This is a genomic window from Pedobacter sp. UYEF25 (genome assembly GCF_054061655.1).
Window position 1 is genome coordinate 1 of the sequence record NZ_JBSSEL010000013.1, and the last position, 57,671, is coordinate 57,671.

Genomic DNA, 57,671 nt, shown 5'->3' on the forward strand with positions numbered 1-57,671 from the left:
CTACCATTGTAAACCAGTTGCAGGACTAAAAATAAACTGTAAACCTATTGCAGGATTAATAAATTAAAATGTAAACTTTTTTTAGGACGAGTCATAACGCTGCAAATCCTCGCTCGTCCCTCGCTGTGGGTTTTCCGCTCCTATCCCTCACGCAAAAATCAATCGGCCACCAAAAATTTGCCGACCAGGGGTTTTGAGCGTTGTGACGTTGAATTTAAATTTGGGATTTTCAACGTCGAGGAATATTTACATTATATGGGTTTATTCAAAATTCATTTTCTATCGTACGTATTTACAGGGAAAATTTAATCTAAACATAATTTTATTAAATTGGAAAACAGAGTTGAAGAATAACTTGATAACTTTGAATTTATACATCGATTTTAGCTATATGACTTTAACTCAATTAGAATATATTGTTGCAGTAGATACTTACAGAAGTTTTGTTGCAGCCGCAGAAAAATGTTTCGTTACTCAGCCGACTTTAAGTATGCAAGTTCAAAAATTAGAAGACATGTTAAACGTTAAAATATTCGATAGAAGTACACAGCCCGTAAATCCAACTGAAATTGGCGTACACATCATCGCGCAAGCCAGAACCATTTTGCAAGAAGCCGGTAAAGTTAAAGAATTGATTAGTGCACAAAAATTAGAAGTATCTGGCGAGTTAAAAATTGGGGTAATCCCAACAGTTGCACCTTATTTACTTCCGAAGGTTATTGCAAATATGCTCTCGAAATATCCCGATTTAAAACTTATGATTTGGGAATATACCACAGAAGATATACTGATGCATTTAAAAACAGGCGTATTAGATTGCGGCATTCTTGCTACGCCTTTAATAGATGCGAACATAATCGAAAATGTACTTTACTATGAGAATTTTGTTGCTTATTTGAATAAAGGCAGCAAGCTCTATAAAAAAAAACTTATAGACCCAATAGAATTAAACGACGAAAATGTTTGGGTACTGAATGAAGGCCACTGTATGCGTAATCAAGTGTTGAACATCTGTCGATCTACAAAAAACAATAGGCTTCAAGGTTTAGAATACAATACGGGAAGTGTAGAAACGCTGGTTAGAATGGTGGATTTAAATGGCGGCGCCACCTTGTTGCCAGAGCTAGGGGCAGAAGAGCTGACGGGAAAACAGAAAGGTAGACTACGTAGTTTCAAAGTTCCCGAACCCGTTAGAGAAATTAGTTTAGTGACCCATAAAAACTTTATAAAGCACAGAATGCTAAATCTTTTTAAAACGGAAATTCTAGAAACCATCCCAAAACACATGAAAAACAAGAAGAAGAAGGATGTGGTTAGCGTGTAATAATTAGCATAGCTTTACATGCAGGAATTATGAAAGAAAGTGGTTTGGAGATTTAGATTAGCTTTCAGATTAGTTTCTTGAAAACCATAATTCAGTGTCCTAACTGAGGAATATCCATTACCTCTACTTCTGCTGAGCATAAACGCTACTTTTATCGGTTTGCAAAGCCGAATTTTTTGCTTTTATATTTAAGGCAAATTGGGCGATTGCGCAAAAACCTAATAGCTAGTGCCTGTAGCCGAGCTCATTAATTCTAAACTTTCATTCTGTCCCACCCTTAAAATCACCGGAAAAATCACCTCTTTTTTTAAATTATCTCCCCAAGCTTCTTTCAATTCAGTTAACACAAACTCTATAGGGTTTCTTTCATTTGCATTTTTATAGTGCTGCAATGCAGACCAAGTATTCAAGTAACCGATAAGTTCGTCGAATGTCCAATAGCCTTTAATTTCGAATTTAGGCGTTTCGATTTCATTAAATGGAAACGGAATAGAAGTATAGTTTTCTTCTATATACTTTCGCTCAGCGTCCCAGTATTTTCCTAAAATTTGTTCGTAAAGTTTCCATATCACGGCATCCACTGCTTTATCAATTGTCATCAACCCATAGCCAAAAACAGCCACAATACCGTTCGGTTTTAAGGTTCGGCTTACCTGTGCGTAAAACGAATCGAAATTAAACCAATGAACGGCCTGCCCTATGGTGATGAGATCAAACTCCTGATCTGAAAAAACTGGTTCTTCAGCCGCAGCAAGCTGATAAATAACATTGGGTAATGCCAAGGCATTTTTCAACTGGTTTTCGCTAATGTCTGTGGCTTGAACCAGCTTAAACTGTTGAGCCAATATCCTTGCAACCTGTCCGTTTCCTGTGGCGCAATCCCAAGCACAGTTTTTATATGGGATAAGTTTATATAGATAGTCAAACAGTGCGGTTGGATAATTTGGGCGATAAACTGCATATTGAGCAGATTGCTTGGAAAAATTGTCTTTCATTTTCTTATGTTAACTTGGTAAATTGCCGGACAAGGAGTGACCTACATAAAACATAAAAAAGGATTTACAGTTTTATTAAAAAGATAGCTTTATCTATAAATTAATATATTTACCGTTTTTATGCAAAATTTAGCCCCTTTAGCCGAGCGCCTGCGGCCCAAAAATCTAAGTGAATATGTTGGTCAAACTCATCTGGTGGGCGATAACGCAGTGTTGCGAAAAGCCATAGAAAGCGGACAACTTCCATCGATGATTTTTTGGGGGCCACCGGGTGTTGGGAAAACCACGTTGGCATACATTATATCTCAAGCATTAGATAGGCCATTCTTCAATTTAAGCGCAATAAATAGCGGCGTAAAAGACATTAGAGAAATTATAGAAAAAGCGTCGGGCCTAAAAGACAGTTTGCTTGGAAAGCCTATTTTATTCATCGATGAAATTCATCGCTTTAGCAAATCACAACAAGACAGTTTATTGGGAGCAGTGGAGCGAGGGATTATCACGCTGATTGGTGCAACGACAGAAAATCCATCTTTTGAAGTGATTTCTGCGTTGCTTTCTCGCTGCCAGGTGTATATTTTGCAACCGCTTACAGAAGCAGAATTGGTCGGATTGCTCGATACAGCACTAAAACAAGATAAAATTCTGGCTGCTAAGCATATCAAGATAAAAGATTATGAAGCCCTTATTCGCCTCTCTGGCGGAGACGCGCGCAAGCTGCTTAACGTTTTAGAGATTGCCATAAATGGAATAGGCGGGGAGGAAATCTTAATCACCAACGAAAATGTATTGGAGCACGCTCAACAAAACCTTGCCTTATACGATAAAGCCGGCGAACAACATTATGACATTATCTCCGCATTTATAAAATCCATCCGCGGAAGCGATCCAAATGCTGCTGTTTACTGGTTGGCCAGAATGATAGAAGGAGGTGAAGATCCGCTTTTTATTGCCCGCAGATTGCTTATCCTTTCCTCCGAAGACATAGGGAACGCCAATCCGAATGCATTGTTGCTCGCAAACAACTGCTTTGCGGCTGTAAATGTTATCGGCTACCCAGAGGCAAGGATTATTTTGTCTCAGTGCGTAACCTATCTCGCAAGTTCTGCAAAAAGCAACGCTGCATATCAAGCAATTGGTAAAGCGCAGTCGTTGGTTAAGCAAACGGGCAACCTACCTGTGCCGTTGCATTTGAGAAATGCCCCTACCAAGTTGATGAAAAATATCGGTTATGGAAAGGATTATCAGTACTCGCATGGGTATGAGGGCAATTTTTCTGCGCAAGAATATCTGCCGGAAAGTATCAGCGGCACCACTTTATACGAACCTGGCAACAATGCGGCGGAAACCAAATTGAGGGAAACATTAAAGCACAACTGGAAAGACAAATACAATTATTAAATTATTGTAATAATTTTTTATGTTTGTTGTCAAACAGATACTAAACTCCAACGTCACTATGCTGTCTATTTTTTTAAATCATCAATGGAAATCTTTTTGGCGTTCAAGAAATAAAGCAGGAAGCATTGCTAGCCAACTCATTATAGGCTTTTTTATTTTATATTTTATGGCCATCGCCATTTTTATTGGCATAGCAATGGCTCCTATTTTAACAAAGGTTTTTCCCGGTCAATCTGCTGTTGTTAGTTTCAACGGACTAATTTTATATTATTTTGCAGCTGATTTTTTGATGCGGATGCAATTGCAAGAGCTGCCGACATTAAGCATTATCCCTTATCTCCATTTAAAGATAAAAAAAACGGAAATTGTAAGATTTTTAAATGTTAAATCTCTTTTCACGGGATTTAACCTACTTCCGATCTTTATATTTTTCCCTTTCATTTTTGTAAAAATCGCGCCGACTTACGGTATCGTGGTTTGTGCCATGTATATTGTTGCAATAATTTCTTTTTCTATTTTTAATAATTTTCTAGCGCTCTATGTAAAGCGTAAGTCTATTGCAAATGCCACATATACGCTGGTAGGTTTTGCCATACTTGTTGCGCTAGGTTTATTAGATTATTTTAAAGTTATATCCATATTAGCTGCTTCTGCATCTGTTTTTGGCTTTATTGCTAAGTATCCGTTAACCGCATTTATATTTACCATTGCAGCAATCGGGTTGTTTTTGCTCAATTCTAAATACCTTTTAAGCAATTTATATGTAGAGGAATTAGGTAGCAAAACAGAAAAGAAAGTAAGTACAGATTATGCATTCCTAAATAGATTTGGAAAAGTTGGAGAGCTCGCCGCGCTTGAATTAAAACTAATTTTGCGCCATAAAAGACCCCGTTCTGCAATGATTATGGGTTGCCTTTTTTTATTTTATGGTTTTTTATTTTACAAAAAAGAAGCCATCGGCAGAGATGCATTTGGCATGATGATGTTCGGCGCAATTTTCATGACCGGAATATCTGTAATTATATATGGTCAATTTATGTTTGCTTGGCAAAGCGCCCATTTCGACGGCTTATTGAGTAGTAAAATAAATTTGAAAAACTTTATCAAAGCAAAATTTCTGCTCTTCACCATTGGCTGTACCATCATTACCATATTAGCAAGTTTTTATGGGTTTCTAAGCCCGAAGCTTATTCTATTACAAATCGTAGCCTATGTGTACAACATCGGTTTTGGAACAGTGGTAGTACTTTATCTCGCCACTTTAAATTACAAGCGCCTAGACATTAACAAAGCGGCGAGTTTTAATTATCAAGGCACGGGTGCCACACAGTGGCTGCTTATGTTCCCATATGCACTTACTCCGATATTAATTTATCTCCCGTTTGGCATCGCTAACCTTCCATATTATGGTCTGCTGGCCGTTTTTATTTTCGGCTCGGTTATGCTGCTGATGAGAAACTTTTGGGTAGACTTCCTGACAAAGAGATTTGAAAAACAACGTTATAAAATAGCCGAAGGCTTTAGAGAATAATTATGGTGTTAGAAATTAATAATTTAAAGAAAATTTACGGAGATAAAACCGTTGTAGACATTCCGTCCCTGAAGATTAAGGCTGGAGAAACTGTTGGCTTAGTGGGAAATAACGGTGCGGGTAAGACCACGTTTTTTAGAATGCTTTTAGATTTAATACGCCCTTCTGAAGGAGAAGTGCTGTCGAAAACTGAAAATGTGATGCTTAGCAGCACTTGGAAAGATTATACCGCTTCATTTTTGGATGAAGGTTTTTTGATAGACTATTTAACGCCCGAAGAGTATTTTATTTTCGTAGGAAGTTTGCACGATTTAAGTATTGGCGATGTACAAGCCTATTTGAATAAATACCATGAGTTTTTTAATGGCGAGGTGCTAAACAGTGGTAAATACATTCGCGATTTTAGCAAAGGCAACCAAAATAAAGTAGGAATCGCGGCAGCGCTTATGCAAAAACCAGAAATTCTGATTTTGGATGAACCCTTCGCAAATCTAGATCCTACCACACAAATTAGACTTAAAAAGTTACTTAAAGAACAAGCTGGCCAAATGACTACATTTATCTCAAGCCATGATTTGAGCCATGTTACAGAGGTTTGTAACCGCATAGTTCTTTTAGAAAAAGGGAAGGTGATTAAAGATTTCGAAACCGACGAAAATTCGTTGAGAGAGTTAGAAAGCTATTTCTCTGCTTAAAGTTTGTACTAGAAATAATACAATTGCTAAGCTTGCTGAGCAAAATAACAGTTACACTTTTAATACGCTACTCTTTTATGGCGATCAATACTCAAAAAGTTTAAAAATTCATCCGTTTCTACTTTTTGGCATTGTGTTTGAATATCTTCGATAAATCACAAACTTAAAAAAATTATGAATATTTCGAAATTAAGAATAGCCACACTAAGCATAGGATTGGCAATTGGAGCAATGGGGCTTCAAAGCTGCGATAGTTTAACAAAAACACAAAAAGGAGCCGGTATCGGAGCAGCAGCTGGTGGTATTGTCGGTGCATTGATTGGAAAAAAAGCAGGAAATACAGCGGTTGGGGCTTTAATTGGTGGCGCAATAGGTGGTACTGCTGGCGCTTTTATAGGAAGGAGAATGGATAAACAAGCTGCAGAAATACAAAAAGCGATTCCTAACGCAGAAGTAATACGCGAAGGTGAGGGCATTATTGTGAAGTTCGACAGTGGCATTTTGTTCGATTTTGATAAGTATGCCTTGAAGGACAATGCAAAAACGAATATTCAAAGTTTGGCAGCATCTTTAAACCAGTACCCAAATACCAATATCAAGGTTATTGGCCATACCGATAGCGTTGGTGCGGTAAATTACAACCAAAAATTATCAGAAAGAAGAGCGGCAGCGGTTAAAGCATATGCAGTTTCTCAAGGTGTCCCATCTAATAGGTTAGAAACAATGGGTAAAGGTTCTACAGAGCCGATTGCAAGTAACGCAAGTGATGCAGGACGTGCAGAAAACCGCAGGGTAGAAATTGTAATCGTTGCAAACGATCAGTTAAAACAAGAAGCAAAAACTCAAGGATAATATAAATTTATTTTTAAGATGAAAAGCTCCGACAAAATCGGAGCTTTTTTGTTTTGGCAACTAGTTGTAAATGTCTTCAAAATAGCCAACAACGAGAGATTTCATCAACATCTCCTGTTCCATTGAGGTATAAGGAGGTATTGGCCGCATTAACTTCCAATGTGGCCAACCGTCTTGGTCCAACCCTTCCAGCTCGTAAAATCCCATTTCGCTAAGCAGCCTGCAAGTTGCTACATGCATCAGTTCCTCTTTTTGCCGTTTGCTGTATTTTCTAGTTCCTTTTCCAAGTTCTTGTACGCCAATTAAAAATAGCATTACTTTAAGATCTGGAAAGTCTGAATCGAATTCTTTCGCAATCTTTTGTTGCAGTGCCTTCCACTTTGCATTTACTTCCGAAGGTGTCATATGGGCAAAGGTAAGATTAAAAAAGATGTAATATAAACATATAAAACGTTCTATAATTGTATTTTTGAGCATAACCCGTTATCATGAACAATTCGTACGAAAGAAAAATAACTGTTGGATTGCTTGCTTATGGCATGTCTGGAAAAGTTTTCCAAGCACCGTTTTTTTCAACCCATCCAGGGTTTAATTTAAAAGCCGTTGTAGAGCGTAATGCACAGAATGCGCAGATAGATTACCCAAACATTTTATCTTACAACAGCGTTGAAAAACTTTTTGCAGATGATGAAATCGATTTGGTAGTTGTTAATACCCCAAATTTCCTTCACTTCGAACATGTTAAATTAGCACTTAGCAGTGGCAAACATGTATTGGTAGAAAAACCGTTTACAGCAACATCGAAGCAAGCCAAAGAACTTTTTACGCTCGCCGACAAACAAGGTAAAAAGATTTTCTTTTTTCAGAACAGGAGATACGATGGCGATTTCCTATCAGTTAAGAAAGTATTAGAAAGCGGCATTTTAGGCAAACTAAATGAATTGCACATACGATATGATCGGTTTAGGAATTTTGTTGGTCCGAAAAAGTTTAAAGAAACGCCAATGGCAGCAAGCGGTTTGCTGTACGATCTAGGACCTCATTTGTTAGATCAAGTGATCAGCTTATTTGGCGCGCCGCTTAATTATCATAAAATTTTAGGAAAAAATAGACCTGACACGCAGGTGGATGATTTCTTCAGCATACAATTAACCTACCCTGAGAGCGTCTATATTTTTGTAACTTCTAGTATGCTTGTCGTTGAGCCGCAACCTTGTTTTGTACTTCACGGCGCCAACGGTACGTTTGTAAAAGACCGATCTGATGCCCAGGAAAATCAACTGATAGCAGGTGTTAGACCGAATAGCCCAACCTACGGCTTAGAGGAGAAAAATTCAGAAGGGATATTAACCACAATAAACGAGGCTGGTGAAAAATTAAAACAATTTGTGCCTTCAGAGCGGGGCAATTATATGCCTTTATTTGAATCTGTTTATCAAGGCATCACGAATGACGAGGCGTTTCCAATTACGCGGGCACAGGTATTGTTGCAACTAGAAATTTTAGAAAACTAATCTGTAACTATTTTATAATTAAGCATAATGAGCAATTTGCCTTGGGTGTATTTGGTGCCAATCTTTTTTTTGAGTTTGTATTTTATTCTCAAAAAGAAGAAGGTTAATTTGGTTAAGGTTACAGATGAAGATCGGCAAATACTAAATGATAAAGTGTCATTTTACCAGCGATTGGACACTTCCGATAAGGTAAAATTCGAAGGTAAAATCGAAGCTTTTCTTGGTAGTACTAAAATAGAAGGCATAGAAATCGAGATTACAGCTTTAGATGAGATGCTGATTGCTGCAAGTGCAATTATTCCTATTTTCGGTTTTGAGGACTGGAAATACAAAAACTTAACGTCGGTGCTGTTATATCCAGATACGTTTAACGCGGAATTTCAGTTCAACAATTCCAAGGATTTAGAAAGTGTTGGACAGGTACTTGGTGGCAACCGGAACATTATGGGAATGGTTGGTAGTGGTTTTATGAACGGTCAAATGATTTTATCTAGGGCAGCGCTGATCCATGGATTTGCAAATGCCGTAGATGCTGAGAATACAGGAATTCATGAGTTTGTTCATTTATTGGATAAGTCAGACGGTGCAGCGGACGGCATTCCAGAAAATCTTCTCGCACATCGATATACGCTGCCATGGTTGAAGATGATGCACGAAGAAATGGATAGGATCTCCAAAAATAAATCAGAAATAAACCCGTACGCATCTGTAAATGAAGCAGAATTTTTTGCTGTAACTTCAGAATATTTTTTCGAACGCCCCGATAAGCTTAAAGAACATCATCCAGAAATATACGAACTTTTATCAATGATTTTTGCTCAAAATCCAGCCAATTAAAGCCGTTTTATTTTATAAACTTCCTGTAAGTGCTACCATAAATTCAGTGGTAATCTCTATATGTGGTATGTGTCCGCAGCCATCAAATTCTACTAGTTTGGCGCCAGGAATCCTCGCTGCAGTCTGCTTTCCTAAAAATCTATATTGGCCGTGCAGGGTTTGCTGGGCAGGAGACAATAGATTTTTTCCAACAATGGTTTTATCTTCCTTCCCGATGAATAATACAGTTGGCACGCGCAGATTTTGAAATTCGTAAAACACCGGTTGCTCATAAATCATCGTATAGATTTCGGCAGCAATTTTTGCATAACGGGGAAAATCAGCACTTAACGTAACGCCCGCAGCGACGCTGACCAATTGTTCATAAGGCGCCTTCCAAACGGTAAAATAAGACGAACGATAATAATTTCTAATACTTGCAGCGGTCGCCTTCAGTTCATTTTGATATTGTTGTTCGGTACTAATATAGGGCACAAAAGTTCTGTAATCTTCTAAACCAATCGGATCTTCTAACAAAAGTTTTTCCGTTTTTTCCGGATACATCAACGCAAATCTCGTCGCCAACATGCCGCCCATACTGTGCCCTAAAATACTTGCTTTTGCGATACCTAACGTATCTAATAACCTCTTATTCCACGCTGCCAATTGATGGAAGCTGTAATGAATAAACGCTTTCGAAGACCTACCAAAACCGATTTGGTCTGGTGCAATTACTCTAAAGCCAGCTGCTGTTAAACCTTTAATCACCTCGCCCCAATAGTAACCGCCAAAATTCTTTCCATGAAAAAGTACAACAGTTCTGCCGTTTGGCCTATTGGTTGGTGCTACATCCATGTAAGCCATTCTTAAATCTTGGCCCTCTGTATGAATTGGAAAATATTTAACCACATATGGATATGGAACATTTTCCAACGTGATAGAAAGGGTATCCATCTTTTGAGCCATACAATAAGCTGCGGTCGATATCAATACAGTGAAAACCAAAAGTGTTTTTTTCATACAGTAATAACGTTGTTTAAACATTTTTGCCAATTTAGCATATTTTTTTTTAGGACAAAGTTTTGGCTTTTCTACGAAAAACCGATCGCCTTTGCCTTTTACTTCTTCATCAACATAATTTGGGCGTTCCCTTCGGGCAGGCTTTCCGTTCCAATCTTTTTGTTCGTTCCTCTCAAAAAGGATTTTTTCTTCAATCCTTAACGCAGGATTGAACCAATTCATGCGCGACTATTAGACTGTATCAAAATTGATAGAATCTCTATAAAGAAAAATCCAAATAAAGCGATGATGCCTGACTCCATTTCTTTTTTTTAAAACAACCAGGCTTTAAAATTGTCTTTTTTGTGAATTATAAAATAGAATATGGAATATAGAAAAATAGGACATTCAGATTTAGAACTTTCTGTCATCACTTTCGGCGCTTGGGCTGCTGGGGGGTGGATGTGGGGAAGTACTGATAGAAACGAAGCCAAAGAAGCAATTAAAGCAAGTTATGATTTAGGCGTTACAAGCATAGATACCGCACCGATTTACGGTCAGGGAGAGAGCGAAGAAATTGTAGCTGATGCCATTAAAGGCATCGGTAGAGACAAGATTCAGCTGCTTACAAAATTTGGCATGCGTTGGGACTTGAATAAAGGTAAGCTTGCCATGAAGAGTAAAGATAACGATGGCAAAGCTATTGATGTGTATAAATACGCAGGAAAGGAAAGCGTTATTTATGAATGTGAGCAGTCGTTAAAAAGGTTAAAAACGGATTATATAGATCTTTATCAAATTCATTGGCCAGATGAGACCACGCCTATGGATGAAACAATGGAAGCGGTTGAAAGCTTAATTAAAGAAGGAAAAGTGCGTTTTGCAGACGTTTGTAATTACAACGCCAATCAGGTAAAAGAAGCTTGCGAAACTCTAAATATCATCTCCGATCAAATTCCTTTTAGTATGGTTAATCGAGGTGTAGAAGAAAAAACAGTTCCGTATTGTATCGAACATCAAAAATCTATTTTGGCCTACAGCCCAATGGAACGCGGCTTACTGACTGGTAAGATTACCGAGGATTATAAGTTCGAAGATGGAGATCATCGAAAAGACAATAAATTTTTTGAGGAGGAGAACGTTAAGAAAACGAATGCTTTTTTAGCTAAAATTAAACCAATTGCAGATGATAAAGGCGTAAGTTTGTCGCAACTGGTATTGCGTTGGACGATAGAACAGCCGGGAATAACGATTGCACTTGTGGGTGCACGCAACGCCAAGCAATCTATCCAAAATGCAAAGGCGGTAAATGTTAAACTTAGCAAAGAAGAGTTGACATTTATTACCAAAGAATTGGATGATTCAGCATTAAAATTTTAGTTAGAAAAACATTATCAATGTCAAAATTATTTTCTCCATTAACGATTAAGGACGTAACTTTTAAAAATCGAATCGTAATTTCTCCAATGTGTCAATATTCTTCGGTAGATGGGTTTGCTACAGATTGGCATTTGGTTCATTTAGGCAGTCGGGCTGTCGGTGGGGCAAGTTTAATTATTCAGGAGGCATCTGCAGTGGCAGAAAATGGAAGGATTACATACGGCGATTTGGGTATCTGGAAAGATGATCATATTGAAAAACTAAAGCAAATTGTAGATTTTATTCATCAGAATGGGTCTATTGCCGGAATTCAGCTGGCACATGCCGGTCGCAAGGCGAGTTGCGAGGTGCCTTGGCATGGAGGTGAGCAGATAAAAGAGGGCAGTAACAGCTGGCTTCCGGTTGCACCTTCTGCTCAGCCGTTTAAATCAGATCAGCGTACTCCTCACCAACTTTCCGTTGAAGAAATAAAGCAGATTACGTTAGATTTTGTGAATGCAACCACACGGTCTGTAAAAGCTGGTTATAAAGTGTTGGAAATCCATGCCGCACATGGATATTTAATGCATGAGTTTTTTAGTCCACTTAGCAACAGCCGTACGGATGAATATGGCGGTAGTTTTGAAAATCGAATTCGTTTTACAGTGGAAATAGTAGAAGCCATAAAAACTGTGTGGCCAGAAAACCTTCCGCTTTTTGTACGGATATCTGCTACAGATTGGACAGAAAATGGATGGAACGCAGATGATTCCGTAAAATTATCGACAGTATTAAAGCACATGGGAGTAGACTTAATAGATACCTCTTCTGGCGGAAATGTTCCGGATGCAGTTATTCCCGCTGGGCCAAATTATCAGGTTTCTTTTGCAAAAAAGATAAAACAAGAAGCGAAAATTGCAACCGGCGCTGTCGGCGTTATTACGGAAGCGAAACAGGCAGAAAACATACTAGAATCAGAAGAGGCAGACATGATTTTCATCGCAAGAGAGTCATTACGTCAACCCTATTTCCCTATGCAAGCAGCTAAAGCATTGGGAGATGACATTGAATGGCCTGTGCAATACGTAAGGGCGAAGCGCTAAGGATATCGGGTTATTTTATATACTGAAGAAATCATCACCTACCGATTGATTAAAAAACCCATCAAAGATTTTAAATCCTTGATGGGTTTAATTTTTAAATTCGTCCTTTTTCTATTTTTTTAACACATTATTCCTTTAATTCACAAGCGTAAAAGGCAAATAAATTCCGAATGTAATGTTTCTACCCGAATTGTAAACACCTAGATTAGGTTGGGTTTGATCAAACCTGCCCGGTTTAAACCTACTTAGCGCATTATAATATTTCTGGTCTAATAGGTTATTTCCTGCAATAGAAAGTTTTACAGGCTGTTTACCGAGTTTAATAGTTGCGCCAATTCCCGCATTCAGCAAAGTATATCCGCTTGTTGGAGTTTCAAATATTTGATCTACCCTTGTCTGCTTAAAAGCTGAAGTTATTCCCACAGAAAAGTAAGTATCTGCAACTGTTCTAAACTTTGGCTCGAACCTAAGTTCGTTGCGTAAACTTGCAGCAGGAATAAAGGACAATGGTTTATTTAAGCTTTGATTTTGCGCGTGTACATACCCAAACGTATTCTCAAAATGGATGAAGGGAACAGGATGAATAGTTAAACTAGCTTCCGCACCGTATAAGTTTGCATTTACTTGTCCGTAGCGATATACCGCATAGGTAGTTCCATCTACGGTTTTCCGTTCTCCATTATTTGAGGCATAAATAAAATTATGGATGTAGTTGTTGTAGATGCTAGCGCTTACGTTAATTATAGTTGCATCATACTCTAACGAGGCATCGGTCTGGTAACTTTGCTCTGGATTTAGAGTTGGATTCCCTATTTCGTACCTAAAAGATCCTTCATGCACACCATTGCTTCCCAATTCTGCGGGATTTGGCGCCCTAAATGCTGACCCAACATTTGCTTTAAAGTTTAATTGATCATTAAACTGATGCGTAAAGCCTACCGCTCCACTTACATTCGAAAACTTATTGGTAAAAGGGGCAAATTTTTCGGCATCATCTACAAATAATTGTTTGCCGTCATTTTTACGGTAATCATATCTTGCACCCAGACTTAACGTATTGGTTTCCCAGTTTTTCTTGGCATATACAAATCCACCAATACCATAAGTATCATAGGCAGGAACCAAAAACTCTGTTCCTTTATTTTCACTATGTGCATCATCCAAACTCAAGCCAACAACTGGCTGCCAACCATTCATTTCGTGCAAAAAATATTTCAAATCTGCTGAGTATGTTTTTAGATCGAAAAACAACGCAGGATCTGCACTAGCCAATTCTCTTCGCTGATTTTTTTGGTAGGCAAAATCAGCCTTTAAGTTGCCGTTGCCCAAAATGAAGTTGTTATTTAATACAATTTTAAAGTGCCTAATATCTTGTCGGGGAAAATCCAATGTGCGATTTGTATATTCACCATTCGTGTAAGAGGTACCATCTTCCTTAACAAAATTCCCATTTTCATCTAAAGTTGGCTCATAAAAACCAATATTATTTTTAAAATTAGAGACATTTAAATGGGTATAACCCCAGCTCTTATTTAGTCCAACCATCCCACTTAAATCTGTTTCATTAAAGCCAGAATTTGGAAAATAACCGGTTGGCGTTTTAAAAGAATAGGCATTTTTGTAGGTTCCTCTGGCACGCCAAACAAATCCGTTCTCATTTCCGTTTAGCATTAAAGAATTTGCAGTCAGGCCATTGTTTGTGGCGTAATTTGAAATAAATTCCCCTTTAATTTGTCCTTCGGGCGCACTTGTAGGTTCTAATAAATTAATTACCCCGGCTAAAGCGTCAGAGCCATACATTAAAGATGCCGCCCCGCGCAAAACCTCGACCCTATCTGATTTAAACTGATCTATTTCTATGCCATGCTCATCTCCCCATTGCTGTCCTTCTTGTTTCACTCCATCATCTAAAGTTACCACTCTATTATAGCCTAAACCTCTTATCACAGGTTTAGATATGGATGGTCCTGTAGTAATTTCGTTTACTCCGGGCAGTTTAGCAAGCGCATCTATCAAATTACTGGAAGGAGCCAACAGCTGGTTTTTGTCGACGACGCTAACTGATGTACTATTTCGCTTTCCAGTACTACTAAGCAAATTTCCGGTAATAACAACCTCTTTTGTTTCTATAGAAGTAGGAGTGAGTGCAAAATCCAAGCTAGAAGTGCTTGCCAAGTTGATCGTCTTTGTGTTCGAAATATATCCTAAATACCTAACCTCTATCAAATAACTACCTTTATTTGGAAGATTGCCTAATGAGAAGTTTCCGTTTTTATCTGTTTCGGCAGAAACCTTTAAATCGGGGATGAAAATGGTAGCGCCTGGTAAACTTTGGTTGTTGCTCGCATCAATAACTTTACCAGTAATTGTTCTAAAGGCATCGGCAGATGCCACACTATAGTTAATAAGCATAGCGAAAAACGCGATGCCCACAAGTTTTAATTTGTTCATGTGTGTTTTGTATGTAGTTACAATACGTTAGCTCCACCGACAGTGCCGGGAAAAAGACGTAAAGGAAATTAAGAATTTGAGCAGATTTTGCTCATTAGCTAAACTACACCTCAGGCGGTCCCCGCAAGCTGGTTCGGATTAATTTGGTGTAGGAACTTGGAAAAACTGGTTCCGACGGACAAAAAATCTTTACAGATAAATAGACTTTATAAAGATGGTGTGTTGATGTATAATGCTTTGTGAAACTTGCCTTACATATTAAACAATCTGAAGCATGGGCTTGTACGTGACTTAAATGTGTACAATGGGCTTCTTTGGGAGGATCTGGAATGATTTCATGATGATGCAAAACGCTCCAAGGAGTTAAAGCAATTGCAAAAACAGCCAACATACATGTCGATAAAATTTTGCGTACTTTTTCTTTGTGTCTCCTCACTCTCGCAAAAGTAGGCAATGTTTTTAGATTAAATTATCCATTTTGGTAACAATATATTGACTTTAATGTTTTAAAAAAGCTATAATTTTGGTCATTACAAGCGCCAAAACCGCTATAAAGCTGCCTTAGCTGTGGGTTTTTAGGGCTGTGGGAATGATTTTTGTTATCAACAAATTATGGCTATTAAATTTTTAAAGAAAAATGTATCAACTTTAGTTTTCTGCTCATTATTACTGATCATTTTAATGGTGCCTCAGGCCAAAGCCACATTATTGCAAGGATTGATGAAAGTAGGACTATTTTCTCCAAGAATTGAGCAAGTAGAAATGACCGCTACAGATTTATCTGGGATTACCTTTAATAATTCAAAAGGTGAATTGATAGATCTAGGGGATTTAAAAGGAAAAGTAATTTTGATAAATTTTTGGGCTACCTGGTGCCCGCCATGTAGAGCGGAAATGCCAGGGCTAAACACGCTTTATCAAAAATTTAAAAAAGACAAAGGTATTGTCTTCATTTTTGTAGATGCAGATGGGGATTTAGAACGGTCTACAAAATTTTTGAAACGTCATAATTATGATTTGCCCATATATAAAATGGTTAGCAATGTGCCGACTAAGATTTTTGAAAGCTCATTGCCTACTACTGTAATTTTTGATAAACAAGGAAGATTGTCTTTTAAACACGAGGGTTTAGCAGATTATGGTGATTCGAAGATCTCAGATTTTTTAAATAAGTTAAAAGAGTTAAATTAGCGATTACAAATCTGAATTCTATTTCTTACTAAATTATACGCATTGCCAAAATTATCTGTCATTACCGTTGTTTATAACAATGTTCGAGATATAGAACGAACGATAAACTCCGTTTTGAATCAGTCTTTCAAAGACATAGAATACCTCATCATTGATGGAAACTCTACGGACGGCACGAAGGAAATCATATCTAAGTATGCATCTGCGGTATCGAAAATAATTTCTGAACCAGATGCGGGAATTTACTTTGCCATGAACAAGGGCTTAGCCATTGCAACCGGCGACTACGTTCTATTTATGAACTCAGGCGATGAAATCTACGATTTGCAGACTGTAGAACGTGTATTCAGATCTGGTAAAAACGCCGATATATATTACGGGGAAACTGAAATGTACAGCGACGATTGGCAAAGTTTGGGTCGGAGAAGACATAACGCGCCGAAAGCGTTTACGTGGAGAAGTTTTAAGTATGGCATGAGCATTAGTCACCAAGCAATTTATTTACGGCGTACAATAGTTGACCCTTTTAGTGTCGATTATAAATACAGCGCAGATATAGATTGGATATTAAAAGCAGCAAAGAAAGCTACAAAAGTAATAAGAGTTGACGGGTACGTTGCCAAGTATTTGGTAGGTGGAATCAGCAAAAAAAAACATAGAGAAAGTTTAATAGAGCGATATCAGATTTTTAAAAAACACTTTGGCTTCTTCCCAAATATCTTTAATCATTTTATTATCGCGATTAAGCTAGGCCTATACCGTCTTCGAAATAAAAACACAAACGACTAAGAAATAGCTGTTAGAAGTGAATGTATGCGAACATTAAATGTACCATCTAATATTTATCCAAACAATGCATGCACAGTTTTAAGTGATTAGAAGTCTTAAAAGCTACCTAAAATCAGTAGCGCCAACTCAAAATAATAGGATTGGATTTCCGTCGAACCCCATTTAATTTATCAACTTACTGTTGCAAAATGCTATCTCCATCCACCGCCTAATGCTCGATATAAATTAACAACTGCCTGTAGTTGTTGTAAAGTGTCGCCGACACCATTCAATTGGGCAGTTAATAAACTTTGTTCTGAAGTTAACACATCTGTATAATTAGTTGCAGAGCTGTACCTTAAGAGCTCATTTGTAAAATCTACGGCTTGAGTTAAAGAAGCGATTTGATTGGTACGTATGCTTTTTTTCTCCACTGCCGTTTGATAGGAATACAACGCATCACTGACTTCTTGGCCGCCAGTCAACAATGCTTTCTGAAATGTGTAAAATGCTTGGCGTTGCTGTGCCTTCGCCGTCGTTAACCTTGCTTTATTTTGCCCCTGGGCAAAAATGGGTTGTGTTAAACCACCTATTAAATTATAGAAAATCGAGTTATCAAAGAAATCTTTCAATTTCAAACTAGACAACCCTCCAGAGGCGGTTAATGTTAAAGCCGGATAAAAGTAAGCTTTGGCTACATTTGTTTGTTCGAAAGCAGCTCTAAAACCAAATTCTGCTTCTTGCACGTCGGGCCTATTTCCTAGCAATTGAGCCGAAATACCAGTCTTTAAATCTGTATAAACCAGCTGACTATCCAATGTGTTTCGATTTATAGTCCCTGGCGACCTTGCTAGCAATAAAGAAAGCGCATTTTCGCTCTCTCTCAGCTGTCTTTTTAAATCTGGCAACAAAATTTGAGCCTGATACACATTGGCTTCGCTTTGAACTACTGCCGCACCATTTACAATTGCCGCCTCTTTTAGTGCCTTCAGTGTAGTAACATCTTTCTGCCTGATCAGAATCGTTTGCTCTGTTATTTTTATCTGTTTGTCCAATGCCATCAAATTATAATATGAATTGGCAATGTTGGCAATCAATTCCGTTTGGACTGCTCTCTTTGCCGCGTCAGTTTGAAGAAATGATGCGTATGCAGAACGTTTTGCGCTACTAAGTTTACCCCAGATGTCTGCCTCCCAACTTGTGCTTAGCTGAGCCTTATAACTTTGGGTATTAAGATTTATGCCGATCCCGGGAGGAAAATTTAAAGCTTTTGCAGATTGCTTTGCATCTGTAGCAGAAATGTCTGCCTGCAAACTTGGCAAAAATGCACTTCTACTTTGCGCAAAGGTTGCAGCCGCAATGTTTATCCGTTCTATTGCTTGTTTTAAATCTAAATTTTGGTTTAAGCCTTCGTTTATAAGCACCTGCAAATCTGGATCGGAAAATAGACGTTGCCAGGGCATGCTCGCCATGCTAACCGTATCGGCCGTATTTACGTCACGGTATAGTCCGTTGGTAATAACCGCTGGTGCATCATATTTGCGAGAAACGCAAGCTGATAGACTTATCGTAATTAAGCCAACAGAAAAAATGGTTTTATTTGCGAATTTCATAAATAATTTTTAGTGATGTTTACGTCTTTGCTCAACTTCTTTATACTCTTCTAACGTTAATTCTTTCTCAATTCCTTCATTAAAAGGGGATTTTGAACTCACCTTTTCTTGGAGCACTTGAAAAATAATAAATAATGAAGGAATTACAAATAGTCCAAAAATGGTTCCGACAAGCATTCCTCCAACAGCACCAGTACCGATGGATTTATTACCTGCAGCACCCACGCCGCTTGAAAACATCAACGGCATCAACCCAAATATAAATGCAAAAGAAGTCATTAGAATTGGCCTTAATCTGGCCGTAGCTCCCTCAATAGCTGCATCTACGATAGACATTCCCTTCTTCCTTCTATCAATGGCATATTCCACAATCAAGATGGCATTTTTAGCTAAGAGACCAATTAACATAATAAGGGTAATTTGCGTGTAAATGTTATTGTCGATGCCGAAAATCTTATCAAATAGAAATACTCCTGCCAAACCAATCGGCAATGAAAACAGTACCGAAAATGGCAACAGATAGCTCTCATATTGCGCAGCAAGCAAGAAAAACACGAATACGATACACAACATGAAAATAAACACAGTTTGGCTTCCACCCGCAATCTCTTCCCTAGAAAGTCCAGAAAATTCGTAACCATATCCTGCTGGGAGATATTTTTTTGCTTCTTGCTGAATAGCGGCCAAGGCATCTCCTGTACTATATCCAGCATTTGGGCTTCCTTGCATGGAAATAGAGGTAAATAAGTTAAACCTCGTTATGGCCTGCGGTCCGTAAACCGGCGTTAAAGTGATAAATTGAGTGATAGGTGCCATCATACCTGCCGCATTACGCACATAAATACCGTTTAAGCTCTCTTTATTTGCCCTAAACTTCGCATCTGCCTGATAAATTACTCTAAACTGCTTTCCAAATTTATTAAAGTTTGAGGCATATACGCCTCCGTAATAACCTTGAAGAACGTTTAGCACGTCGTTTACACTTAAATCTGCTTGCTTAACTTTGGCTACATTAACATTTATTAAGTATTGAGGAAAATTTATGTTAAATGACGTCGATGCATATTGTATTTCGGGCCGTTTGTTTAAAGCCTCCAGAAAGCGGTTTCCTACAGTATTAAACTGTGTAAGCGCGCCGCCAGTTTTGTCTTGTAATTCGAATGAAAAACCTCCGTTATTTCCAAAACCAGAGATGGTTGGCGGGGAAAAGAAAATAATTTTTGCCCCTTTTACAGAGGCTGTTTTGGCAAATAACTCCGCAACAATAGCTTTAACATCCCTCTTTCTGTCACCCCAGTTCTTTAATCGGGCGATAACCATTCCATATGAACTGCCAGAACCACTTATAATACTTCTGCCGACAATTTTCAACGTAGTTCTAACTTCAGGTACTCCTCTAACTATAGAATCGATTTGGGTAATTAGCTTTGCTGTTTCTTCTTTCGAAGTTCCAGGAGCCAAAGAAATGTCAGAAAATACTGTACCTAAATCTTCTGCCGGAACAAATCCTTTTGGGGTTGTGTTCATTAAAAGAATTAAAAGCCCAGCAAAAATTGCGATACCGACGCCAACTATCCATTTTTTCCTTGATAGAAATCCTATAGACCTTTTATATTTGGAAGTTACGCTGTCAAAAGAAGTGTTAAAAGCAATGTAAAATCTATTTACAAAAGTTTTCTTCTCATACTTATCTTCCTCATGCGGTTTTAAAAACAGCGCGCACAATGCCGGACTTAGCGTAAGTGCATTTACTGCTGAAATAATAATGGCAATTGCCAGCGTTAAACCAAATTGTTTATAAAAAACACCCGAAGAACCTTGTATAAAACTCACCGGAACAAACACCGCAGCCATAACCAAGGTGATGGAAATAATAGCTCCACTAATTTCGTCCATTGCATCTATCGATGCTTTTGTAGCATCTTTATAGCCTTCATCTAGCTTTGCATGGACGGCCTCGACGACGACAATGGCGTCATCAACCACAATACCGATGGCCAATACTAATGCAAATAACGTTAGTAAGTTAATGGTAAAACCAAATAAACCTAAAAAGAAAAAGGTACCTATAATCGCCACCGGGACACTAATTGCAGGTATCAGGGTAGACCGAAAATCCTGCAGAAAAATAAATACTACTAAAAACACCAATATAAAAGCCTCAACTAAAGTATGAACCACTTTGTCGATGGAAGCGCTAAGGAAATCATTGACATTTATAAGTGTATTGTAGTGAACACCTTTAGGAAAACTCTCTTGGGCCTTGTCCAATGCAGCAATCGAGTTGTCTATCACTTCCTTTGCATTGGATCCGGCTGTTTGGTTTATTGCTATACCTAATGCGGGTTTTCCATCAAGCTGTACCGTACTTCCATAGCTTTGCGCGCCAAGTTCTATCCGCGCCACATCGTTTAATCGTAAAATATTACCCTTCTTATCTGCTTTAATTATGATGTTGCTAAACTGTTGCTCATCTTTTAACCTACCTGTATATTTTAAAGTGTACTGGAAAGCTTGATCGCCCTCTTCGCCAAATTGACCTGGAGCCGCTTCTATATTTTGTTCTGCCAAGGCAGCATTTATATCGCTGGGAACTAAACCATAACTAGCCATCACATCTGGCTTTAGCCAAATACGCATGGTATAATCTAATGTGCCAAAGGCTGTAGCATCTCCAACTCCGTTTATTCTCTTAATTTGCGGAATAATGTTAATGTTTGCATAATTCTGCAAAAATTTCTGATCGTAAGAGGGGTCATCGCTGTAAATACCAAAAATAAGCACATTACTAGCCTGTGCTTTCGCCGTAATCACTCCTGCTCTGGTCACCTCGGCGGGCAGAAGACTAGTTGCTTGGGCAACCCTATTTTGAACATTTACCGCTGCAATATCTGGATTGGTACCAAGTTTAAAGTTTACAGTGATCGATGCAGTACCATCGTTACTGGACGAAGAAGTAATGTAGGTCATGTTTTCTACCCCATTTATCGCTTCTTCTAACGGTACAACAACACTACTGAGCACAACATCGGCGCTGGCTCCTGCGTAAGCAGCCGAAACCCGCACCGTTGGCGGGGCGATTTCTGGGTACTGTGTTACCGGTAAACTACTCAATCCCAAAACACCGAGTATTACGATGATGATAGAAATTACAGTAGAAAGTACTGGTCTTTGAATAAATTGCTTGAACATGCTATTTTTTTATTGTTTTAAAACCCACTTTTTGCCGTTATTTTCTAATTTCCTTGTAAACTGAGTCTACATTCTTCTCTTGCGGCTTAATCTTCGTTCCATCCTTTAACCCTTGGAATCCCTCTAACACAATCTTTTGCCCTGCTTTTAATCCTTTCGTAACCACATAAAATTTGGCTTGAGTTAAATCCATCACTTCAATCTCTGTGTTTACCACTTTAGAAGAATCGCCCAGTACGTATACAAATTTTTTGCCCTGTAAGTCTACCGTTGATTTTTGTGGAATTAATAAGGCGCTGTCAATCATTGTTGGAATTCTCACAAGTGCACTTCCACCGGTTTTAAGTAGATAGGTTGGGTTTGAGAAAGTAGCTCTTAAACTAGCAGAGCCGGTGCTGGTGTTTAACTGACTATTTATAGACTCTATATGGCCTTGTTTATCAAAAGTACTTCCATCAGCAAGTATTAAGCTCACCGGAGGAATATTATTCATTTGTTCCTTCAACGTACTTCCCTTATACTTTTTTGAGAAATCTAGAAGCTGCTTCTCATTTAGAGAAAAATAAGCGTAAATCTTAGAGGTGTTAGATACGGTAGTTAAGGGTTCTGTGCTACTACTACTTACCAAACTGCCGGTTTTAAATGGAATGCTGCCAACAACACCAGCTACAGGACTTGTTATTGACGTATAACCTAAATTCACCTTAGCATTTGCCAATGCTGCCTTTGCCTGAGCTAGAGCGGCTTGTTTAGATTGAAGCGCAAGTTGGGCAGCATCAAGCTCGTACTTGCTTATAATGTCCTTATCAACTAAAGGTTTGGTCTTAGCAACCTGCAATTTCGCCGCGTCTACATCTGCCTGAGCGCTACTAATCGCAGCTGCAGCAGTTCGAACTTCTTGCTCATACTGCGGCGCCTTAATTCTAAAAAGCAATTGGCCTTTTTTAACTGAGGCGCCTTCATCTACATAAATATGATCTACAAAACCATCAACCTTTGGCCTAATTTCAATGTCTTGAATACCTTCTATTGTAGCAGGATAGTCTGAGTTTAAAGTAGTCTGTTGCGATGCTATTTGAATAACCGGAAAAGCCTGAGGACCAGTTGGTGCTCCTGCATTGCCTGCTGCTGCTTTATCCTTATTGGCACAAGCCGAAAGCAGCAGACTTATAGTAAAAAGCATTAAAAGCGCATATTTCTGTTTCATACAAAGGGGTGTTAAATAATTCTGTTGTTAAAGTGCAAGGGGATCTTAAAAATCTTGCGCAAAAATAAGAGGTTTGAAAGATTTTATAGTTAAATCTTAGTCATTAAATCAATCGTTTGATTAACAAAATAATTGATAAAGTTTCCCCATTAAGCGGTTATAACCGATTAGGGCCTGTTTTGTTTTTTAGTGCTTTAAAATTTCTGTGTAATTATTTTGCGACAAGCATTGTTTTATCGAAAAATGCAGGAAGTCAACCCTCAACTGAGAAGTATTTCCATCAAAGTGATGCCATTTGAATTTTTCCTTGAAAAACAACCTTGGCTGGGCCACATAAAAAGACGTCGGTAAATCTTTCGCCATCGTAATTAAATTCTATTTCCAACGAGCCTCCCAAAGCCGTTATATTGGTATTTTGTTGTCCCATTTGATTTTTTAGTTTTGCCATCGCAAGTGCTACCGCTGTTACTCCTGTACCACAGGCGAAGGTTTCATCTTCTACACCGCGCTCATAGGTCCTAACAAAATAGCCATCCTCTTTTTCTTCTACAAAATTCACATTTATTCCATTTGAAATAAACATGGGACTGTTTCTAATAGTCTTTCCAGCGGTGTATACATCAAAATTTTCTAGATGATTTTGCACTATTACATAATGAGGAGATCCTGTGTTAACTACGAAAGCATTTTCAATTTGCGTAATGGTCTCTACGTCGATCATTTGTAGGTTTACCCAATCCTCTTCCGCTGCAATTTTGGCATAATGGGGACCATCGACTGCCAAAAATGTGGTTTCATCCTGTATCATTCCTAAATTGTTGGCAAACGCAACAATACATCTGCCACCGTTTCCACACATGCTGCCTAAATTTCCATCAGCGTTGTAATATTTCATTTCAAAATCATATTCGTTATGGGCGTTTAACAACATAAGACCATCAGCCCCTATGCCAAACCTCCTGTCGCAAATACGGTTAACTTGTTCTTTGTCAAGTATTTTAATCGCTCCATTTCTATTGTCAATCAATACAAAATCGTTACCGGCACCCTGATATTTATAAAAACTGAGATTCATCATTTCTTCATTATTTTAATCGACATTTAATCGAAGTAATACAGTTCCATGTTAAAGCATTGGTATTTAACATTATTTAACACAAAAACAGTGCTTGTTTTTGTCAAATATCGTTAATATGGTATCAACTTTGAGCTGAAAAAGGTAGAAAACATTCATTTCCTTTAAAGTTTAGATAAAAAAACACATTTGCAAATTACTCATCACACAGAGAGACTTTGCATAAATTACAATAGTATGCTTGAGCCGTCTATTGCATTTTTTGCTTGTTTCAAATAAATAATCAATAAACAATGAAAAAAATACTTGGAATTTCAGTTTTAGCGGCACTTATTGGAGGTGCGGCAGCTCTTGGCGGATATAAGCTTTTAGAGCGTAATCAAAACGCAGATACCATTTCTGGAAAACAGGAAGTGTATTTTGCAAACAACCCTTTAAAAGTTTCGTCATCTGGAGCAGCAGATTTTACCGAAGCGGCCGCAGCGGTGGCACCCGGTGTTGTGCACATTAGAACAACTTATGCAGCAAAGAAAAGTGAAGGCGGAGATTCTCAATCAGATTTTTTTAACGACTTTTTTGGTGGTGGCGGCAGACAATCGAAAGCCATGCCAAGCGCGGCATCTGGTTCTGGAGTAATCATCAGTCCTGATGGCTACATCATGACCAATAACCATGTGGTGGAAAATGCCAGTAAAGTTGAGGTGATTTTAACAGACCGACGTAAAGTGGAGGCCAAGGTTATTGGAAGAGATCCTAATACTGATTTGGCTTTAATTAAGGTTGATGAAAAAAACTTACCCGTGGTAAAAATGGGTAATTCAGATAACGTGAAAGTTGGCGAGTGGGTGTTGGCTGTTGGGTATCCATTAGATCTAAACACCACCGTAACGGCCGGGATTGTTAGCGCTAAGAACCGCAGCATCGGGATTATTGGTCGCGAACAGCAAGGGCAACAAATGACCGAAGAGGAATATCAAGAATACATGCGTACTGGAAAGCGGCCACAAGCGGCTCCAAATGCTGGCATTGAAGCATTCATCCAAACAGATGCCGCTATTAATCCCGGAAATAGTGGTGGTGCATTGGTAAATGCAAATGGAGAACTTATTGGTATAAATTCTGCAATTGCGTCTCAAAGTGGCTACAACCAAGGATATGGATTTGCAATACCAATCAATTTGGCTAAGAAAGTGGTAGACGACTTTATGAAATATGGTAAGGTAAAAAGAGGTTATATAGGGGTGAGTTTTACACCTTTGAGCAGCGACAACCCAGACGGCATAAAAACAAACGAAGTTAGCGGTTTATATGTTGGCGATGTAGTTGCAGGGGGCGGCGCAGCAGTAGCCGGCATCAAAACTGGAGACATTATCAAAGAAGTAGATGGTAAAGTGATTCATGACTCACCTGATTTGCAGGAAAGGGTTGGAAGATTAAATCCTGGCGATAAAGTAAAATTAAGCATTTTGCGAGACGGAAAATTGAAGGATTTTACAGTTCAGCTTAAGGGAGAAGCTAGTATGGGGATGACTGCCAAAAGCAGTGCTGAATCTACTGGTATGGCTGTTGATAAATTAGGTGCTACTTTCGCCCCGGCTAGCAAGGAGCAAAAGACAGCTTTAGGAATTGGCAACGGAGTAGTGGTAACTAACGTTGCGCCCGGCAAAGTGTTCGATAATGTAGGCGTAACCCGAGGATTGGTGATTACGAAAGTAAACGGACAAATGGTTAATAGCGCGGAAGACGTTCAAAAAGCATTAGGAAACAACAGTAGAAAGATGGTTGCCATTTCTGGTGTTACAAGCCAAGGTACCTTTAATTACAATTTCCCGGCCCAGTAATTTTAGAATAAATTAATTTTATGAGCAGCGGAAGTTTTCCGCTGCTTTTTTGTTAGGTTAATTTTTGAGTATCGTGTTTTTGTGCTACAAAATCATAGCCGCTTTCTCTCTTCGCGCCAACGATGCTTTTATAAATGCATGATTCAAACGAAAGATATACAATATTGTTAAAATCATAACGGTAATTAGCGCTATGATTTGGGCGTTACCCTCGTCCCCGCTTTTCCCAGCGCTCGGGTCAGGCTATCCTTTGCAATCTTTTTGTTCGTCCCTCGCAAAAGGATTTCCATTCCTATCCTTAACGCAAAGCCACTGTCATATAAGTCGATGTTTTGACATAAAAATTCGAATTGAAAAATGGGGATATACGGAAAAACTTGAGACCGTAAATTAACGGACATTGCTTTATAATATCGATTACTGAATGCCTTTAATGTGCGTGAGGGATATGAGCTAAAATCGCACAGCGAGGTATGGGCTAGGATTTGCAGCGTTAACCCGACTCCTTGCACAGCTTTGGACACGCACAAATGATGACACTATATTTTATCTCCACTATTATGAATGTGCACTCAAAATTTGGCTTGGACCATGTTTAAAATCCCCGAAAAACCCATTTAATATAAATACCATTTGAAATGCAAAATCCAAATCATCATCGTTTCGACGTAGCGCCAAGGAAGAGGTGCAACATCTTCACGACGCTGAAAAACCGTATAAACTTCCAAATAATAGACCCGGAGATGGAAACCAGGCGGCAGGTAGGGAACTTAATAAAAAAAGCTCCTTGCAAATCGCAAGAAGCTTGATTGTTTATAAAGTATCTAATGCTACCAATACACGCTATAAAGCGCAACCAACATGGCGATGATGATGAATGATCCAATGGCAAAGCCAGTCGATGTTTTGAACATTTTAGAATCGATTTCGAGGCCATTGGTAACTACGCCTTTTTTGTGGTCATATATGCTTATAAAATACATCCCGATAGAACAAACTGCAAATACAATGACCATCCTATCCAAGAATGGAATTTCGAAAACACCAGCAGGATTTGCTACTGCCCAACCAATGCTATATAAAGGGGATAAGTCTACATAACCCGGCAATAATTTTAAAATAACCGAAAGAACAAACCCACCTATAGTTGCAAATAATGCTGCGTTTGAAGTGGTCTTTTTCCAGAAGAACCCGTAAATAAACATGGCGAAAATACCTGGAGAAACAAAACCAGTATATTCTTGAATGTATTGGAATCCCTGTTTTCCTTCTCCCATTAAAGCATCTCCCAGCATTAGTGAAAGCAAAACGGCCAACATCATAGCCACCACAACAGTTACCTTCCCGGTATTGACCAAGTTATTTTCCGAGGCATTTTGGTTAAAAGCTTTTTTGTAAATGTCGAGGGTAAAAATGGTTGCAATGCTATTTGCTTTTCCAGCCAAAGAAGCAACAATTGCTGCGGTTAATGCGGCAAAGGATAAGCCTTTTAAGCCAACAGGAAGCAGCGTTAACAATGCCGGATAAGCCTTATTTACATCTTGTACACCGGTGGAAGTAAGCATATCTTTTGGATCTATTCCGCTTACGTTGTTTTTTACCATGTAGTAAACCGCTATTCCGGGAATTACAACAATCAGCGGCATCAACATTTTTAGGAAGGCAGCAAATAAAAGCCCTTTTCTAGCCACCGGCAGGGATGCACCTAGCGCCCTTTGCGTTATGTATTGATTACAACCCCAATAGTTTAGATTGGCAATCCACATACCACCAATCAATACGCTCAATCCTGGTAGGTCGATGTAATTCGGATTGTCTTTTTGAAATATCAAGTGGAAATGATCTTTTGCTCCATTATGTAGCATAGAAAAACCTTGGGTAATTCCCTTGCCTCCAGAGATTAGATTTAAAGCAATATAAGTTGCAACCAAACCTCCTAGAACTAAGAAAAAGACCTGTATTACATCTGTGTAGCCAATAACTTTCATTCCACCAAGCGTGATAAAAATGGCGAAAATGGCTAAAGCTAAAATACAAAACGTAACGCTAATTCCCGAAATGCCGCTTATGGCCAAGGCGCCCAAATATAAAATAGACATTAGGTTTACCACAATGTACAACATCAACCAAAAAACCGCCATAATCATAGCAACTTTCTTATTGTAACGTTCGCTGAGAAATTGCGGCATTGTAAAAATCTTGTTCTTTAAGTAAACAGGCATAAAAAATATACCCACAACAATAAGCGTTGCAGCCGACATCCACTCGTAGGCAGATATGGCGAGTCCGAGTTTAAAGCCAGAACCACTCATGCCAATCATCTGCTCAGCAGAAATATTTGATGCAATTAAAGAAGCGCCGATTGCCCACCAAGTAAGAGATCCTTCTGCTAAAAAGTAATCCTTGGAGCCCGCGTTTACCGTTTTCTTGCGATTGTAGACATATAGACCGTATGCTGAAACAATGATGAAATAGATAAAAAAAACGATATAGTCTTTTGTATCTAGTAATTTGTGGTTCATTTGTATAGATTTATTTTGGTTTTGAGCGCTAAATGTAGGAAAATCATCAATCAAAATAACACGAATGTAAATTTTTAATGTAAAAACCTACTTGTAATTTTTTAAGACTGATTGGTTGGTGCTATATTATTTGAATAACTGAGCGTTTAATAAAAAAGTGGTGAACATGATAAAGGAAATTAAATGGGCTGATTTCGAAGCTATAGAAGTTAGAGTTGGAACGGTGCTAGCGGTGGACGACTTTCCTGAAGCTAAAAAGTCAGCCTTTAAAGTAACGGTCGATTTTGGTGCGCTCGGAATTAAAAGAAGTAGCGCGCAAATTACAAAACACTATACCAAAGAAAGCCTATTGGGAAAGCAAATACTATGTGTTGTTAATTTCCCTCCCAAGCAGGTTGGGAAATTCATGTCGGAATTTTTAATAACAGGTTTTGAAGACGAACATGGAAAGATTATATTAGCCACGGTTGATAGAAAGGTGCCAAATGGGAACAGAATGGTGTAGACGATTTGTTATATTTGCGCATGACTTTTTTCAGTTTTGAAGACAAAGACTCCGATGCCGGAGATGTGCATTACATGAAAATGGCACTAGCAGAAGCAGAGAATGCGTTTGCGCAAGACGAAATTCCCATAGGTGCCATAGTTGTTTGTAAAAATAGAATTGTTGGTCGAGGGTACAATTTAACTGAAAAACTGGGCGATGTTACCGCTCACGCTGAAATGCAGGCTTTTACCTCTGCTGCGCAAACGCTAGGTGGAAAATACCTAACAGATTGTACATTATATGTTACCTTAGAGCCTTGTGTGATGTGTGCAGGTGCGAGTTTTTGGGCTAAAATTACGAGAATTGTTTATGGCGCCCGAGAAGAAAAGTTTGGGTACTCAACAAAGGGGTCGAATTTACTACACCCCAAAACACAGGTAACTTCAGGCGTTCTAGCAGAAGAGTGTGCTAGGTTGATGCAAAACTTTTTTAAAAATAAACGCTAAAATTTGGCAAATGGCTAGGTTAACCTAAAAGAACAATTGGCCTGTAGCTTTGTTGTATTAATAACGAATCATTTTAATAAACTTAATTATAAATATTATGGCTTTTGAATTACCAGCGTTACCATACGCTGCAGATGCGCTAGAACCGCAAATTGATCAAACAACCATGGAAATACACCATGATAAGCACCATCAAGCATATGTTACCAACTTAAATAAAGCGTTAGAAGGTAAACCAGAGGCAAACATTGCTATTGAAGATTTGATAAAGGAAATTTCTAAATATCCAGCTGGAGTACGTAATAATGGGGGCGGTCATTACAATCATTCTCTTTTTTGGAAAGTATTGGGGCCAAACAAAGGTGGAGAGCCAACTGGTGAACTTAGCGATGCCATTAAAGAAGCTTTTGGGTCATTTGAGGACCTTAAAACAAAAATGAAAGAAGCAGGTGCCACGCGGTTTGGTTCCGGTTGGTCTTGGCTTTCTGTTGGTGCTGATAAAAAACTTCAGGTTTCATCTACACCAAATCAAGACAATCCTTTAATGGACGTTGCAGATGTTAAAGGAACGCCAATTTTCGGAATTGATGTTTGGGAGCACGCATATTACTTAAAATACCAAAACAAGCGTCCAGATTATTTAGCTGCTATTTGGGAAGTAGTAAACTGGGATGCGGTGGCCGAACTTTACAAAAAGGCCTTATAATAAGACAACATAAATTTTAATACCCCATGAGTGCAGAACTCATGGGTTTTTTTTGTTTCTTAATTATCGGTAGCTTTGTAAATAATTTTAGAAATAATGAAACGACTAATTTTAATTCTTTTTGCAGTTATTCTTTTAGGTTTAACGACACAAGCTCAACAAAAGATGCCAACTCCTGCAGAGACAGCAAAAAAGAATGTTGATGATTTGACTACGAGATTAAAATTAAACGACACCCAAAAAAGTGTAATCTATCGGTTTACCTATGCTCAGGCTAAAGAGCAATCGGAAATGATAAAGCGACAGCAGGCTGGAACTCCTAAAGATGATGATGCGGATAAGTATTATAAAATTCAAAATGAAACCAATGCCAACATTAGGGATGTTTTAAAAGGCGATCAAAAAACTGAATTTGATAAAGTAATTGAAGAGCGCCTGCGTGGCATTACCCCAGACTCCAAAAAGCGCAAAAAAGGTAAAGAGCCAGAGGTTGAAGGCGATATAAGAGGTTTATTGATTAAACCAGACTCCGTTAAAAATAACCACCAATAAAATTTGAACTAAAAACGGTCTCCGTAAATTTTCTAACAACATCACATCCCCGTGCTGCCATTTGTTAAATTATTAGCGTTCTTGAATCTCTATTTACTTTTTAGGTAAAGTCATCAACCAAAAACACAAAGAGCTCTTTTGGTCCGTGAGCACCTAAAACTAATGTTTTCTCTATATCGGCAGTCCTACTTGGCCCCGTAATTACACTTACCATAGATGGAATTTGGTTGTCGTACTTTTTCTTCAGATGCAGAAAAGCGTCTTTCAAATCTAAAACCAATTGACTTGTTCTGGCGACCACAATGTGATTGTGCGGATAAATACTAAGCCTTCTGCCAGCAGCGTTTCCGTTGCTAACCAAAATACTTCCATTTCTCGCAATCAGCGATTCGCAGAGGGTTATCCCAACCTCAGCATGTTCAAAATCTTTGTCGGTTTGATAAAACGGAAACTCATATTTTGATAAGAACGCCTGTAACTCTGGCTCCCAACAGTACATTTTTCTCCAGCTAAACTTGTCAGCCAATTGAAGCATGTTTTCTATAAATTCTATTCCATCCTCACAAAAAATAAATTTGCCAGCAACTTCGGTTAACTGTTCCGCAAATAGTACTTCCAAAGCTTCATCGGTAGCCTTATATAAATTGTTATCTTCTAAATTAGGATATGGATTTTCTCGTTTTTCCAACAAGGCCTTCCTAATTTTCTTAAGTATTTTTTCCTTAGAAGTGGTAATGTTGTTCATGATAAAAAAATAGAAACCCCAAGCCGAAAAGCTTAGGGTTAACACTTATATATTATTGCATCGACTTACGATTTTGCATCGAATAACTATTTAATTTCTGTTGCATTATTTATGTCAGCAACATCTTTATTAATGTCTGTATCACTTACACCGTCGTGGATCAATCCCTCTGCAGCAGGTGTTTGATCTCCAGTTCCATTAACAAACTCATCATAAGCTGTTCTATTATCGAAGGGGCGTTTGCCTAAAATCTCTTCTAAATCTGCCTGAAATAAAATTTCCTTTTCCAATAATTTTTGAGCCAATTTTTCTAAGCCTTCTTGCTTATCAAGAAGCAATTGTTTTGTTTTGATATACACATCTCCAATTAAACTTCTAACCTCCACATCAATCATTTCAGAGGTTTTTTCTGAATAAGGTTTATTGAAATTATATTCATTTTGAGGATCATGGAATGACACATTTCCAATTTTTTCATTCATACCATAAATGGTAACCATTGCATAAGCCAATTTGGTAATTCGTTCCAGATCATTTTGCGCACCGGTAGAAATTTTACCGAAAGTGATGTCTTCAGCAACTCGACCGCCCAATGTCATGCACATTCCATCAAGCAATTGCTCTGTGGTATATAGAAATTGCTCTTTCGGTAGGTATTGAGCATAACCCAAGGCTGCGATACCGCGTGGAACAATGGATACTTTTACCAGGGGATCTGCGTGTTCTAAAAACCAACCAGCAATTGCATGGCCAGCCTCATGATAGGCAACAATTCGTTTCTCCTCAGGCGAAATAATTTTATTCTTTTTCTCTAAACCACCAATAACTCTATCAATTGCATCTTGAAAATCTTGCATATCGACTGCCGTTTTGTTTCTCCGCGCGGCTATCAATGCTGCTTCGTTACACACATTGGCAATTTCTGCCCCGGCAAAACCTGGTGTTTGTGCAGAAAGTTTTTTTGCATCAACTTGCTCTCCGATTTTGATCGGTTTTAAATGCACTTTAAAAATATGCTCCCTACCGACCAAATCAGGCTTGTCTATAGAAATTTGTCTGTCGAATCTACCTGGTCTGAGCAAAGCCGAATCGAGTACATCTGGTCTGTTAGTTGCTGCTAAAATGATAATTCCAGAATCGGTTCCGAAACCATCCATCTCAACTAGGAGTTGATTTAGTGTATTTTCCCGTTCATCGTTTCCACCCATCATACCGTTTTTACCGCGAGCTCTGCCAATTGCATCAACCTCATCTATAAAAATGATACATGGCGCTTTATCTTTTGCTTGTTTAAACAAATCGCGCACACGCGATGCTCCAACACCAACAAACATTTCTACGAAATCAGATCCAGATAAAGAAAAGAAAGGCACTTGGGCTTCGCCGGCAACCGCTTTCGCCAAAAGTGTTTTTCCAGTTCCCGGAGCGCCAACCAATAAAGCGCCTTTTGGGATTTTCCCTCCTAAATTTGTATACTTTGATGGGTTTTTTAAGAAATCAACGATTTCCATCACTTCTTGTTTAGCTTCCTCCAGGCCAGCAACATCATTAAATGTGGTGTTCACCTGGCTTTCTTTATCGAAAAGGGTCGCTTTAGATTTTCCTATACTAAAAATCTGACCGCCACCGCCACCGCCACCGCCCATTTTGCGCATAATGAACACCCAGAAGGCTATCAACAGCAACACAGGGACAATAATGGTTAAAAACCAGCTTGCCAAAGGATTATTTTTAGTTGTTATCTCAGCAGAAACTCGAGGCTGATCTGCGGCAAGTTCTTTTTGCGAATCTGCCAATTGCTTTACCAGCAGATCCATGGAGCCAGCGTTAAAGTATACCGTTGGGCCAGCCGTAGCTCCGCCAAAACTGCTATTGTTTTGATATTGCTTATACTCTTCCTTACCTAATTTATCTTTTTTAATGTATACTTCCGCTTTTACCAAATCGTCTGCCTTGTAGGCGACAACTTTTTGAACATCGCCTTGAAGCAGCATTTTTTGTTCAAAAGTCTGATACGTTACTTCTTTACTGCTATCGCCCGATAGGAGAAACTGACCCCCAATGATAGCTATAATAATGGCCGCATAAACCCAAAAAATATTAAACTTTGGCCCTTTTTGAGGCTTCTTTGGAATATTTGGAATCCGACTTCCCGGTTTTCTCTTCTCTACTACTTTTTTATTATCGCTCATTTGAATATCAATGTTAAATTAAGGCTACGCACTTTTATAATTTGTGCTTTCTGCATCGCCCCAAAGCTCTTCTATGCCATAAAATTGGCGTTTCTCCGTTTTAAATATATGAATTACTACGTCAAAATAATCTAATATAATCCAATCTGCATTTTCAAAGCCTTCTTTATGTCTGGGATCTACTTGAATCTTTTTGTAAACTTGTTCTTCAACACTGTCGGCAATAGCCTTTACCTGAGTACCAGAATTGGCACTGCAAATAATAAAAAAATCTGCTACTGATGAATGAATATTTCTTAGATCTAAACGTACAATATCTTCGCCCTTCTTCTCTTGAATGCCTTCTATAGCCAATTCAGAAAGATATGTAGAAAGGGTTACAATTTTCTTTTTTACCATTAAAATGATTTAATTTTGGAATATTAATCCCGTTACTATAAACAGTTGCAAAATAACACTTTTTCTACCTTATTTATCGGTCAGAAACTTATCAAATTAATTGAGGTAGATTCTACCAATAGTTATTTGAGAGACTTACTGTCAAATTCCGAGCCATTGGCAGAGGGCACTGTAATAATGGCAGCACACCAAACTGCGGGTCGAGGCCAGCAGGGTGCAATTTGGGAAAGTGAGCGCGGCAAAAACATTATGCTTAGCATTTATTTGTCGCCGAAAGCCATTCCTTTACATAAGCAATTCTTTTTGAATATTGCCGTTTCATTGGCTGTAACACGTGCTTTAAACCGGTTTACCAAAGAACCCGTCAAAATTAAATGGCCTAACGATCTATACTTCCAAAACAAGAAATTAGGTGGAATACTGATAGAGAATACGTTGGCAGGAACAATCATCAAATCATCCATAATTGGCATTGGCATTAACGTCAATCAGCGTAGTTTTAGCAAATCTATTGCTTCGAGAACTATTTCCTTGGCGGCGATTTTAGGAGCGGATATAGATTTAGACGAAATAGTTGGAGAGATTTGCGTTTTTATGGAGAAATATTACCTCTTGCTATTGTCTAAAAAGTATGATATTTTACACAGAGATTACTCGGAAAGCCTGTATCTTAGAGGACAATCTTCCTTTTTTAGTGAAAACGGACAGGTTTTTGAAGGGACAATAACAGATGTTGATGACTCTGGGCTTCTACTTATCGATATTGAAAATCACCTTAAAAAATTTAATTTTAAGGAAGTACAATTTTTACACACACAAAAAACAAATTAAACATGAAAAAACTATCGCTAATGCTAGCAGTCGCACTGTTTACGGTGTCTGTTGCATTTTCACAAATTGTTAAGCCTGTTACATGGAGTTACGCAGCCAAGAAGACTGGGAAAAATGAGGTAATTTTGTATATAAAGGCTCGGATCGATAACTCTTGGCACATGTACAGCCAGAATGTTAAAGACGGTGGCCCAGTGAAGACATCCTTTTCCTTCAGTCCGTCTAAAGATTATAATTTATTAGGTAAAACCCTCGAACCAAAAGCAATTGTAAAATACGAACCAGCATTTAAAATGAATGTGAGTTACTTCGAAAATCAGGTGGTATTCCAACAGAAAGTCAAACTTAATAAGTCTACAACTAATATTAAAGGAAAGGTAGAGTTTATGGTCTGTAATGATAAGGAATGTTTGCCTCCCGAGGAGATTTCATTTTCTGTTCCCATAAAATAAAGTTGGTTTAGAGATTACTTTACAGAAACAGCTGCAGAAAACCTGTGGCTGTTTCTTTATTAAGTAAAATTAAAGCCGAAGAACCCCATCCGGCGGCTCTTTTATTAAAATATACGTATTTTCACCGCCTCAAAACTATTAAATGATGAAGAGATTTATTGTTGCGTTACTCATGTGCTTTTTGGCGATTACGGCCTTGCCAGGAAATAGCAATGCAGCAGGGCTGCAAGATACAGCAACAGTTAATAAGGTGCCAGACGACCTCGTGTTTACAGAAGTTGGTGCCGTAACAGATACAGTTAGCAACAAAGCTGAAAAAAATTCAGCAAAATTAACCTCACCCAAAACTTCTGAAGTGCAGACCGCACCAAAAGCTAAACAATCACTATGGATTACATTTGGATTGGGTCTGTTGGCTGGAATAGCAGCATTCTTTTTGCCTTGTATTTTCCCGATGGTTCCATTAACGGTTGGATTTTTTACTAAACGTGCTGAGAGTAGGGCGAAAGGAATAAAAAGTGCCGTGATATATGGTTTATCGATTATTGTAATTTACGTTGCTTTAGGAGTAATCATCACATTAATTTGGGGTGCAAGTGCTTTAAACGAACTTTCTACCGATGGATTTTTCAATATTTTTATATTTTTAATATTGGTTATTTTTGGCGTTTCATTTTTAGGAGCCTTCGAAATTACCCTGCCAAGTTCATTTGTAAACAAACTCGATTCGAAATCGGACGCAAAAGGCCTTAGCGGTATATTCTTTATGGCCGCTACGCTAGCAGTAGTGTCATTTTCTTGTACAGGGCCACTGATTGGGACTTCTTTAGTGGCCATAAATACTGATTTACTGACTCCAATTGTGGTAATGTTTGGCTTTTCATTTTCTCTAGCCTTCATCTTTACCATGTTTGCCATATTTCCAAGCTTAATGTCAGGCTTGCCAAAATCTGGTGGCTGGTTAAATTCCATCAAAGTGTTTTTAGGTTTTCTAGAGCTCGGTCTTTCATTAAAATTCTTATCAAGTGCGGATTTAGCTTATCATTGGGGGATTTTAGATAGAGAGATATTTTTAGCGATATGGATTGTTCTCGCCGTTCTATTGGGTATATACTTGCTCGGGAAAATCAAATTTTCTCATGACAGTGACCTGCCATATATTTCTATTCCAAGGCTCTTTACCGCAACGATGGCATTTGTTTTTGCAATCTATTTAATACCTGGTCTTTGGGGGGCTCCTTTGAAAGGTGTGAGTGGCTTGGTTCCGCCGCTCTCTACACAAGATTTTATCATTGGTCAAGCTGGAGATTTCGCCCAGGGGCCTACACCGACTCATGCCAAACGGAAATATTCCGATTTCCTTAAGATACCACATAATATAGATGGCTTTTTTGATTACAAAGAAGCTTTAGCTTATGCAAAAGAAGTTAAAAAACCTTTGTTTTTAGATTTCACTGGGCATGCGTGCGTAAACTGTAGAGAAATGGAAGCCAAAGTATGGTCTGACCCAAGAGTATTGCAAAAATTAAAAAATGATTATGTCGTTGTTTCGTTATATACTGACGATAAGACAGATTTGCCAGAACCAGAGCAATATGAGTCTTTAATTTTGAGTACTAGGATAAATACGGTGGGTAAAAAGTTTAAAGACTTACAGGCAACAAAATTTAATACTATTTCGCAACCATATTACGTACTTTTGGGCACCGACGAGCAGGAGTTGGTGTCGCCTCCTATAGGCGTTGAATTAAATATAGATAAATATTTACAATATCTAGACAAGGGTTTGTCTGAGTTTGCAAAGAAAAAAAATGATTAACATTAAAAAAATTGGGGTTTTGACCTCAGGCGGTGATTCGCCGGGAATGAATGCAGCGATTAGAGCTGTAGTGCGTGCGTCAATTTATTACAATATTGAAGTTACAGGATTTATCCGCGGATACGAAGGGCTCATAAATAACGAATTTATAGAGATGGATCGCAAATCCGTCGCGAACATTATTCAAAGGGGTGGAACTATCTTAAAGACTGGTCGGAGCGAAGAGTTTCAAACACCTGAAGGAAGGAAAAAAGCACTCGATAATTTAAAGTTGAACAATGTAGATGCGCTTATTGTGATTGGCGGTGATGGAACTTTCGTTGGCGCTGATCATTTTTCAAAAGAGAATGATTATCCTGTTCTTGGCCTTCCTGGAACGATAGACAATGATTTGGTGGGTACAGATTTTACGATCGGATACGATTCTGCCCTTAACACTGTGGTTGACGCGGTAGATAAAATTAGAGATACCGCAGAATCTCATGATAGGCTGTTTCTGGTAGAGGTAATGGGACGAGATTCTGGATTAATAGCGCTTCGAAGCGGGATTGGCGTTGGAGCCGAAGCAATTTTAATCCCAGAGGCGAAAATGGGTGTTGAAGAATTACTGCATAAATTAGACAATAGCAGAAAAGACAAAGCTTCGAAAATAATAGTGGTTGCCGAAGGAGATGAAAACGGCGGGGCTGTTGGAGTTGCAGAAATATTAAAATTAACCTACCCACATTATGATACAAAAGTTGCTGTTTTGGGCCACATTCAACGGGGAGGCAAGCCTTCCTGTATGGATCGAGTGTTGGCAAGCAGACTTGGTGTAGCCGCGGTTGAAGGGTTATTAAAGGGCGAAAAAAACAGCATGGTCGGTTTGGTGGATAAAGCAATCACTTTTACCCCGTTTGATCATGCAATTAAGCACATCGATGCAGAAGCTGTGATGCCAAAATGGATTAGATTGTTAGACATTCTTGCTTTTTAGTCGACCGTAACAATAGCAGAAGGCACTTTGCCTTCCGCTACTGTTATAAATCTTCTATTATAACTGCGGTACCACTTGCGGCTACCATCAGCATACTGCCTCCGTTTCCCACCGTTTCGTAATCTAAATCTACACCCACAATTGCATTTGCACCCATTGCGCTTGCATACTGTTGCATTTCGCTTATGGCTGTATCTTTACCTTCGCGCAACACACGTTCGTAAGAGCCCGATCTACCGCCGACTATATCCCTAATACCAGCGAATAAATCTTTAAAAATATTTGCCCCAATAATAGTTTCCCCGGTTACCAAACCTATATATTTTACTATTCTCTTTCCTTCAAGTTGTGGGGTTGTACTTACAATCATCTGTTTAATTCTTAGGTTTCTATTGGTTTAAATGTTAGCTAATCGATCTGTTTTTACTAGATATGTTACAGACAAAAAGCCGATGTATTAAATTTCGCATTCATTTTGAGCACAATTAATTCCATTTTCGGTACTAATCGATTTTAAGACCGAACGCTGATGGTTCACTTTCCACTCCTCAAAGCTCTGTTTTAGCGCGTCTATAAATGACTGGACAGGCTGAGCACCAGAAATGGCATACTTTCTATCCAACACAAAAAAAGGCACCCCGCTAATGCCCAAATCTCTACTTTCTGCTATGTCTGACTTTACATTATCTTTAAACATTTCGCCTCTAAGCATTTCTAAAACCTCGCTTTTCTCGAGTCCCAATTCTTCTCCAATCGTAACCAATACAACCTCATTGGCAATATTTTTTCCATCTATAAAATAAGCATTTAGCAAAGCCTCTTTGGCGGCACCTTGTCGCTTATGCTTTTCCGCGAAGTGAATGAGTCGGTGTGCATCGAAAGTATTTGCAGGAATAATTTCCTCGAAATTCATTACTAAATCCGTATCCTTTTCCATCGCAGCAACTTGTGCAGTCATTTGCTTTGCCTCGGCGATTGTCATTCCTTTGCTATCTGCTAAATGATCATAGATGGATTCGTTATTGGTATTTTGATAAGAAGGATCTAATTGGTAGCTTTTCCAAATAATCTCTAACTCATCTTTAAAAGGCAGTACTTCTAGGGCCTTTTCTAAATGTCTTTTACCAATGTAACAGAATGGGCATGCCACATCTGACCATATTTCTATCTTCATCTTCTAAAATACCTATTTAAGAGAAAACTTTAGTTTTTCTGGTGTAAAATAAATTTCATTTTGGGAAGATCGTTCGCCTATGTAAGAATAAAATATATGTAGATGTAAACCAACGGAGCGGAAATAAGCAGTCCATCAAATCGATCCAATAGACCGCCATGGCCCGGCAATAGACTTCCGCTGTCTTTGATGTTTAAGCTTCTTTTAAGCATAGATTCAACAAGATCGCCAGCTGTTCCAATGATAGAGATGAGAAGGGCCATCCCACAGAAAACTAAAAAAGAAAATTCTAGAAAGAATAGCGATGCCAAGTAAGCGACTAAAATGCTAGCGAAGATTCCACCCAAAAACCCTTCCCAACTTTTTTTCGGTGAATGTCTTTCGAACAGTTTGGTTTTCCCAAATTTTACTCCAAAGAGATAAGCGCCCGTATCATTTGCCCAAAGCATTAGCAAAAAAGTTAGCGGTAAGTGAAAGCTATAAGTATGCCAGTTTTCTATAAAACCAAGGGAGTGAAAAAAGCAAAAAGGGAAAACAACATAAACAAGCCCTAACATAGTAAATCCGATGTTGGCAAACGGCATTGTTTTTTTGCGATAAAGCTCTAGAATAAAAAATCCGCTGAATAACGGAACAGCAAGAAGCAAATATTTTAAGTCGAAAAGGATGTAGTGCCTGAGTATAAATGCAGAAGAAAGACAAAAAGCCACAAGAAGACCAAAAAAAACTTGTGGTTTTACACCAGCCTTTATCAGCACTTTATAAAATTCTAGCAAGGCAAAAACGCTCAGCACCAAATAAAAGCTAGAAAATATGTATCCGCCAAAGAAAACCGATGCCAGCATAACAAGGGTAAAAAATAAAGCTGTAATTGCCCGAGTTTTCATCGCTTAAGGATTACTCTATTTCATTTTTTACGAGATATTCAATGGCGCTATCAAAATTTTCTTTGCTCACAAACACCTCTATTTCGCCAAGGTTATAGGCTGAAAATTGCTTGTTAACTGTCACTGCAGGTATTCCGTCTTCATTTAAACCTTGTTTAATTACCTCTGCTGTAAACGTATCTCTTGTTGTGTAAATCTTAACCCAATTTTCTTCCACTTGATGTGTTTTTTTTAAAATATATAAACAAAGCTATGGTAAATATGGCACTTAAAAAGTAAAAGTACCATCCAAAACCAATAGGTTGATCTGCATTATCTATTGGCAACCCTTGATGCTGCATATAATATGCCACACAAACGGCAAACCCGTTGTTTAAAAAATGCCCGAAAATAGCATACCATAAATTACCACTGTAAAAATAGAGATATCCAAATCCAGCGCCCAATAGCAATCTTGGCACAAAGCCATAAAACTGCATATGTATTGCACTAAAAATTACAGCGGTTAGCCATATAGCTAGATGTGGGTTGCCAAACATTCGTTTTATAATGCGCTGTAAACCGCCTCTAAACATAAGCTCTTCGCCTATAGCAGGCAGGATTGCAATCATCAATAGGTTAACTCCAAAATCCCAGGGGTTTTTAACGGTTATAAGTTCTAAGGTCAATTTTGCTGCAGCATCTTCCTTTTCTTTCATCCATTGTTCTACACCTTTTAAAAATTCTGGCAACACCATTTTTTGATTCCATACGGCTCCCCATTCCATCAATGGCATGCTGATAAACATAATGGCAAGCACCAGCAATAACAACATCGCCTGTGGTTGATATAGGCCAAAAAAATGTTTTGGCTTTCTATGTTCAGTATAGGCCAATATGATCGGTGGGAGAAGAAACATGCCGATGGTAGAACCTATTTGTAAAATCTTTAAGCCGTTTAAATACCGAGGATCACCGGCTATTAAAGAGTTAAAGTCTTTAAATAATGGAAATCCGTAAATGATTACCAAAATAATTAAACATAAAACGGTGCATATAATTGCGCCCAAAATAGCGTATGCAACCAACAATACCAATTGAAGAAATGGACTAGACTCTTTTTTTTCTGGAATTTCGAAATCCATTTAATTTGTACCTTTGTGGTTTAATTTTTCGAAGATAAAGAATGTCTGTTAAGATAGGAAATATAGATTTAGGAGAATTTCCATTGCTTTTGGCTCCGATGGAAGATGTGAGTGATCCGCCTTTTCGTTTTGTTTGCAAACAAAATGGCGCGGATTTGATGTATACCGAATTTATTTCGTCCGAAGGTTTGATTCGAGATGCGGCCAAAAGCAGACAAAAACTAGATATTTTCGAATACGAGCGTCCAATAGGTATACAAATATTTGGCGGCGATATAGACCACATGAGAGAGGCGGCAGAGATTGCTTCGCAAGCGGGACCAGATTTAGTAGACATCAATTATGGCTGTCCTGTTAAAAATGTGGTTTGTAAAGGAGCGGGCTCTAGCTTGTTACAAGATTTGGATAAAATGGTTAAAATGACCACAGCTGTTGTCAGTGCGACACATTTGCCCGTAACCGTGAAAACCAGACTCGGATGGGACGACAACACAAAAAATATTTGCGAAGTTGCGGAGCGTTTACAAGATGTTGGTATCCAAGCCCTAACAATTCATGGACGTACTCGTGCCCAATTATACAAAGGTGAGGCGGATTGGACTCTGATTAAAGAAATTAAGAGAAATCCTAGAATTAAGATTCCCATTTTTGGAAATGGAGATATAGATAGTCCGGGAAAAGCTGCAAATTGGCGTGTAGAGTATGAAGTGGATGGCATTATGATTGGTAGGGCGGCCATTGGTTATCCCTGGATTTTTAGAGAAATAAAGCATTTTTTTAAAACAGGAGAAAAGCTAGAGGGGCCAACAGTAGAAGAGCGCATTTCTGTTTGCAGTACACATTTAAAAAAATCTATAGAATGGAAAGGACCGAAGATTGGAATTTTCGAAATGCGCCGTCATTACGCAAATTACTTTAAAGGAATGCAAGATTTTAAACCTTTTAGGATGAGGTTGGTACAGGAGGGTGAGATTAGCAATATTTATGCTATTTTGGAAGAGATTAGAGAAGTTTACGCTCACCAAAACCGGGTAGGGGAGTTGGCTTGATTTTTGCGATCATTGCATCAGCAAGCAATTTAAAATAGATGACAACAGCTATTACAGAAGGAGTTAAAGTCTCCGTAGAAACTATTTTTCAACCGGAATACTCTAATCCAGGTAGTGATCATTTTATGTTCGCTTATCGAGTAGAAATTTCTAATCTTACAGAAAATAGCGTTAAGTTGTTAAGTCGCCATTGGTACATTTTTGATTCTAATAGCACAAAGAAAGAGATAGAAGGTGAAGGTGTTGTAGGGATGCAACCAGTAATAGATCCAGGAGAAACCCATGTATACGTTTCTGGCTGTAATTTAAAAACCGATTTAGGTAGTATGAAAGGTTATTTCACTATGAAGCGTTTGGCAGATAATGTGTTAATTGATGTCGACATTCCAGAATTTCTTCTGATTGCTCCTTATAAACTTAATTAAAGTTTAAAAAAATAACTTTATTTCTAAACACTTTTTCTCTTGCCCAACAAAGCAAAAGCGGCTGAGAAAATCCCAAGCCGCTCGTTGCCTTTCATCGGTAGATAAAATTTCTTAGTCTCTGCCCCTTCCAAAAAGCATAGATACATAATACAATAGATTTGCAATTGCCCCAACTGCAGCTACCACATAAGTCATTGCTGCCCACCAAAGCGCATCCTTAGCTTGCAGACTTTCAATTGGTGTTTGCATCACACTATTGTTAGATTTTAACCAAGTAATTGCTCTGTTACTCGCATCAAACTCCACAGGTAATGTAATGATGCTAAACAGTGTGATTAAGGCCAAACCTATTACACCGACTGCCAACACAATTGGTGTAACAGAAAAGATTAAAAGCATAACGCCCAATAACAAAACCCACTGCAACAAGTTGGAAGAAATACTAACCAGCGGGACCATCGTGCTTCTAAAATTCAACCAAGCGTAAGACTTCGCATGCTGAACTGCGTGCCCACATTCATGAGCTGCTACCGCCGCTGCTGCAACACTTCTGCTGTAATAAACATCTGTACTTAAATTAACGGTTTTTTCTGATGGATTGTAATAATCGGTTAATTGACCTTCTGTACTCATTACACTTACATCATAAATGCCATTATCTCTTAACATCCTTTCTGCCACTTCTTTTCCCGACAAACCCGAGCTAAGCTGTATTTCGGCATACCTAGAAAACTTGTTCCTAAAACGCCATTGTACAAACATGCTCAACACTAATACCGGGATGATTAAAATTAAATAAACCCCCATTTTCTATTTTTATGTTTTTCAATCACTCACATATCAAAAAGCGTTCCTATAATGCCTGAAGATTAAAATACGAGTATTTTGCCCAATGATGACATTGCTAACTTATATTGAAGGCACTTTCTGAAAGATTTTTCATTCTCTAAACGATGTTAAACCTTACTAAAATGTTACAAACAGTAGAAAATGAAAGTTAACTCATCTTTATAATAGTACAAATTTTTAGAACTTAAATGGATGGCCTAAACCATAACCTGCCTTTGGCTGGAATTTTAGCTTAACTTGTAAATAAGTTGATTAAAAAGTCTAATAAAGCTATAAAAAATTTTATTTCTAAAATACTCTTTCACGGAGGTTAGTCTCTTGTATTGAAAATGGAACAAAACAAACATATGCGTCTTATTATCAGTCTTATTTAAATACAACTGTTTTATTGCCACTTATAAAAACACGATGTTCAAAAACTAAATCCAACGCTTCTAGCAGCACACGTTTCTCCACTTCTTTTCCTGCTTTTACCATTTCCTTTAACCCAAAATTATGATCTATATGTGTAATTTGCTGAGCGATAATTGGACCTTGGTCAAGCAAATCAGTAACAAAATGTGCGGTAGCGCCTATTATTTTTACTCCTCGTTCAAAAGCCTGTCTATACGGATTTGCACCTATAAAAGCTGGTAAAAAAGAATGATGAATATTTATAATTCTATCCGGATAGCTTTTTATAAAATCGTGTGAGAGGATTCTCATAAATTTTGCCAAAACAATATAGTCGACCTTAAACCTATTTATAATTTTTTTAACTTCTTGTTCAAAAACTTCTTTACTTTTTTCTTTATGATCTACAAAAAAATAGGGTATGCCGAACTGCGAGGTAACTTCTTCTAAATCTTGGTAATTTCCAATTACGCATTTAACCGATGCACCTAGATTTTTAAATTGGTTTTTGACTAAAATTTCGGCCAAACAGTGATATTCTTTAGTAACCAAAATTACAGCTGATGGCTGTTCTGCGCAAATAATATTAACACTAGCATTAATAGGCAACAGCTTGAGTAGATTTTCCTTTAAAATAAAGTTGTCGGTTGTTAAATTTCCACAAGCAATTCTAGCGAAAAAAGCATCACTTGCTTCATCAACGAATTCTCGCATGGCAATAATGTTTAGTTTCTCTGATGCTAGCGCATTGCTTATGCTAGAGACTAATCCCACTCTATCTGTGCAAGAAATTAAAATGGTTAAGGCTTCCAAAAAATTTTATTATTGACGAACATCCAATCTGCTATTTTTTATACCCGTTAACCTTTAAAAGCGTTCCATCCCTGTGCAGTTAGTTCATGAACTTGGTTTGATTTAGACACCATTTTGCATCCTGAATTTTTATCCGTCACATGTCCAATAACCGTTACATCTACATCATTTTTTAATTTATTATAGTCATTTTGGCTAATTGTAAACAACAATTCATAATCTTCTCCACCGCTTAAAGCACATACCGTTGGGTCTAATCCAAGTTCTCTTGCTGTCTCGTAGGTCATTGGATCTAAAGGAATTTTATCCTCATAAATTGTGAACCCTTTATCGCTCTGGGTAGCTAGGTGCAAAATTTCTGAAGCTAAACCATCAGAAACATCTATCATAGATGTGGGTTTGATGTTTAAATCTTCTAATAAAGCGATTACGTCTTTGCGCGCCTCGGGCTTTAATTGCCTTTCTATAATGTAATCTTTCCCCTCCAAATCTGGTTGTATTTGTGGGTTTTCCAGGTAAATTGATTTCTCTCTCTCTAAAATTTGCAAGCCTACGTAAGCGCCTCCTAAATCGCCCGAAACACATAACAAATCATTCTCATTTGCGCCACTTCTATACACCACCTTATCTACATCAACATAACCAATGCTTGTTACACTTATAATTAAGCCTTGTTTGCTAGAAGAAGTATCGCCACCAATTAGATCTATGTTAAATCTATTGCAAGCCAATTCTATCCCTTTATAAATCTCTTCCACAGCCTCTAAGGGAAATTTACTAGACAATCCAATCGATACAGTGATGCTACTCGCCATACCATTCATTGCATAAATATCACTTAGATTTACTTGTACTGCTTTATATCCTAAGTGAATGAGTGGAACGTAGGCCAGATCAAAATGAATGCCTTCTAAAAGTAGATCTGTTGATATTAGCACTTGCTTCCCTTTTGCGTCCAAAACCGCTGCATCATCACCAATTCCTTTTACAGATTCACTATTCTTTATTGTAAATCTAGAAGTAAGATGTTTTATCAACCCAAATTCACCTAACTGATTTATCTCCGTTTTTTCTTTATTTTCAAACATATTCACAACGTTTTATTAAAAGCAATGCTGCTTTTAATTAATAACTCTTTTTAATTCTATCTCGCTTTTGTAATTTCTAAGCCAGTCTTTACCTTCAGTAAATCGTGCAATTAACATGGCCGCTATATTGTCTCCGGTTGCGTTCAACAAAGTTGCCATTGGGTCTACCAAAGTGCCAATAATCATTGCTGGAGGCAATGCTTCGGGTGGAAGATGGTATGCTGAAATCATCAAAAGTTCTCCAATATAACCACCATTTGGTATCCCCCCTTCTACAATACTTACAAGAACCGTAATTACTAAGGCAAGCAAAATAGTATCTACGTGTGCTAAATCTTTCCCAAACATAGCAAAAACTACGGCAATCTTAACAATAGAACTTATGCTTGAACCGTCTTTGTGCAGCGTCGACCCGAGTGGAATGGTTACATTTGCGATATAATCTGGTACACCCATTTTAGCAGCTCCATCCAAATTAGCTGGTATTGTAGCAATGCTGCTGCAAGTACCTATTGACGTTAAGCTAGGCACGATGTTGTTTTTCCAAAATATTTTTATTGCTTTAAAACCGCCTGCAACAAAAGCATAAAAACTAAAAAATACCACAAAATAAAACGCCCCAATTCCATAGTATAGTCCTAGTGCCTTTGCATAAGTACCAAAAAGCTGAGGACCAAAAACGCCCACTTGATAGGCAAAATATGCCCCCAAACCAATTGGTCCCAATTTCATAATCAAGACTATTAACTGCTTCATCACTTCGTTTCCCGAAACTAAAAAGTTTTTAAACGCAGTTCCTTTTTCATCCGCGTAAAGCGTTGAGAAGCCGACAAAGACAGATAAAACAATTAGCGCTAGCATATTTTGTCTACTTCCTATTTGATAAAACTCATTAACTGTTACCAAATGTGTAATTTGTTCCCCGACACTTTGCGATTTTACCACATCTGGCAAAAACAAAGTTGTAGATGCTTGTTGCGTAATGGGAAAAAACCAAGTAGCCGATAAGGTCAGTAAAGCCGATATTAGTACAGTAGACAAGAACACCAATACCATAACTGTTAATAATTTACCTAATTTTTTATCCCTGTCTATGTTTGCAATGGCAGATGAAACAGCAAAAAATACTAAAGGAATTACCGCGGTAAATAAAAGATTAAGAAAAATGTCTCCTAAAGGCTTTATACTTTCTACATTTTTACCAAAAAAAAGTCCGTAAATGCTTCCCAAAATTATTCCTAATAATAACCATAATAGGCTTCCATAATTTTTTAGAATAACTTTAGCTTTCATATTACAATCCTAAGTCAGCAGAAATATCCAACATCCGCTGAATAGGTTTTCTAGCAAGCGCTATAATATTTTCGGGAACTGTAACTTCTGGTAGGCCATTTTTTAAACACAAATAAAGCTTTTCTAGGGTATTTCTCTTCATATATGGACAGTCGTTACAGGCACAACTGTTGTTTGGTGGTGCAGGTATAAAAGTTTTTAAAGGATTTGACTTTTCCATTTGATGGATAATACCACTTTCAGTTGCTACTATAAATTCCTTTGCGGGATTGTTTATCGTGTACTTTAGTAGACCTGTTGTGGAACCTATGTAATCTGCCATTCTTAGAATAACCTCTTCACACTCAGGGTGGGCGATGAATTTTGCATCTGGATGACGTGCTTTTAATTTGGTAATTTTCTCTTTAGAAAAAATTTCGTGAACCATGCATGCACCATTCCAAAGTACCAAATCTCTACCGGTCTTTTTGGCAACCCATGCACCTAAATTTCTGTCTGGACCAAAAATAATTTTTTGATCTTTAGGTAAACTTTCTACAATCTGAACAGCATTTGTGCTAGTACAAACAATGTCGCTCATTGCCTTCAATTCGGCAGTGCAGTTTACGTAGGTAATCACCAAATGATCTGGATATTTCTCCTTAAATTTCTTAAATAAATGCGGCGGACAGCTGTCTGCCAAAGAGCATCCCGCTTTAACATCTGGTAATAAAACTATTTTTTGTGGCGACAGAATCTTTGCTGTTTCTGCCATAAAATGAACACCCGCAAATACAATTACCTCTGCGTCAGTTTTTGCTGCCTCTTGTGATAACCCTAAACTATCCCCTATATAATCCGCAATATCCTGTATATCAGGTTCCTGATAATAGTGAGCAAGAACAATTGCATTTTTTTCTCTTTTTAACTTTGCTATTTCTTCAAAAAGATCTAAAGTCGGATCTATTTGCTCATCTACAAATCCTTTCTGCTTAATTTCTTCTAAAATATTCATAACCTGTTTTTATTCCATTTGAAGCTTCTCCAAAGATACATGCTTTCCACACTTTAATATTTAATAGTTATTTTAAATATATAATTATTAAGGTTTATTAGTGTGTTAACTTTGTTGGCAAGTTTATTAAATAGCTTCTTCTTTTTAAGTTATTCTAGACTTCTCCACAATTGTGTTTACTGTTTAAAATGTTAGTTCACTCATTTTCAACTTAATTTATTAAATGGTTTTAACTTTTCAATACTAGAATGTTAACTGTTTGTTAAGTTCAAAAAGTTAGTTACTCGTAAAAACTGGCTTAAAAGTTGAGCAAAGAAATAGATCAACTTGGTATTTTCAGCTATCTTTAAACAAACAAGAAAATTTGTTAGCTCAATGTAGACATGAAATTAACAATTATAAGGGGTTTGTTAACATGATTTTTAAAACTTATAGATAATGCGTAAAGTAGATTTTCTAGTAATTGGCTCAGGGATTGCAGGTTTGAGTTTTGCATTAAAGGCTGCTAAACACGGCAACGTTTTAATTGTTACGAAATCAAACGAAGATGAGTCTAATACCAAGTATGCACAAGGTGGGGTGGCTGTTGTGGTTGATAAGCAGGATTCTTTTGAAAATCATATTTCTGATACTTTAATTGCTGGCGATGGACTTTGTGATGAGAAGATAGTGGAAATAGTGGTAAGTGAAGGACCGCAGCGAATTCAAGAAATTATTGACTATGGGATTGATTTTGATAAAGATCAATCTGGTTTTTATGATTTAGCCAAAGAGGGTGGGCATTCAGCGCATCGGGTTTTACATTATAAGGATGTTACTGGCTATGAAATAGAAAGAGTTCTCTTACAAGAGATCCATCAAAATGACAATATAGAAATATTAACCCACTACTTTGCATTGGAACTGATTACCCAACACCATTTAGGCACTTTCGTGGATAAACGTAGTGAAGATATTAACTGTTATGGCGTATATGCCTTTAATACTGAGCTTAACGATGTAGAAAAGATTTTAGCAAAGGTTACTGTTATGGCTGCAGGAGGCGCTGGGCATGTATATTCATCCACTACTAACCCGGTTATAGCAACTGGAGACGGAGCAGCTATGGTTTATCGAGCAAAAGGAAAGATAAGAAATATGGAGTTTATTCAATTCCATCCAACCGCTTTGTTTCATCCTGGAGAATACCCATCTTTTTTAATATCTGAAGCAGTTAGAGGATTTGGGGGTATTTTAAAAAGAAAAAATGGAACAGAGTTTATGCATGAGTATGATGAGCGACTATCTCTTGCTCCTCGAGATATTGTTGCCAGAGCTGTGGATGCAGAAATGAAGAAATCTGGAGACGACTTTGTTTATTTAGATATAACGATGCGAAGTAAGGAGGATATTCTTAAACACTTTCCAAATATTTATGCAAAATGTTTGTCCATTGGAGTTGATATGACAAAGGATTTTATTCCCGTTACTCCAGCTTCACATTATATGTGTGGCGGTGTTTTGGTTAATGAATATGGGAGATCGTCTATTAAAAACCTCTATGCCTGTGGGGAATGTTCTTCGACTGGATTACATGGAGCCAACAGGTTAGCTTCTAACTCATTGCTTGAAGCTACTGTGTTTGCACACCGAATTTATTTGGATGCAGTAGAGAATTTTAAAAATAACGAAATACCGGATAACGTTCCAGATTGGGATGATAAGGGGGTTACACAGGTAGACGAAGATATTTTGGTAACCCATAATTTGAGAGAGACACAGCGAATTATGGGAGATTACGTTGGCATCGTTAGATCTGATTTTCGTCTTCAAAGGGCTTACAGGAGGTTGTTTTTAATTTATGAAGAAACTGAGGAGTTTTATAAGAAGAACAAGGTATCTGTAAAGCTTTGTGAATTAAGAAATGTAATTCAAGCTGCCTATTTAGTTATAAAATCAGCTATGGAGCGGAAAGAAAGTAGAGGGTTGCATTATACCACAGATTACGATTGGCGGATACAGAAAATACACGATACAATACTTTAGATAGAAAATAATGCCATTAATACTTCCAGTAAAAGGAGTTTCGCCACTTATAGGCGACGATTGTTTTATTGCCGAAAATGCGACTATTGTTGGTGATGTAAGTTTAGGAAATAGGTGTTCGGTCTGGTTTAATGCTGTGATAAGGGGTGACGTAAATCGCATTTCGATTGGCAATGAGACGAATTTACAAGACGGTGTTGTCATCCATGCAACCTACCAAAAGGCTTCTACCACTATTGGAAATAGAGTTTCTGTTGGGCACAATGCCATAGTGCATGGCTGCATCGTAGAGGATAATGTTTTAATAGGTATGCAGGCTGTTGTAATGGATAATGCGGTAGTCGGGTCATTTTGTATCATAGCCGCTGGTTCTGTCGTACTTGAAAATACGGTGTGCGAAAGCGGATATATTTATGCAGGCACTCCTGCAAAGAAGATAAAGCCAATTTCAGTTCAACAGCGCAATTTATTGAATAGCTTGCCAGACAATTACATCTTATACGCTAGCTGGTTTCAGTAGGGAAAGCTAATTTTAATTGAATCTACGATTTAGATTGTTATTAGTTTCTTTTACGGGTGGTTTTACTGTAATGGGCGGTGGTGTAGGTTTTTCTGGAGGTGGTGGGATAGTTAACTTATCTTCTCGTTCCCAGTTTGCCCTCAAAGATCGCTCTACTGGATCGTACCAAATTTTTTCCGGTTGTAAACGAGCGGATACGTTTCCTGTGTCCCACTCATCGTTATTGTTTGCATCATATATTACACGAATAAAATACTTTCCTGAAGGATAATTTGCAAAATTTATAGTCTGATTTTTTTTAATTGGATATGTTTTTATAGTTTCTTTTTGTTCAGTGATAAACTCTACTAGGTAACTTTTTGTCGTATCAGGAACTTCTACATGTAAGATCAGGGAGCCGTAATCATCTTTGCTACCAAGGGTAAAGCTTTTATTAATCAGTTTATTTTTAGTATTAAAAATAGCTGTAAATGCTCCGGGCTCAATTTTAATGTTATATGTTCTTTTTGTCTGCCACGGGTATTTGATATAATACTTTAAGAAGTTTACACTGTCTTTAATAATCTCAAAATTAGTTCTTTTTATCGAATCCTCTAATAAATTAATCTTTGTCTGGTCTACTCCAGTAAGTGGAAAATTAGCAGTTAATGTGTATGATTTGAAAGGACTAAGCTTTAAATCACTTGTATTGTCTGTGAAGGTTAGCTCTCGTTTATAATCATCTTTCTTTCCACGCGTAAATGATATCGTATCTAATTTTTTTCCTGCGTCCGAGATTTCTAGTTTTACAGAATCAAAATCTAGTTTTCCCAGCCAAACATTCGCTGTGTCGTTGTTTTTAGAAAACGAAACGTATTTGTCTTTGTTCAGTGGGGCAGGTTGAATGACGTTAATTGTTGGATTCTTTAAACGCTGGTTAAATATAAAATACATACTTCCATCTAAATTAAACTTTCTGTCTACAGTTCTGTATTTAGATGCTTTCTCCTTAAATACCTGTAAATCATAGTTTTGAATATTTTTATTGATGTGTACCGTATCCTTTCTAAAGCCGATTTCATCAGATATTTGTTGGTAAATTTTATCGCCACCCCCGCTTTGTTCCTTCAACGCATAGACCTTGTAGTCGTCTTCTCGCAAATTGTTCAATTGGTAGCGGCCGGAGCTATCAGTTGTAGTATAAATAGAGGGACGTTTTTTTCCAAGGAGTGAATCCTTATTAAGTGGTAGTATAAAAACTGTAGCATCCAACTCAGGTATCCCAGTCAGCGAGCTAATTACGGTACCACTCAATTGCAAAGAATCTATTTTGGGTCCAGTCGAGAAAACATAGCTCAAATTTTTTATTACATTTCCCTCATTCACATCAGCAACCGCTTTACCAAAATTTAGTGTGTAGGTAGTATTTTTTTCTAATGTATCTTGTAAATCAATTTCTAATTTTTTTCCTTTTGTTTTTAAAATAGGAGGTTTCTCTTGATCTGGTGAGATATTAAATTCTTTAAATTCATCATTTAGCTTAAAGTATTCATCAAACTCGATGATTATCTTTTTAGCCGTAAAGTTTTTTGTCAAATTTTTTGGAGTCATTAATACCACTTTGGGCGGAGTGGTGTCTTTTGGGCCTCCCTGCGGATTTTGTGGAACAGCACAGGCCATTATTAAAGAAATTACTCCAAAAACGGCAATGTTCATAATTCTATAAAATGGACTTCGTTTATTTCGCATTTTCAAACGTTTTACAGCATTTTATCATTGTTTTAACCTTAGAGTTGAATAAATTTTGTTATCGCCTTATTGAGGCATAAAATTAACAGAAAATATTTTATTTAAGTATTTGACAATCAACTATTTAGTAATATAAACCATCAAAACGGAAATGTCGGAGGGAGAAACTCCCGAAATTCTAGAGGCTTGCCCAAGTGTTCTTGGTTTCACTTTAAATAGTTTCTCTCTGGCTTCTTTTGAGATTGAGATTATTTTATTATAGTCAAAATCTACTTGGATGGTTTTGTTTTCCATCTTTAACATTTTTGCTACTATTTCGTTTTCTTTCTCAAAATAGCTTTCATATTTAATTTGTATTTCGGCCTGCTCTATCGTATCATCGTCTAATTGTGAGGTAGCTTTCGCTAGAGGTTGACTTACTAACATTACATTTTTTATCCCTACATGTGGTCTTGATATCAAGCTATTTATTTTTACATTTTGATTAAGGACGCTCGATCCGAGGGTTTCTAACATAGGGTTAGCAATGTTCATTTCTATTCCTTGTTGTTTAGTAAATTTAATCAAATGCTCAGCGTCAGCTATTTTTTTATGTACTTTTTCGATTCTTTTATCTGATATTAGACCTAATCTATGTCCTATCGGGCTCAACCTAATATCAGCATTGTCTTGTCTCAAGAGCAATCTATGTTCAGCTCTTGATGTAAACATTCTATATGGTTCGTCTGTTCCCTTGGTTACTAAATCGTCTATCAATACCCCGATATAACTGTCTGATCTTTTCATAATGATAGGATCTTTCTCGTTAATTTTTTGGTGGGCGTTTATACCTGCCATAAATCCCTGACAAGCTGCTTCCTCGTATCCAGTGGTTCCATTTATTTGACCAGCTAAAAATAGGTTTTCTAATAATTTAGTCTCTAGTGTTAAATCTAATTGTGTTGGAGGAAAGAAATCGTATTCAATCGCATAGCCGGGCCTGAACATTTTTGCTTTTTCAAAGCCGGGGATTAACCGAAGTGCTTTCTGTTGAACATCCTCCGGGAGCGAGGTTGAAAACCCATTCACATAAATCTCACAGGTATGCCAGCCTTCTGGTTCAACAAAAATTTGATGGCGGTCTCTTTCAGAAAATCTATTAATTTTATCCTCTATTGAAGGACAGTACCTAGGCCCTAACCCCTTTATCCGTCCGGTAAACATTGGCGATTTTTCAAAGCCCTCCTTTAGTGCTTCATGAACTTCGGGGTTTGTATAAGTAACCCAGCAGCAACGTTTATCCTTCGAGCGACTTACGTTTGTAAATGAAAATTTTCCGGGGTTTTCATCGCCCCATTGCTCTTCCATTTTTGAATAATCGAGTGATCTCCCGTCTACTCTAGGAGGTGTTCCTGTTTTCATTCTGCCGGATTGGAAGCCAAGACCAACAAGTTGCTCGGTAATGCCGGTGGATGCCCTTTCTGCTGTTCTTCCTCCGCCGAATTTTTTTTCTCCTATATGGATTATGCCATTTAAAAATGTGCCATTTGTTAAAACTACAGCTTTGCTTTCAACTTTTATTCCCAGAGATGTTTGCACTCCATACACCGCGCCATCTTTTACTAGTAGTCCAACTACACTGTCTTGCCATAGGTCTATATTTTCTGTCCTTTCTAACATTAGTCTCCATTCTTCAGCGAAGCGCATTCGGTCAATTTGCGCTCTAGGACTCCACATCGCAGGGCCCTTCGAGAGGTTTAGCATTCTAAATTGTATAGTCGTTTTATCAGACACAATCCCTGAATATCCGCCCATCGCATCTATTTCTCGTACTATTTGGCCTTTTGCGACACCTCCCATGGCCGGATTACAGCTCATTTGGGCGATAGTTCCCATGTTCATAGTTATTAAGAGAACCTTGGATCCAAGATTTGCCGCAGCCGCAGCTGCTTCGCAGCCTGCATGACCAGCTCCCACTACTACTAAGTCGTATTTGTTAAACATGTTATTTGTTTTAGTGTTTCACGTGAAACCAATAGGCTTTTGTTTCACGTGAAACAATTATTCTGATAGCTCTAGCCATGTTGACATGGCTTCGTCAAGAGATTCGTTTAAAATTTCAAGCTTCTTCGATGATTCTTGTATTGCCGAATAATCGGTTGAGGAAATTTTTTCAAGAGCAGCACTCAATAATTTTATTTCCTTTTCTAGGCCCGCCACTTTGTGTTCGCTTTCCTCTAATGCGGCTTTCTCCTTATAACTTAGTTTCTTCTTAGCGGCAAGCTGATTGTTTGGCGTTATTTGTGGTTGAGGACTTTCGGGCTTCAACTTCGGTTGATCTAAACTTATTTTAAACTCAGAATAATTTCCATTGTAAACACTAACTCCCCCATTGCCTTCTAAAATAAAAAGTTGATCGCACATCTTATCGAGTAGATATCGGTCGTGGGAAACAAGCATTAGAATGCCGGGAAAATTTTCTAAAAATTCCTCCAATACATTCAAAGTATCAATGTCTAGATCGTTAGTAGGCTCATCTAAAATTAGGAAATTTGGGTTTTGCATAAGAACTTTCATCAAATGCAAACGTTTTTTTTCGCCTCCACTGAGCTTCTCTACCATTCCATGTTGCTTTTTAGGAGGGAAGAGAAAGAGAGAAAGTAGCTGTGAAGCTGTTATTGTAGATCCATCTGCCATCTTAATGTATTCGGCATCAGATTTTACAATGTCTATAACCCTCATTTTCTGATCGAAAGCCAATCCTGATTGTTTATAATAGCCAAAAACAGTCGTTTCTCCTATGCTTACCTTTCCACTTTCCGGTTGTTGTTGATTCGTTAAGATATTTAATAATGTCGACTTACCAGTGCCGTTTTTTCCCGCTACTCCAATCCTATCCCCTTTCTTAAAAGTATATGTAAATTCGTTTATAATTTTTATTCCGTCGTATGATTGTGAAATATGGTCTAACTCAAGAATTTTCCCTCCCTGCCTAGACATTTTTACATTTAACGTAACCGATCCTGCGTCAGATTTTTTCTTAGTTTTCTCTTCTAAATTGTAAAAAGCACTTATTCTCGCCTGAGATTTCGTGCCTCTAGCCTGTGGCATACGACGCATCCACTCCAATTCCTTTTTTAGTAAGTTCTTGTTTTTCTGCAAAGTACTTGCATCGCTTGCTTGACGTTCGCTTTTCTTTTCTAGAAAGAATGCATAATTACCTAGATAATTGTATATCTGTCCTCCATCTAATTCCACAATTGCATTGCAAACATTATCTAAGAAATATCTATCGTGCGTAACAAGTAAAATAGTTTTATTGCCAGAAGTGAGCAGCTTTTCTAACCATTCAATGGTATCGATGTCCAAATGATTGGTAGGCTCGTCTAAAATAAATAGGTCAGGATCTTCTATCAGTAGTTTTGCCAAGGCTAAGCGTTTTTTTTGACCCCCGGATAATGTATCAATTTGTTGCTGAAGTCTAAAAATTCCCATTCTATTTAGAATGGTTTTAATCTTATGCTCATATTCCCACGCATCGTGTTCACTCAGTTCCTCGTATAGCCTACTTAAAGTATTTTCATCTGGATCTGGATCTTCTAACAATTGCTCATATTCCCTTATCAACTGTTGTTGTTTATTGTCCATTGAAAAAATAAAATCACTAATGGAATCGCCCTCTTTAAACTGTGGGTCTTGATTTAAAAAACCAACCCTCACAGATTTGTTTTTAACCACCTTACCTTCTAGTGGAGGAAATTCTTCGCTCAGCAATTTTAGCAGCGTGCTTTTCCCAGATCCATTTATTCCAACCAAAGCAACTCGCTGTCCGCTATTAATGCCGAGGGTTAGGTTTTTAAATAACCATTCGTCGTGAAATGCATGTCCTACATCTTCTGCCGCAATTAAAGTGCTCAATACTTGAAATTTTAAATGTTAAAATATCGCAAAACTACGGATAATATTTGTTAAGGCGTTCATCGAAAGGTCAATTTGCGAACGTTGATTTTATCATACCTTAGGTTTATATATGGATTTACAAATAAAGCGGAAAAAGGCGGTTAGGACTCGCTCCGCCCCGCCTTTTATATCAACTAAAACTATTTATTTAGTAGCAGCAAAAACTGTTACGTCTATTAGACTGCTTAACATAAAAATAGTTGCAGTTGAATGTTGATTTTAGATCAACAGTTATTTGTTCTAGACGAACAGGTTACAATCCCTGACTAACCAACCAGATTGAATCTAATGATTTATTGCTTTTGATGATTACAAACAGCGAATAGATGGCTTATCTCACAAAACTCTTTTTTTAAGGTATAAATCCTCCATCTCTGTCATCTTTATTTTCTCAAATTTACTTTTGTCTCTGTAGCCCAAAAGATGAAGTGTGCCATGAATCATTATTCTACACACTTCATCGTAAGTGTTTATATTAAAGAGCTTTGCGTTATCTTTTACGCGCTCAATACTTATAAATACATCTGATTTAATTTGTTTGGGAGTCTCGCTATTGTCAAAGGTAATGATGTCGGTAAATGTATCGTGGTTCAAATATTTTTGATTTATTTCGAGTAAATATTCATCATTACAAAAAATGAAATTCATCTCATCAAGGGCAAATCCTTCTGCAGAAATTGCAGATTTTATCCATACTTTAACCTTCCTTTTATTTGGTAGATTGTAGTTCGCGTTTACTGCAAAGAAATTTATAGAAGCCATTGGCTAAATAGTACTTAAATGTTCGCTAATTGGTTAAAAATTTAAAATATTCGGCAATTTTCATCTTGTAATAATAGTTCAAGGTTGGAGGTAATTTTTGTAACAGGCTTTCTCCATTTAATTTTTGTTGCTTATATTCTTTTAAACGCTGTTGGTAAGATGGTGGGAATTGTTTTGCTGCTTGTGCTTCTCTATTGCTATCTTCATTCTGCTCTCTATCGGCTTTTTCTGCATTTATAAGTTTCGTTACCAAATCCTTTTGGCGCTGTATGGTTTCTTCTTCTAATTTCTTATTTACTAAATCGCTTTCGGTTTTCTTCATTTCTTTAACCGATTCATCTAGATTACCCATCTTTCCGCCGCCACCTTTACTATCTTCTCTGTTAAGTTTTTCCAAAGCCTGCCTTATCATCTGCTGCTGCTGAGCCATTTTGGCAAATTCTTCACTCATTTGCCCACTTCCCGCCTTTCCTTTATTTCCTTCTTTTTGCATT

The 57,671-nt window shown here is 37.8% G+C and carries 51 protein-coding genes (1 of these 51 running past the window's edge); 24 read left to right on the forward strand and 27 right to left on the reverse strand.

Annotated features, from left to right (window positions below):
• Nucleotides 1–391 precede the first annotated feature (391 nt).
• Entirely contained in the window at nt 392–1,324 is a 933-nt protein-coding gene (locus tag ACVWYG_RS12745) for a LysR substrate-binding domain-containing protein (protein WP_457270612.1), read from the forward strand.
• A 218-nt stretch (nt 1,325–1,542) separates the two neighbouring features.
• Here the strand turns inward: ACVWYG_RS12745 and ACVWYG_RS12750 are convergent, their stop codons facing one another.
• Nucleotides 1,543–2,319 carry a class I SAM-dependent methyltransferase gene (locus ACVWYG_RS12750; RefSeq protein ID WP_457270613.1) on the reverse strand — a complete coding sequence of 259 codons (777 nt, stop codon included), beginning with the start codon at nt 2,317–2,319 and terminating at the stop codon, nt 1,543–1,545.
• 120 nt (nt 2,320–2,439) lie between these two features.
• Between ACVWYG_RS12750 and ACVWYG_RS12755 the strand changes: the two genes are divergently transcribed.
• From ACVWYG_RS12755 to ACVWYG_RS12770, 4 genes are all read left to right on the forward strand, one after another.
• Complete coding sequence (locus ACVWYG_RS12755; RefSeq protein WP_457270614.1) at nt 2,440–3,720, forward strand: replication-associated recombination protein A; 1,281 nt, start codon at nt 2,440–2,442, stop codon at nt 3,718–3,720.
• Nucleotides 3,721–3,778: 58 nt separating this feature from the next.
• Nucleotides 3,779–5,251 (forward strand): DUF5687 family protein, encoded by a 1,473-nt coding sequence (locus ACVWYG_RS12760; RefSeq protein ID WP_457270615.1) that lies wholly within the window; start codon nt 3,779–3,781, stop codon nt 5,249–5,251.
• 2 nt (nt 5,252–5,253) lie between these two features.
• Entirely contained in the window at nt 5,254–5,946 is a 693-nt protein-coding gene (locus ACVWYG_RS12765; protein WP_457270616.1) for an ABC transporter ATP-binding protein, read from the forward strand.
• A 174-nt stretch (nt 5,947–6,120) separates the two neighbouring features.
• Complete coding sequence (locus ACVWYG_RS12770) at nt 6,121–6,798, forward strand: OmpA family protein (RefSeq protein WP_457270617.1); 678 nt, start codon at nt 6,121–6,123, stop codon at nt 6,796–6,798.
• A 60-nt stretch (nt 6,799–6,858) separates the two neighbouring features.
• On the opposite strand, the gene ACVWYG_RS12775 is transcribed toward ACVWYG_RS12770, so the two are convergent.
• The gene (locus ACVWYG_RS12775) at nt 6,859–7,203 is read right to left on the reverse strand and encodes a hypothetical protein (RefSeq protein WP_457270618.1); all 345 of its coding nucleotides are present in this window, start codon (nt 7,201–7,203) and stop codon (nt 6,859–6,861) included.
• An 83-nt stretch (nt 7,204–7,286) separates the two neighbouring features.
• On the opposite strand from ACVWYG_RS12775, the gene ACVWYG_RS12780 reads away from it, so the two are divergent.
• Together ACVWYG_RS12780 and ACVWYG_RS12785 are read left to right on the forward strand one after the other, a co-directional pair.
• On the forward strand, nt 7,287–8,312 hold the full coding sequence (locus tag ACVWYG_RS12780; protein ID WP_457270619.1) for a Gfo/Idh/MocA family oxidoreductase: 1,026 nt from the start codon (nt 7,287–7,289) through the stop codon (nt 8,310–8,312).
• 27 nt (nt 8,313–8,339) lie between these two features.
• The gene (locus tag ACVWYG_RS12785; RefSeq protein WP_457270620.1) at nt 8,340–9,149 is read left to right on the forward strand and encodes a M90 family metallopeptidase; all 810 of its coding nucleotides are present in this window, start codon (nt 8,340–8,342) and stop codon (nt 9,147–9,149) included.
• A gap of 12 nt (nt 9,150–9,161) precedes the next feature.
• Here the strand turns inward: ACVWYG_RS12785 and ACVWYG_RS12790 are convergent, their stop codons facing one another.
• Nucleotides 9,162–10,370: an alpha/beta fold hydrolase gene (locus ACVWYG_RS12790; protein WP_457270621.1), complete on the reverse strand. Its 1,209-nt coding sequence runs from the start codon at nt 10,368–10,370 to the stop codon at nt 9,162–9,164.
• Between the two features lie 141 nt (nt 10,371–10,511).
• Here ACVWYG_RS12790 and ACVWYG_RS12795 point away from each other — a divergent pair, with 141 nt between their 5' ends.
• Complete coding sequence (locus tag ACVWYG_RS12795) at nt 10,512–11,507, forward strand: aldo/keto reductase (protein WP_457270622.1); 996 nt, start codon at nt 10,512–10,514, stop codon at nt 11,505–11,507.
• Between the two features lie 17 nt (nt 11,508–11,524).
• Nucleotides 11,525–12,589 carry an NADPH dehydrogenase NamA gene (namA, locus tag ACVWYG_RS12800; RefSeq protein WP_457270623.1) on the forward strand — a complete coding sequence of 355 codons (1,065 nt, stop codon included), beginning with the start codon at nt 11,525–11,527 and terminating at the stop codon, nt 12,587–12,589.
• Between the two features lie 135 nt (nt 12,590–12,724).
• Here namA and ACVWYG_RS12805 read toward each other — a convergent pair whose 3' ends face one another.
• Nucleotides 12,725–15,040, reverse strand: coding sequence for a TonB-dependent receptor (locus ACVWYG_RS12805; protein WP_457270624.1), 2,316 nt, complete (start codon nt 15,038–15,040; stop codon nt 12,725–12,727).
• A 612-nt stretch (nt 15,041–15,652) separates the two neighbouring features.
• On the opposite strand from ACVWYG_RS12805, the gene ACVWYG_RS12810 reads away from it, so the two are divergent.
• Nucleotides 15,653–16,231: a TlpA family protein disulfide reductase gene (locus ACVWYG_RS12810; RefSeq protein ID WP_457270625.1), complete on the forward strand. Its 579-nt coding sequence runs from the start codon at nt 15,653–15,655 to the stop codon at nt 16,229–16,231.
• Between the two features lie 42 nt (nt 16,232–16,273).
• A complete protein-coding gene (locus ACVWYG_RS12815) occupies nt 16,274–17,020 on the forward strand; it encodes a glycosyltransferase family 2 protein (protein WP_457270626.1) in 747 nt (248 codons plus the stop codon).
• A gap of 191 nt (nt 17,021–17,211) precedes the next feature.
• Here the strand turns inward: ACVWYG_RS12815 and ACVWYG_RS12820 are convergent, their stop codons facing one another.
• The 4 genes from ACVWYG_RS12820 to dapF all read right to left on the reverse strand — a co-directional run bounded on the left by ACVWYG_RS12820 (nt 17,212) and on the right by dapF (nt 24,086).
• The gene (locus ACVWYG_RS12820; RefSeq protein WP_457270627.1) at nt 17,212–18,612 is read right to left on the reverse strand and encodes an efflux transporter outer membrane subunit; all 1,401 of its coding nucleotides are present in this window, start codon (nt 18,610–18,612) and stop codon (nt 17,212–17,214) included.
• Between the two features lie 9 nt (nt 18,613–18,621).
• The gene (locus tag ACVWYG_RS12825; RefSeq protein WP_457270628.1) at nt 18,622–21,804 is read right to left on the reverse strand and encodes an efflux RND transporter permease subunit; all 3,183 of its coding nucleotides are present in this window, start codon (nt 21,802–21,804) and stop codon (nt 18,622–18,624) included.
• 37 nt (nt 21,805–21,841) lie between these two features.
• Nucleotides 21,842–23,011, reverse strand: a complete 1,170-nt coding sequence (locus ACVWYG_RS12830) for an efflux RND transporter periplasmic adaptor subunit (RefSeq protein ID WP_457270629.1) — start codon at nt 23,009–23,011, stop codon at nt 21,842–21,844.
• A gap of 280 nt (nt 23,012–23,291) precedes the next feature.
• Nucleotides 23,292–24,086: a diaminopimelate epimerase gene (gene dapF / locus ACVWYG_RS12835; RefSeq protein ID WP_457270748.1), complete on the reverse strand. Its 795-nt coding sequence runs from the start codon at nt 24,084–24,086 to the stop codon at nt 23,292–23,294.
• Nucleotides 24,087–24,379: 293 nt separating this feature from the next.
• On the opposite strand from dapF, the gene ACVWYG_RS12840 reads away from it, so the two are divergent.
• Nucleotides 24,380–25,927, forward strand: coding sequence for a trypsin-like peptidase domain-containing protein (locus tag ACVWYG_RS12840; protein ID WP_457270630.1), 1,548 nt, complete (start codon nt 24,380–24,382; stop codon nt 25,925–25,927).
• A gap of 830 nt (nt 25,928–26,757) precedes the next feature.
• Here the strand turns inward: ACVWYG_RS12840 and ACVWYG_RS12845 are convergent.
• Nucleotides 26,758–28,449, reverse strand: coding sequence for a sodium/sugar symporter (locus ACVWYG_RS12845; RefSeq protein WP_457270631.1), 1,692 nt, complete (start codon nt 28,447–28,449; stop codon nt 26,758–26,760).
• A gap of 166 nt (nt 28,450–28,615) precedes the next feature.
• On the opposite strand from ACVWYG_RS12845, the gene ACVWYG_RS12850 reads away from it, so the two are divergent.
• From ACVWYG_RS12850 to ACVWYG_RS12865, 4 genes are all read left to right on the forward strand, one after another.
• Complete coding sequence (locus tag ACVWYG_RS12850) at nt 28,616–28,954, forward strand: tRNA-binding protein (protein WP_457270632.1); 339 nt, start codon at nt 28,616–28,618, stop codon at nt 28,952–28,954.
• Between the two features lie 20 nt (nt 28,955–28,974).
• The gene (locus ACVWYG_RS12855; RefSeq protein ID WP_457270633.1) at nt 28,975–29,442 is read left to right on the forward strand and encodes a nucleoside deaminase; all 468 of its coding nucleotides are present in this window, start codon (nt 28,975–28,977) and stop codon (nt 29,440–29,442) included.
• A gap of 97 nt (nt 29,443–29,539) precedes the next feature.
• Entirely contained in the window at nt 29,540–30,148 is a 609-nt protein-coding gene (locus ACVWYG_RS12860) for a superoxide dismutase (RefSeq protein WP_457270634.1), read from the forward strand.
• Nucleotides 30,149–30,244: 96 nt separating this feature from the next.
• Nucleotides 30,245–30,700: a hypothetical protein gene (locus ACVWYG_RS12865; protein ID WP_457270635.1), complete on the forward strand. Its 456-nt coding sequence runs from the start codon at nt 30,245–30,247 to the stop codon at nt 30,698–30,700.
• 100 nt (nt 30,701–30,800) lie between these two features.
• Here the strand turns inward: ACVWYG_RS12865 and ACVWYG_RS12870 are convergent, their stop codons facing one another.
• From ACVWYG_RS12870 to rsfS, 3 genes are all read right to left on the reverse strand, one after another.
• The gene (locus ACVWYG_RS12870; protein WP_457270636.1) at nt 30,801–31,445 is read right to left on the reverse strand and encodes a LutC/YkgG family protein; all 645 of its coding nucleotides are present in this window, start codon (nt 31,443–31,445) and stop codon (nt 30,801–30,803) included.
• Between the two features lie 86 nt (nt 31,446–31,531).
• Nucleotides 31,532–33,637, reverse strand: coding sequence for an ATP-dependent zinc metalloprotease FtsH (ftsH, locus tag ACVWYG_RS12875; protein WP_457270637.1), 2,106 nt, complete (start codon nt 33,635–33,637; stop codon nt 31,532–31,534).
• Nucleotides 33,638–33,661: 24 nt separating this feature from the next.
• Nucleotides 33,662–34,036, reverse strand: coding sequence for a ribosome silencing factor (gene rsfS, locus ACVWYG_RS12880; protein ID WP_457270638.1), 375 nt, complete (start codon nt 34,034–34,036; stop codon nt 33,662–33,664).
• Between the two features lie 45 nt (nt 34,037–34,081).
• On the opposite strand from rsfS, the gene ACVWYG_RS12885 reads away from it, so the two are divergent.
• The 4 genes from ACVWYG_RS12885 (at nt 34,082) to pfkA (ending at nt 38,114) form a co-directional block, all read left to right on the forward strand.
• Entirely contained in the window at nt 34,082–34,867 is a 786-nt protein-coding gene (locus ACVWYG_RS12885; protein WP_457270639.1) for a biotin--[acetyl-CoA-carboxylase] ligase, read from the forward strand.
• A gap of 2 nt (nt 34,868–34,869) precedes the next feature.
• Nucleotides 34,870–35,319 carry a protein-disulfide reductase DsbD N-terminal domain-containing protein gene (locus tag ACVWYG_RS12890; protein WP_457270640.1) on the forward strand — a complete coding sequence of 150 codons (450 nt, stop codon included), beginning with the start codon at nt 34,870–34,872 and terminating at the stop codon, nt 35,317–35,319.
• A gap of 142 nt (nt 35,320–35,461) precedes the next feature.
• Nucleotides 35,462–37,138, forward strand: a complete 1,677-nt coding sequence (locus ACVWYG_RS12895) for a protein-disulfide reductase DsbD family protein (protein ID WP_457270641.1) — start codon at nt 35,462–35,464, stop codon at nt 37,136–37,138.
• On the forward strand, nt 37,131–38,114 hold the full coding sequence (pfkA, locus tag ACVWYG_RS12900) for a 6-phosphofructokinase (protein ID WP_457270642.1): 984 nt from the start codon (nt 37,131–37,133) through the stop codon (nt 38,112–38,114). The genes ACVWYG_RS12895 and pfkA overlap by 8 nt, the downstream gene beginning before the upstream one ends.
• Before the next feature lie 43 nt (nt 38,115–38,157).
• On the opposite strand, the gene ACVWYG_RS12905 is transcribed toward pfkA, so the two are convergent.
• The 5 genes from ACVWYG_RS12905 to ACVWYG_RS12925 form a co-directional block, all read right to left on the reverse strand.
• Nucleotides 38,158–38,484 (reverse strand): heavy metal-binding domain-containing protein, encoded by a 327-nt coding sequence (locus tag ACVWYG_RS12905; RefSeq protein WP_457270643.1) that lies wholly within the window; start codon nt 38,482–38,484, stop codon nt 38,158–38,160.
• Between the two features lie 87 nt (nt 38,485–38,571).
• The gene (locus ACVWYG_RS12910) at nt 38,572–39,288 is read right to left on the reverse strand and encodes a DsbA family oxidoreductase (protein ID WP_457270644.1); all 717 of its coding nucleotides are present in this window, start codon (nt 39,286–39,288) and stop codon (nt 38,572–38,574) included.
• Between the two features lie 77 nt (nt 39,289–39,365).
• Complete coding sequence (locus ACVWYG_RS12915) at nt 39,366–40,175, reverse strand: phosphatidate cytidylyltransferase (protein WP_457270645.1); 810 nt, start codon at nt 40,173–40,175, stop codon at nt 39,366–39,368.
• Nucleotides 40,176–40,185: 10 nt separating this feature from the next.
• Complete coding sequence (locus ACVWYG_RS12920) at nt 40,186–40,392, reverse strand: putative signal transducing protein (protein ID WP_457270646.1); 207 nt, start codon at nt 40,390–40,392, stop codon at nt 40,186–40,188.
• Nucleotides 40,373–41,299: a CPBP family intramembrane glutamic endopeptidase gene (locus ACVWYG_RS12925; protein ID WP_457270647.1), complete on the reverse strand. Its 927-nt coding sequence runs from the start codon at nt 41,297–41,299 to the stop codon at nt 40,373–40,375. Before ACVWYG_RS12925 ends, ACVWYG_RS12920 begins: the two co-directional genes overlap by 20 nt.
• A 41-nt stretch (nt 41,300–41,340) precedes the next feature.
• Here ACVWYG_RS12925 and dusB point away from each other — a divergent pair, with 41 nt between their 5' ends.
• A complete protein-coding gene (gene dusB / locus ACVWYG_RS12930; protein ID WP_457270648.1) occupies nt 41,341–42,348 on the forward strand; it encodes a tRNA dihydrouridine synthase DusB in 1,008 nt (335 codons plus the stop codon).
• A 38-nt stretch (nt 42,349–42,386) separates the two neighbouring features.
• On the forward strand, nt 42,387–42,773 hold the full coding sequence (gene apaG, locus ACVWYG_RS12935; protein WP_457270649.1) for a Co2+/Mg2+ efflux protein ApaG: 387 nt from the start codon (nt 42,387–42,389) through the stop codon (nt 42,771–42,773).
• A gap of 111 nt (nt 42,774–42,884) precedes the next feature.
• Here the strand turns inward: apaG and ACVWYG_RS12940 are convergent, their stop codons facing one another.
• The 5 genes from ACVWYG_RS12940 to nadA all read right to left on the reverse strand — a co-directional run bounded on the left by ACVWYG_RS12940 (nt 42,885) and on the right by nadA (nt 48,203).
• A complete protein-coding gene (locus tag ACVWYG_RS12940) occupies nt 42,885–43,580 on the reverse strand; it encodes a zinc metallopeptidase (RefSeq protein ID WP_457270650.1) in 696 nt (231 codons plus the stop codon).
• Between the two features lie 408 nt (nt 43,581–43,988).
• Nucleotides 43,989–44,828: a formyltetrahydrofolate deformylase gene (gene purU, locus ACVWYG_RS12945; RefSeq protein ID WP_457270651.1), complete on the reverse strand. Its 840-nt coding sequence runs from the start codon at nt 44,826–44,828 to the stop codon at nt 43,989–43,991.
• 47 nt (nt 44,829–44,875) lie between these two features.
• A complete protein-coding gene (thiL, locus tag ACVWYG_RS12950; RefSeq protein WP_457270652.1) occupies nt 44,876–45,916 on the reverse strand; it encodes a thiamine-phosphate kinase in 1,041 nt (346 codons plus the stop codon).
• Between the two features lie 33 nt (nt 45,917–45,949).
• A complete protein-coding gene (locus ACVWYG_RS12955) occupies nt 45,950–47,209 on the reverse strand; it encodes a dicarboxylate/amino acid:cation symporter (protein WP_457270653.1) in 1,260 nt (419 codons plus the stop codon).
• Between the two features lies 1 nt (nt 47,210).
• Nucleotides 47,211–48,203, reverse strand: coding sequence for a quinolinate synthase NadA (gene nadA, locus ACVWYG_RS12960; RefSeq protein ID WP_457270654.1), 993 nt, complete (start codon nt 48,201–48,203; stop codon nt 47,211–47,213).
• Between the two features lie 438 nt (nt 48,204–48,641).
• Between nadA and nadB the strand changes: the two genes are divergently transcribed.
• Nucleotides 48,642–50,228 carry an L-aspartate oxidase gene (gene nadB / locus ACVWYG_RS12965; RefSeq protein ID WP_457270655.1) on the forward strand — a complete coding sequence of 529 codons (1,587 nt, stop codon included), beginning with the start codon at nt 48,642–48,644 and terminating at the stop codon, nt 50,226–50,228.
• 10 nt (nt 50,229–50,238) lie between these two features.
• Nucleotides 50,239–50,748 carry a gamma carbonic anhydrase family protein gene (locus ACVWYG_RS12970; RefSeq protein WP_457270656.1) on the forward strand — a complete coding sequence of 170 codons (510 nt, stop codon included), beginning with the start codon at nt 50,239–50,241 and terminating at the stop codon, nt 50,746–50,748.
• Between the two features lie 12 nt (nt 50,749–50,760).
• Here the strand turns inward: ACVWYG_RS12970 and ACVWYG_RS12975 are convergent, their stop codons facing one another.
• The 5 genes from ACVWYG_RS12975 to ACVWYG_RS12995 all read right to left on the reverse strand — a co-directional run.
• Nucleotides 50,761–52,476, reverse strand: a complete 1,716-nt coding sequence (locus tag ACVWYG_RS12975; RefSeq protein WP_457270657.1) for an Ig-like domain-containing protein — start codon at nt 52,474–52,476, stop codon at nt 50,761–50,763.
• Nucleotides 52,477–52,596: 120 nt separating this feature from the next.
• Nucleotides 52,597–54,459: a tRNA uridine-5-carboxymethylaminomethyl(34) synthesis enzyme MnmG gene (gene mnmG / locus ACVWYG_RS12980; protein WP_457270658.1), complete on the reverse strand. Its 1,863-nt coding sequence runs from the start codon at nt 54,457–54,459 to the stop codon at nt 52,597–52,599.
• A gap of 57 nt (nt 54,460–54,516) precedes the next feature.
• Nucleotides 54,517–56,373 (reverse strand): ribosomal protection-like ABC-F family protein, encoded by a 1,857-nt coding sequence (abc-f, locus tag ACVWYG_RS12985; protein WP_457270659.1) that lies wholly within the window; start codon nt 56,371–56,373, stop codon nt 54,517–54,519.
• A 378-nt stretch (nt 56,374–56,751) separates the two neighbouring features.
• Nucleotides 56,752–57,177 carry an rRNA maturation RNase YbeY gene (ybeY, locus tag ACVWYG_RS12990; RefSeq protein ID WP_457270660.1) on the reverse strand — a complete coding sequence of 142 codons (426 nt, stop codon included), beginning with the start codon at nt 57,175–57,177 and terminating at the stop codon, nt 56,752–56,754.
• A gap of 25 nt (nt 57,178–57,202) precedes the next feature.
• On the reverse strand, nt 57,203–57,671 hold the end of the coding sequence (locus tag ACVWYG_RS12995) for a DUF4175 family protein (RefSeq protein WP_457270661.1). Its footprint extends 2,837 nt past the window's final position; only the last 469 of its 3,306 coding nucleotides appear in the window; its start codon lies off the right edge, out of view; its stop codon occupies nt 57,203–57,205.

Coding starts and splice junctions, on each gene's coding strand:
- ACVWYG_RS12745 (WP_457270612.1), top strand. CDS start 392: ATGACTTTAACTCAATTAGAATATATTGTTGCAGTAGATACTTACAGA.
- ACVWYG_RS12750 (WP_457270613.1), bottom strand. CDS start 2,319: ATGAAAGACAATTTTTCCAAGCAATCTGCTCAATATGCAGTTTATCGC.
- ACVWYG_RS12755 (WP_457270614.1), top strand. CDS start 2,440: ATGCAAAATTTAGCCCCTTTAGCCGAGCGCCTGCGGCCCAAAAATCTA.
- ACVWYG_RS12760 (WP_457270615.1), top strand. CDS start 3,779: ATGCTGTCTATTTTTTTAAATCATCAATGGAAATCTTTTTGGCGTTCA.
- ACVWYG_RS12765 (WP_457270616.1), top strand. CDS start 5,254: ATGGTGTTAGAAATTAATAATTTAAAGAAAATTTACGGAGATAAAACC.
- ACVWYG_RS12770 (WP_457270617.1), top strand. CDS start 6,121: ATGAATATTTCGAAATTAAGAATAGCCACACTAAGCATAGGATTGGCA.
- ACVWYG_RS12775 (WP_457270618.1), bottom strand. CDS start 7,203: ATGACACCTTCGGAAGTAAATGCAAAGTGGAAGGCACTGCAACAAAAG.
- ACVWYG_RS12780 (WP_457270619.1), top strand. CDS start 7,287: ATGAACAATTCGTACGAAAGAAAAATAACTGTTGGATTGCTTGCTTAT.
- ACVWYG_RS12785 (WP_457270620.1), top strand. CDS start 8,340: ATGAGCAATTTGCCTTGGGTGTATTTGGTGCCAATCTTTTTTTTGAGT.
- ACVWYG_RS12790 (WP_457270621.1), bottom strand. CDS start 10,370: ATGAATTGGTTCAATCCTGCGTTAAGGATTGAAGAAAAAATCCTTTTT.
- ACVWYG_RS12795 (WP_457270622.1), top strand. CDS start 10,512: ATGGAATATAGAAAAATAGGACATTCAGATTTAGAACTTTCTGTCATC.
- namA (WP_457270623.1), top strand. CDS start 11,525: ATGTCAAAATTATTTTCTCCATTAACGATTAAGGACGTAACTTTTAAA.
- ACVWYG_RS12805 (WP_457270624.1), bottom strand. CDS start 15,040: ATGAACAAATTAAAACTTGTGGGCATCGCGTTTTTCGCTATGCTTATT.
- ACVWYG_RS12810 (WP_457270625.1), top strand. CDS start 15,653: ATGGCTATTAAATTTTTAAAGAAAAATGTATCAACTTTAGTTTTCTGC.
- ACVWYG_RS12820 (WP_457270627.1), bottom strand. CDS start 18,612: ATGAAATTCGCAAATAAAACCATTTTTTCTGTTGGCTTAATTACGATA.
- ACVWYG_RS12825 (WP_457270628.1), bottom strand. CDS start 21,804: ATGTTCAAGCAATTTATTCAAAGACCAGTACTTTCTACTGTAATTTCT.
- ACVWYG_RS12830 (WP_457270629.1), bottom strand. CDS start 23,011: ATGAAACAGAAATATGCGCTTTTAATGCTTTTTACTATAAGTCTGCTG.
- dapF (WP_457270748.1), bottom strand. CDS start 24,086: ATGAATCTCAGTTTTTATAAATATCAGGGTGCCGGTAACGATTTTGTA.
- ACVWYG_RS12840 (WP_457270630.1), top strand. CDS start 24,380: ATGAAAAAAATACTTGGAATTTCAGTTTTAGCGGCACTTATTGGAGGT.
- ACVWYG_RS12845 (WP_457270631.1), bottom strand. CDS start 28,449: ATGAACCACAAATTACTAGATACAAAAGACTATATCGTTTTTTTTATC.
- ACVWYG_RS12850 (WP_457270632.1), top strand. CDS start 28,616: ATGATAAAGGAAATTAAATGGGCTGATTTCGAAGCTATAGAAGTTAGA.
- ACVWYG_RS12855 (WP_457270633.1), top strand. CDS start 28,975: ATGACTTTTTTCAGTTTTGAAGACAAAGACTCCGATGCCGGAGATGTG.
- ACVWYG_RS12860 (WP_457270634.1), top strand. CDS start 29,540: ATGGCTTTTGAATTACCAGCGTTACCATACGCTGCAGATGCGCTAGAA.
- ACVWYG_RS12865 (WP_457270635.1), top strand. CDS start 30,245: ATGAAACGACTAATTTTAATTCTTTTTGCAGTTATTCTTTTAGGTTTA.
- ACVWYG_RS12870 (WP_457270636.1), bottom strand. CDS start 31,445: ATGAACAACATTACCACTTCTAAGGAAAAAATACTTAAGAAAATTAGG.
- ftsH (WP_457270637.1), bottom strand. CDS start 33,637: ATGAGCGATAATAAAAAAGTAGTAGAGAAGAGAAAACCGGGAAGTCGG.
- rsfS (WP_457270638.1), bottom strand. CDS start 34,036: ATGGTAAAAAAGAAAATTGTAACCCTTTCTACATATCTTTCTGAATTG.
- ACVWYG_RS12890 (WP_457270640.1), top strand. CDS start 34,870: ATGAAAAAACTATCGCTAATGCTAGCAGTCGCACTGTTTACGGTGTCT.
- ACVWYG_RS12895 (WP_457270641.1), top strand. CDS start 35,462: ATGATGAAGAGATTTATTGTTGCGTTACTCATGTGCTTTTTGGCGATT.
- pfkA (WP_457270642.1), top strand. CDS start 37,131: ATGATTAACATTAAAAAAATTGGGGTTTTGACCTCAGGCGGTGATTCG.
- ACVWYG_RS12905 (WP_457270643.1), bottom strand. CDS start 38,484: ATGATTGTAAGTACAACCCCACAACTTGAAGGAAAGAGAATAGTAAAA.
- ACVWYG_RS12910 (WP_457270644.1), bottom strand. CDS start 39,288: ATGAAGATAGAAATATGGTCAGATGTGGCATGCCCATTCTGTTACATT.
- ACVWYG_RS12915 (WP_457270645.1), bottom strand. CDS start 40,175: ATGAAAACTCGGGCAATTACAGCTTTATTTTTTACCCTTGTTATGCTG.
- ACVWYG_RS12925 (WP_457270647.1), bottom strand. CDS start 41,299: ATGGATTTCGAAATTCCAGAAAAAAAAGAGTCTAGTCCATTTCTTCAA.
- dusB (WP_457270648.1), top strand. CDS start 41,341: ATGTCTGTTAAGATAGGAAATATAGATTTAGGAGAATTTCCATTGCTT.
- apaG (WP_457270649.1), top strand. CDS start 42,387: ATGACAACAGCTATTACAGAAGGAGTTAAAGTCTCCGTAGAAACTATT.
- ACVWYG_RS12940 (WP_457270650.1), bottom strand. CDS start 43,580: ATGGGGGTTTATTTAATTTTAATCATCCCGGTATTAGTGTTGAGCATG.
- thiL (WP_457270652.1), bottom strand. CDS start 45,916: ATGTTTGAAAATAAAGAAAAAACGGAGATAAATCAGTTAGGTGAATTT.
- ACVWYG_RS12955 (WP_457270653.1), bottom strand. CDS start 47,209: ATGAAAGCTAAAGTTATTCTAAAAAATTATGGAAGCCTATTATGGTTA.
- nadA (WP_457270654.1), bottom strand. CDS start 48,203: ATGAATATTTTAGAAGAAATTAAGCAGAAAGGATTTGTAGATGAGCAA.
- nadB (WP_457270655.1), top strand. CDS start 48,642: ATGCGTAAAGTAGATTTTCTAGTAATTGGCTCAGGGATTGCAGGTTTG.
- ACVWYG_RS12970 (WP_457270656.1), top strand. CDS start 50,239: ATGCCATTAATACTTCCAGTAAAAGGAGTTTCGCCACTTATAGGCGAC.
- ACVWYG_RS12975 (WP_457270657.1), bottom strand. CDS start 52,476: ATGCGAAATAAACGAAGTCCATTTTATAGAATTATGAACATTGCCGTT.
- mnmG (WP_457270658.1), bottom strand. CDS start 54,459: ATGTTTAACAAATACGACTTAGTAGTAGTGGGAGCTGGTCATGCAGGC.
- ybeY (WP_457270660.1), bottom strand. CDS start 57,177: ATGGCTTCTATAAATTTCTTTGCAGTAAACGCGAACTACAATCTACCA.